Source organism: Sphingomonas sp. Leaf17 (assembly GCF_001421505.1).
GTDB lineage: Bacteria > Pseudomonadota > Alphaproteobacteria > Sphingomonadales > Sphingomonadaceae > Sphingomonas.
This window is the reverse complement of sequence record NZ_LMKL01000008.1, coordinates 227,452-285,122: the sequence shown is the minus strand read 5'-3', so window position 1 is coordinate 285,122 and position 57,671 is coordinate 227,452. Positions and strand designations below refer to the sequence as shown.

The 57,671-nt window shown below is 68.2% G+C and carries 48 protein-coding genes and 1 tRNA gene (2 of these 49 only partly in view); 29 read left to right on the top strand and 20 right to left on the bottom strand.

Features of this window, described 5'->3' with window-relative positions; genetic code table 11:
* Together ASE75_RS13380 and ASE75_RS13375 are read right to left on the bottom strand one after the other, a co-directional pair.
* A protein-coding gene (locus ASE75_RS13380) for a DNA polymerase (protein ID WP_082463981.1) crosses the window boundary here: on the bottom strand, positions 1–1,201 show its start. Its footprint begins 1,505 nt before the window's first position; 1,201 of the gene's 2,706 nt are visible here — the first part of the coding sequence; its start codon is at positions 1,199–1,201; its stop codon lies beyond the left edge, outside the window.
* 139 nt (positions 1,202–1,340) lie between these two features.
* Positions 1,341–1,416: transfer RNA gene (locus tag ASE75_RS13375), tRNA-Thr, on the bottom strand.
* 161 nt (positions 1,417–1,577) lie between these two features.
* On the opposite strand from ASE75_RS13375, the gene ASE75_RS13370 reads away from it, so the two are divergent.
* Together ASE75_RS13370 and ASE75_RS13365 are read left to right on the top strand one after the other, a co-directional pair.
* On the top strand, positions 1,578–2,720 hold the full coding sequence (locus tag ASE75_RS13370; protein ID WP_055934371.1) for a PAS domain-containing protein: 1,143 nt from the start codon (positions 1,578–1,580) through the stop codon (positions 2,718–2,720).
* A 127-nt stretch (positions 2,721–2,847) separates the two neighbouring features.
* On the top strand, positions 2,848–7,455 hold the full coding sequence (locus ASE75_RS13365) for an NAD-glutamate dehydrogenase (protein ID WP_082463980.1): 4,608 nt from the start codon (positions 2,848–2,850) through the stop codon (positions 7,453–7,455).
* 24 nt (positions 7,456–7,479) lie between these two features.
* Here the strand turns inward: ASE75_RS13365 and kynU are convergent, their stop codons facing one another.
* The gene (kynU, locus tag ASE75_RS13360; RefSeq protein ID WP_055934367.1) at positions 7,480–8,694 is read right to left on the bottom strand and encodes a kynureninase; all 1,215 of its coding nucleotides are present in this window, start codon (positions 8,692–8,694) and stop codon (positions 7,480–7,482) included.
* Positions 8,695–8,790: 96 nt separating this feature from the next.
* Entirely contained in the window at positions 8,791–9,723 is a 933-nt protein-coding gene (locus ASE75_RS13355) for an alpha/beta hydrolase (RefSeq protein ID WP_327196318.1), read from the bottom strand.
* Positions 9,724–9,907: 184 nt separating this feature from the next.
* Here ASE75_RS13355 and parC point away from each other — a divergent pair, with 184 nt between their 5' ends.
* Entirely contained in the window at positions 9,908–12,154 is a 2,247-nt protein-coding gene (gene parC, locus ASE75_RS13350; protein ID WP_055934365.1) for a DNA topoisomerase IV subunit A, read from the top strand.
* A gap of 70 nt (positions 12,155–12,224) precedes the next feature.
* Positions 12,225–13,898, top strand: coding sequence for a putative bifunctional diguanylate cyclase/phosphodiesterase (locus tag ASE75_RS13345; RefSeq protein ID WP_055934362.1), 1,674 nt, complete (start codon positions 12,225–12,227; stop codon positions 13,896–13,898).
* Here the strand turns inward: ASE75_RS13345 and ASE75_RS13340 are convergent.
* The 4 genes from ASE75_RS13340 to ASE75_RS13325 are packed head-to-tail and all read right to left on the bottom strand — an operon-like array spanning position 13,868 to position 16,790.
* Entirely contained in the window at positions 13,868–15,064 is a 1,197-nt protein-coding gene (locus ASE75_RS13340) for a CCA tRNA nucleotidyltransferase (RefSeq protein ID WP_055934360.1), read from the bottom strand. The genes ASE75_RS13345 and ASE75_RS13340 overlap by 31 nt on opposite strands.
* On the bottom strand, positions 15,061–15,663 hold the full coding sequence (locus tag ASE75_RS13335; protein WP_055934358.1) for a CoA pyrophosphatase: 603 nt from the start codon (positions 15,661–15,663) through the stop codon (positions 15,061–15,063). The genes ASE75_RS13340 and ASE75_RS13335 overlap by 4 nt, the downstream gene beginning before the upstream one ends.
* Positions 15,660–16,238, bottom strand: coding sequence for a DUF1285 domain-containing protein (locus tag ASE75_RS13330; RefSeq protein WP_055934357.1), 579 nt, complete (start codon positions 16,236–16,238; stop codon positions 15,660–15,662). Before ASE75_RS13330 ends, ASE75_RS13335 begins: the two co-directional genes overlap by 4 nt.
* 42 nt (positions 16,239–16,280) lie before the next feature.
* Positions 16,281–16,790: a GNAT family N-acetyltransferase gene (locus tag ASE75_RS13325; protein ID WP_055934355.1), complete on the bottom strand. Its 510-nt coding sequence runs from the start codon at positions 16,788–16,790 to the stop codon at positions 16,281–16,283.
* Between the two features lie 85 nt (positions 16,791–16,875).
* Between ASE75_RS13325 and ASE75_RS13320 the strand changes: the two genes are divergently transcribed.
* The 3 genes from ASE75_RS13320 to ASE75_RS13310 are packed head-to-tail and all read left to right on the top strand — an operon-like array spanning position 16,876 to position 18,191.
* The gene (locus tag ASE75_RS13320; RefSeq protein WP_055934569.1) at positions 16,876–17,508 is read left to right on the top strand and encodes a glutathione S-transferase family protein; all 633 of its coding nucleotides are present in this window, start codon (positions 16,876–16,878) and stop codon (positions 17,506–17,508) included.
* Positions 17,509–17,547: 39 nt separating this feature from the next.
* Entirely contained in the window at positions 17,548–17,925 is a 378-nt protein-coding gene (locus ASE75_RS13315; protein ID WP_055934568.1) for a dihydroneopterin aldolase, read from the top strand.
* Entirely contained in the window at positions 17,916–18,191 is a 276-nt protein-coding gene (locus tag ASE75_RS13310) for a Rossmann fold domain-containing protein (RefSeq protein ID WP_055934353.1), read from the top strand. The genes ASE75_RS13315 and ASE75_RS13310 overlap by 10 nt, the downstream gene beginning before the upstream one ends.
* A gap of 15 nt (positions 18,192–18,206) precedes the next feature.
* Here ASE75_RS13310 and ASE75_RS13305 read toward each other — a convergent pair whose 3' ends face one another.
* The gene (locus tag ASE75_RS13305; RefSeq protein WP_156340477.1) at positions 18,207–19,097 is read right to left on the bottom strand and encodes a hypothetical protein; all 891 of its coding nucleotides are present in this window, start codon (positions 19,095–19,097) and stop codon (positions 18,207–18,209) included.
* A 214-nt stretch (positions 19,098–19,311) separates the two neighbouring features.
* Between ASE75_RS13305 and ASE75_RS13300 the strand changes: the two genes are divergently transcribed.
* From ASE75_RS13300 to ASE75_RS13225, 16 genes are all read left to right on the top strand, one after another.
* A complete protein-coding gene (locus ASE75_RS13300) occupies positions 19,312–19,995 on the top strand; it encodes an energy transducer TonB (protein WP_055934351.1) in 684 nt (227 codons plus the stop codon).
* 92 nt (positions 19,996–20,087) lie between these two features.
* Complete coding sequence (locus ASE75_RS13295; protein ID WP_055934349.1) at positions 20,088–20,879, top strand: MotA/TolQ/ExbB proton channel family protein; 792 nt, start codon at positions 20,088–20,090, stop codon at positions 20,877–20,879.
* Positions 20,880–20,972: 93 nt separating this feature from the next.
* Entirely contained in the window at positions 20,973–21,458 is a 486-nt protein-coding gene (locus ASE75_RS13290) for an ExbD/TolR family protein (RefSeq protein ID WP_082463979.1), read from the top strand.
* A 43-nt stretch (positions 21,459–21,501) separates the two neighbouring features.
* A complete protein-coding gene (locus ASE75_RS13285; protein ID WP_055934346.1) occupies positions 21,502–21,930 on the top strand; it encodes an ExbD/TolR family protein in 429 nt (142 codons plus the stop codon).
* Positions 21,931–22,115: 185 nt separating this feature from the next.
* A complete protein-coding gene (locus tag ASE75_RS13280) occupies positions 22,116–22,481 on the top strand; it encodes a tetratricopeptide repeat protein (protein WP_055934566.1) in 366 nt (121 codons plus the stop codon).
* A 631-nt stretch (positions 22,482–23,112) separates the two neighbouring features.
* The gene (locus ASE75_RS13275) at positions 23,113–24,225 is read left to right on the top strand and encodes an ATP-grasp domain-containing protein (RefSeq protein ID WP_055934344.1); all 1,113 of its coding nucleotides are present in this window, start codon (positions 23,113–23,115) and stop codon (positions 24,223–24,225) included.
* Between the two features lie 73 nt (positions 24,226–24,298).
* The gene (locus tag ASE75_RS13270) at positions 24,299–24,880 is read left to right on the top strand and encodes a TerD family protein (protein WP_055934342.1); all 582 of its coding nucleotides are present in this window, start codon (positions 24,299–24,301) and stop codon (positions 24,878–24,880) included.
* A 20-nt stretch (positions 24,881–24,900) separates the two neighbouring features.
* Entirely contained in the window at positions 24,901–26,049 is a 1,149-nt protein-coding gene (locus tag ASE75_RS13265) for a TerD family protein (RefSeq protein WP_055934340.1), read from the top strand.
* Between the two features lie 43 nt (positions 26,050–26,092).
* Positions 26,093–27,172 (top strand): DUF475 domain-containing protein, encoded by a 1,080-nt coding sequence (locus ASE75_RS13260; protein WP_055934338.1) that lies wholly within the window; start codon positions 26,093–26,095, stop codon positions 27,170–27,172.
* Between the two features lie 19 nt (positions 27,173–27,191).
* Positions 27,192–27,770, top strand: coding sequence for a TerD family protein (locus tag ASE75_RS13255; RefSeq protein ID WP_055934334.1), 579 nt, complete (start codon positions 27,192–27,194; stop codon positions 27,768–27,770).
* Between the two features lie 30 nt (positions 27,771–27,800).
* Entirely contained in the window at positions 27,801–28,376 is a 576-nt protein-coding gene (locus ASE75_RS13250) for a TerD family protein (protein WP_055934331.1), read from the top strand.
* A 133-nt stretch (positions 28,377–28,509) separates the two neighbouring features.
* Positions 28,510–29,628 carry a phosphoribosyltransferase domain-containing protein gene (locus tag ASE75_RS13245; protein ID WP_055934328.1) on the top strand — a complete coding sequence of 373 codons (1,119 nt, stop codon included), beginning with the start codon at positions 28,510–28,512 and terminating at the stop codon, positions 29,626–29,628.
* Positions 29,625–30,365 (top strand): hypothetical protein, encoded by a 741-nt coding sequence (locus ASE75_RS13240; RefSeq protein ID WP_082463978.1) that lies wholly within the window; start codon positions 29,625–29,627, stop codon positions 30,363–30,365. The genes ASE75_RS13245 and ASE75_RS13240 overlap by 4 nt, the downstream gene beginning before the upstream one ends.
* Positions 30,362–31,447 carry a cysteine protease StiP domain-containing protein gene (locus ASE75_RS13235; protein WP_055934325.1) on the top strand — a complete coding sequence of 362 codons (1,086 nt, stop codon included), beginning with the start codon at positions 30,362–30,364 and terminating at the stop codon, positions 31,445–31,447. The genes ASE75_RS13240 and ASE75_RS13235 overlap by 4 nt, the downstream gene beginning before the upstream one ends.
* On the top strand, positions 31,444–32,355 hold the full coding sequence (locus tag ASE75_RS13230) for an HpcH/HpaI aldolase/citrate lyase family protein (RefSeq protein WP_055934322.1): 912 nt from the start codon (positions 31,444–31,446) through the stop codon (positions 32,353–32,355). Before ASE75_RS13235 ends, ASE75_RS13230 begins: the two co-directional genes overlap by 4 nt.
* Positions 32,356–32,381: 26 nt before the next feature.
* A complete protein-coding gene (locus tag ASE75_RS13225; RefSeq protein WP_055934319.1) occupies positions 32,382–33,173 on the top strand; it encodes an AIM24 family protein in 792 nt (263 codons plus the stop codon).
* A gap of 147 nt (positions 33,174–33,320) precedes the next feature.
* Here ASE75_RS13225 and ASE75_RS13220 read toward each other — a convergent pair whose 3' ends face one another.
* The 9 genes from ASE75_RS13220 to ASE75_RS13180 all read right to left on the bottom strand — a co-directional run bounded on the left by ASE75_RS13220 (position 33,321) and on the right by ASE75_RS13180 (position 43,612).
* On the bottom strand, positions 33,321–33,809 hold the full coding sequence (locus ASE75_RS13220) for a hypothetical protein (protein ID WP_156340475.1): 489 nt from the start codon (positions 33,807–33,809) through the stop codon (positions 33,321–33,323).
* A 227-nt stretch (positions 33,810–34,036) separates the two neighbouring features.
* Positions 34,037–34,411 carry a hypothetical protein gene (locus tag ASE75_RS13215; protein WP_162233741.1) on the bottom strand — a complete coding sequence of 125 codons (375 nt, stop codon included), beginning with the start codon at positions 34,409–34,411 and terminating at the stop codon, positions 34,037–34,039.
* Positions 34,412–34,476: 65 nt separating this feature from the next.
* The gene (locus tag ASE75_RS13210; RefSeq protein WP_055934313.1) at positions 34,477–35,385 is read right to left on the bottom strand and encodes a toxic anion resistance protein; all 909 of its coding nucleotides are present in this window, start codon (positions 35,383–35,385) and stop codon (positions 34,477–34,479) included.
* Positions 35,386–35,427: 42 nt separating this feature from the next.
* Positions 35,428–37,113, bottom strand: coding sequence for an N-acetylglucosamine-specific PTS transporter subunit IIBC (nagE, locus tag ASE75_RS13205; protein ID WP_200922367.1), 1,686 nt, complete (start codon positions 37,111–37,113; stop codon positions 35,428–35,430).
* The gene (ptsP, locus tag ASE75_RS13200; protein ID WP_055934310.1) at positions 37,110–39,629 is read right to left on the bottom strand and encodes a phosphoenolpyruvate--protein phosphotransferase; all 2,520 of its coding nucleotides are present in this window, start codon (positions 39,627–39,629) and stop codon (positions 37,110–37,112) included. Before ptsP ends, nagE begins: the two co-directional genes overlap by 4 nt.
* Positions 39,630–39,755: 126 nt before the next feature.
* Positions 39,756–40,898 (bottom strand): N-acetylglucosamine-6-phosphate deacetylase, encoded by a 1,143-nt coding sequence (nagA, locus tag ASE75_RS13195; protein ID WP_055934306.1) that lies wholly within the window; start codon positions 40,896–40,898, stop codon positions 39,756–39,758.
* Complete coding sequence (locus ASE75_RS13190) at positions 40,895–41,902, bottom strand: SIS domain-containing protein (RefSeq protein WP_055934560.1); 1,008 nt, start codon at positions 41,900–41,902, stop codon at positions 40,895–40,897. Before ASE75_RS13190 ends, nagA begins: the two co-directional genes overlap by 4 nt.
* A gap of 132 nt (positions 41,903–42,034) precedes the next feature.
* Positions 42,035–42,772 (bottom strand): GntR family transcriptional regulator, encoded by a 738-nt coding sequence (locus ASE75_RS13185; protein WP_055934303.1) that lies wholly within the window; start codon positions 42,770–42,772, stop codon positions 42,035–42,037.
* Positions 42,773–42,847: 75 nt separating this feature from the next.
* Positions 42,848–43,612 carry a copper homeostasis protein CutC gene (locus tag ASE75_RS13180; protein ID WP_156340473.1) on the bottom strand — a complete coding sequence of 255 codons (765 nt, stop codon included), beginning with the start codon at positions 43,610–43,612 and terminating at the stop codon, positions 42,848–42,850.
* A gap of 244 nt (positions 43,613–43,856) precedes the next feature.
* Between ASE75_RS13180 and ASE75_RS13175 the strand changes: the two genes are divergently transcribed.
* From ASE75_RS13175 to ASE75_RS13160, 4 genes are all read left to right on the top strand, one after another.
* On the top strand, positions 43,857–46,478 hold the full coding sequence (locus ASE75_RS13175) for a beta-mannosidase (protein WP_055934300.1): 2,622 nt from the start codon (positions 43,857–43,859) through the stop codon (positions 46,476–46,478).
* Positions 46,475–49,084, top strand: a complete 2,610-nt coding sequence (locus tag ASE75_RS13170; RefSeq protein WP_235512744.1) for a glycoside hydrolase family 3 C-terminal domain-containing protein — start codon at positions 46,475–46,477, stop codon at positions 49,082–49,084. Before ASE75_RS13175 ends, ASE75_RS13170 begins: the two co-directional genes overlap by 4 nt.
* Positions 49,081–50,502, top strand: a complete 1,422-nt coding sequence (locus ASE75_RS13165) for a glycoside hydrolase family 125 protein (protein WP_055934297.1) — start codon at positions 49,081–49,083, stop codon at positions 50,500–50,502. The genes ASE75_RS13170 and ASE75_RS13165 overlap by 4 nt, the downstream gene beginning before the upstream one ends.
* 177 nt (positions 50,503–50,679) lie before the next feature.
* A complete protein-coding gene (locus ASE75_RS13160; protein ID WP_055934295.1) occupies positions 50,680–52,986 on the top strand; it encodes a GH92 family glycosyl hydrolase in 2,307 nt (768 codons plus the stop codon).
* A 193-nt stretch (positions 52,987–53,179) separates the two neighbouring features.
* Here ASE75_RS13160 and ASE75_RS16070 read toward each other — a convergent pair whose 3' ends face one another.
* Positions 53,180–53,386, bottom strand: a complete 207-nt coding sequence (locus ASE75_RS16070) for a hypothetical protein (protein WP_156340471.1) — start codon at positions 53,384–53,386, stop codon at positions 53,180–53,182.
* 166 nt (positions 53,387–53,552) lie between these two features.
* Here ASE75_RS16070 and ASE75_RS13150 point away from each other — a divergent pair, with 166 nt between their 5' ends.
* Positions 53,553–55,535, top strand: coding sequence for a hypothetical protein (locus tag ASE75_RS13150; protein WP_055934289.1), 1,983 nt, complete (start codon positions 53,553–53,555; stop codon positions 55,533–55,535).
* Positions 55,536–55,546: 11 nt separating this feature from the next.
* Here the strand turns inward: ASE75_RS13150 and ASE75_RS13145 are convergent, their stop codons facing one another.
* Positions 55,547–56,953, bottom strand: a complete 1,407-nt coding sequence (locus ASE75_RS13145) for a helix-turn-helix domain-containing protein (protein WP_055934286.1) — start codon at positions 56,951–56,953, stop codon at positions 55,547–55,549.
* A 108-nt stretch (positions 56,954–57,061) separates the two neighbouring features.
* Between ASE75_RS13145 and ASE75_RS13140 the strand changes: the two genes are divergently transcribed.
* Positions 57,062–57,671, top strand: partial view of an acyl-CoA carboxylase subunit beta gene (locus tag ASE75_RS13140; RefSeq protein WP_055934283.1) — the start only. Its footprint extends 914 nt past the window's final position; 610 of the gene's 1,524 nt are visible here — the first part of the coding sequence; it begins with the start codon at positions 57,062–57,064; its stop codon lies off the right edge, out of view.

The following is a 57,671-nucleotide window of genomic DNA, read 5'->3' as shown; positions in this document are numbered from 1 at the left end:
CCAACGTACCGGGCGTAAAATCGTCAAGCTTCGTTGTCTGCCGGAGGTTAGACCAGTTCGGAAAACCGATGAGCGCCATTGCGGTTGGGTAGGCACCAGCAAGATCATAATCGGTCCAATCGTCTACGAATGCGGGTCCGAACCAAAATTGCTCACCTCGACCACCATGATAGCATTCCGTTGCAAGCGGGAGGTAAAAGGCGACCTGCTCAAGCGGCACTTCGACCTTTTCGGTTTTGTAATACCCTAAGCGTTTGCTGTAGATTTTGCTGACGACCTTCTGCTTCCCGATGACCTCCAGCGGGTCCATCTTGAGATCGGTCTTCCACTTCTTCATCAGCAAATCGACCCCGATTGCAGTCAGGGTAGCGGGCGCTTTGCGCTTGCCGAGGATCCCGGCATACATGTCGATGAGGCGTTCAAGATATTTGACGCAAATTACAGCATCATTGATAGCATATTTTTCAAAGACGTCCGGCTTGTCCCGGAGCAGTATGTCCATGTTTTTCTTGTAGAAAAGCTCCCGTTCCGGGTCGGGATCGACCGTGATCTTCGGTACACCGACGAGCTTCCCAAGCTCCCAAAGGCTTTTCGACGTTGCAGGGGTTAGCAGCATCGTATCACGGAGGATGACAAGCTTCTCGACGGTTCCACCGTCCAAGAAAGTGACGACCTTCACTCCCTTATCAACCGACGTGAACGTTGATCGAACAGCAGCAATCTGAGCTGTCAGATCCTTGAAATCGGAAAAAGCAGGTATGTCGGCACGGGTGAAATGGCCGACGACATACATCAGGGTCGGCAGCTTATCGACGGCACCGGTCGATATACCTTTCCAAAAAGCTAGGGTCAGGAGGTCAGCAAGCTTCATCCTTTCTCCCGGCTCGGGATAGCAAATAGCACTCCACTCTTTGGCATCCGGTTGGGCTGGATCGTAGACGCTGCAATGAACCTGATACGACAAGACCGTATATTTTGCAGATCCCGCTTTCATTTCGTCAAGCGTTACGGGCTTATCAGGGGTCTTGAATTCTGTGTCGAAGCCAATAATTAGATACGACTTGCTTCGGTCGTCCTTCGAATCTCCGTAGAAGTTATCCCTCTCCACCCATATACGACTTTTACTGAACTTGCCGTCAGCATCCCGAAGACGAAGTTCTGTTGAGGACGTGCCGGTGATGGTAGCCTTTTCGGTATCCATGTGACCCTAACTGGCTCGATATGAGCGTTGGGTCCGACGTTAGGGTTTTTGGGTGTCCGGTGACAATCTCAACGCCGCTGTTCCAGAAACACAAAAAGGCCGTCCGTACGGACAGCTTGTATAAACATGACTTTGGAAGTGGTGCCGCTTACAGGACTCGAACCTGTGACCCCCGCATTACGAATGCGATGCTCTACCAACTGAGCTAAAGCGGCATGTCGATACGGGACCTTGCCCGTCGAGGCGCGGCGCTTAACAGGTCGAATCGGGCGTGACAAGCGCTGGTGTGCGGAGCGGGGCTTTTACCGGTCGTTTACCACCGGCGGTGCACAGAAGGTCGGACCGGGGTTTGCGCCTCACGAACCAAGGACCTGGCATGGATACGCCACGCGGCTTCGACGAGCATCGGCACGACTTTCAGGAGGCTGGCCCTGTCGATGACGGGGAGCAGGTATACTCCGCGACCGAGGCGGCGGTCGAGGATGCGATCATGCCGATCGGTGGCGATGAGCGCCGGATGCATGTGCGGGCGTATAATTTCTGGGTTTCGCTGCTGCGGGGGCGGCCGTTTCCGGCGATCGACGATCTCGATCCGGCCGATATTCCCGATTTCGGTCCGCACGGCGTGCTGCTCGACTTCACCGGCGGCACGACCGACCCCCGAATCGCTTTCATCGGTCAGCGGCTGCGCGAGGAGTGCGGCCTGGACCCGGCGATCAACCGGGTGTCGCAGGTGCCCGACGCCTCGTTGCTCGCGCGCCTGATCGAGCCCTATCAGCGGATCTTCGCCAATCGTGCGCCGGCCGGGTTCGATGCGGAGTTCGTCAGCGCGCGCGGCCATACCACGCTCTATCGCGGGATCCTGACGCCGTTTTCCTCGGACGGGGAAACGATCGACCATCTGTACGGCGTCATCAACTGGAAGGAAGTCGTTGACGGGACGCTGGCGGCCGGGCTGCATGCCGAGTTGCGGGCGGCGGTGCAGGCCAGCCCGCGTCCGTTGATCGCATCGCCGACGGTATGGGCCGATGGCCCCAGCGCCGGTTTCGCACCCGAAGCCGAATCGCGGATCGCGCCGCGCTATGAATCCTTCGACCTCGCCATCGGCGGCGATCTGGGCGAGCGTCTGGCCTATGCCCGCGAAAGCGCGGCGACGATGCGCGCGGCGGTCGCGCGGGCGCGGGCGGCGGTCCACCGCGCGCTCGGGCGTGCCTATGATCTGGCCGATGCCGGTCGGCAGGACGGGGACGGGTATCGCCTGCTGCTCGACAGCGCCGCGGTTGCGGACCATCCGGCCTCGCCGATGGCGACCGTCGTCGATCTCGTCTTCGGCATGGCGGATACAGAGGAACCGGCCGATCGCACCGACCCCGATCGCGCCGATTACGTCGCGGTGCTCGACCATGCCCGTCGTCACGGCATCCGCGCCGGCGGCCTTGGCCGGTTCATCGAGGGGCATGACGGTGGCATCGCCGAGATCGCGGCGCTGGAACGGATGGCGCAGGCGGGGCGCGACTGATCCCGGCGGGCACCTGATCCCCCCGACGATCCCCCTGGCTGACCGATCCTTACGCCGCGCCGCAACATAATTTCATGGGATACCAAGTCTTGAGGTCGGCATGGAGCAGGCGCATAGGATGGCGCCTATGTCGAAATCATCGCTGAAATCGCTGACCGCCGCCATTGCCAAACGCCTGGTGGCCGGTGCCCTTCCCGCCGAACTCGCCGGGTTCGATGCCACCGCCCAGGATCAGGCGGCCGCCTTCATGGCGGCAACCGCGCGGATGCGGACAGCGGGCGAACCGGCCATCGCCATCGAGCCGATCGCCGGCGACACGGTCAAGCGCCGGATGCGTCTTGCCATCGTCAACGACGACATGCCGTTCCTGGTCGATTCGATCGCGGCGGCGATCGGCCGGCATGATCTGGCGATCGACCGGATCATTCATCCGGTCGTCCCCGTGACCCGCGCGCCCGACGGGGCGCTGGCATCGGTTGGTGGTGCCGACGATTCGATGCGCGAATCGATGATCTATATCGAGATGGACCGCGCCGATGCGCGCGAGCGTCGCGATCTGGTCGAGGACCTGTCCGACGCATTGCGCGATGTTCGCGCGGCGGTGACCGACTGGCCGGCGCTGCAACGCGCGCTGACCGAGGATATCGACCGGCTGCCCGCGGGGGAGGGGGCCGACCTGCTGCGCTGGTTCCTGGGCGGCAAGATGACGCTGCTTGGCCATCAGCGCTGGCTGGCCGACGGCAGCGGCGGCGAGGCGCTGGGGATCGGGCGGACCGAGCAGGAGACGCCGATCCTGGCCGAATCCTCACGCGCGGCGGCGGTCCGGTGGTTCGCCGACGGCGGGGCCAGCCCGCTGCTGCTGAAGTCGAACCGGATTGCGTCGGTCCACCGCGCGATTCCGCTCGACCTGATCGTCCTGCCGGTGATGGAGGGCGATAGCGTCGCCGGCCTGTCGATCCATGCCGGCCTGTGGACCAGTGCCGCGCTGAATGCGGCACCAGCGGAGGTGCCGGTGCTGCGCACGCGGCTGGCCGAGCTGGAGGCCAAGTTCGGCTTCGATCCGCGCGGCCATACGGGCAAGGCGCTGGCCCATGCGTTGCGCGCGTTGCCGCACGATCTGGTCGTCGCGTTCGATCCCGAAACGCTCGAACGCCTTGCGCTGACCGCGATGTCGCTGCCCGATCGTCCGCGCCCGCAGCTGGTGCTGATCCGGTCGGCGCTGGGACGGCACCTGTTCGCCTTCGCCTGGTTGCCGCGTGACGAACTGACGACCGCGCGGCGCATCGCGATCGGCGAGATGCTGGCCGATGCGGCGAACGGCAGCGTCCTGAACTGGGCGTTGTCGCTGGACGATGTGGTGGCGATGATCCGCTATACCATCGACCTGCGCGGCGAGGGGCGGATGCCGGACAGCGAACCGCTGGCGCTGCAACTCGAATCGATGGTCCGTGGCTGGGTGCCCGATGTCGAAACCGCGCTGGCCGCGCATGTTCCCGCGCCGCGCGCCGCGCGGCTGGCCCTGCGCTGGGCGGCGGCGTTCCCGGTCAATTACCGCAACCTCAGCACCGCGACCGAGGCAGCGCAGGACATCCTGCGAATCGGCGGGCTGGACGATGCCGGCGCGCGGTCGGTCCGGATCATGCCGACCGACGGGACGGCCGAACGCCATCTGAAGATCTACAAGCTGGAGGGCGCGCTGCCGCTGTCGGACGCGGTGCCGGTGCTTGAAAACTTCGGTTTCCGCGTGATCGGCGAATTGCCGACGCGGCTGCGCGAGCCGAACGACACCTTCATCCACGAATTCGTGGTCGAGGCCAGCAGCGGGCAGGACGACGGCGATCCTCAGATCCTGGAAAACGCGATCGCCGCCGTGCTCGAAGGATCGGCGGAGAACGATGCGTTCAACCGGCTGATCGTCGATGCCGGCATGGCACCGCAGGCCGTCGTGCTGTTCCGCGCATGGTTCCGCTATCTGCGCCAGGCGGGGCTGCCTTACGGCCTGACCACCGTGGTCGATGCGCTGCGCCGCGCGCCGAAGCTGGCCAAGGCGCTGGTCGACCGGTTCGCCGCGGCGCATGATCCGGCGGGCAAGGGCGATACGCGCAAGGCCGACGAGGCGATCGAGCGCGGGCTGGACGCGGTGTCGGCGATCGACGACGATCGCATCCTTCGTGCCTACCGCGACCTGATCGCCGCGACGCTGCGCACCAACGCGTTCGCGCCCGCCGCCGCCGAGGCGCTGGCGTTCAAGCTGGACAGTCACCTGATCCCCGGCCTGCCGGCCCCGGTGCCGTGGCGCGAGATCTGGGTCTATTCGCCGCGGATCGAGGGTATCCATCTGCGCGCGGGGCCAGTCGCGCGCGGCGGGCTGCGCTGGTCCGACCGGCGCGACGATTTCCGTACCGAGATTCTCGGGCTGATGAAGGCGCAGCGGGTCAAGAACGCGGTCATCGTGCCGACCGGGGCCAAGGGCGGTTTCTATCCCAAGCAGCTCCCGCCGCCGGGCAACCGCGACGCCTGGATCGCGGAGGGGACCGAAAGCTACCGGTCGTTCATCCGCACCCTGCTGTCGATCACCGACAACATCATCGAGGGCAAGGTCGTCCATCCGAAGGGCGTGCGCGTGCTGGACGGGGAGGACCCGTATTTCGTGGTCGCCGCCGACAAGGGCACCGCGACGTTCAGCGACGTGGCCAACGCGCTGGCGCTGGAACGTGACTTCTGGCTGGGCGACGCGTTCGCCAGCGGCGGGTCGGTCGGGTACGACCACAAGGCGATGGGCATCACCGCCAAGGGCGCGTGGGTGTCGGTCCAGCGTCACTTCGCCGAACGCGGGCTGGACGTGCAGAGCCAGCCGGTGACCGTCGTCGGTTGCGGCGACATGTCGGGCGACGTGTTCGGCAACGGCATGTTGCTGTCGAAGACGATCCGCCTCGTTGCCGCGTTTGACCACCGCCACATCTTCATCGACCCCGATCCCGACATGGCGGCAAGCTGGGCGGAGCGCGCCCGCATGTTCGCGCTGCCGCGGTCCAGTTGGGCCGATTACGATGCCGCCCTCATCTCCAAGGGCGGCGGCGTGTATGCGCGCACCGACAAGGTCGTGAAGCTGTCGAAACAGGCACGCGCGGTGCTGGGCATCGACGTGAGCGAGATCGAGCCGGGCGCGCTCATCTCCGCCATCCTGAAGGCGCCCGCCGACCTGCTCTGGTTCGGCGGCATCGGCACCTATGTGAAGGCGGCGTCCGAAAACAACGTTCAGGTCGGCGATCCTGCCAACGACCGGTTGCGCGTCAATGCCGAAGATCTGCGCGTCACCGCGATCGGCGAGGGGGCCAATCTGGGCGTCACCCAGGCGGCGCGGATCGCGTTCTCCAGCCGGGGCGGGCGGATCAACACCGACTTCATCGACAATTCGGCCGGCGTCGATTGTTCGGACAACGAGGTCAACATCAAGATCGCGCTGAACCGCGAGATGATCGAGGGGCGTCTGGCGTTCGACGCGCGCAACACCCTGCTCGCCAGCATGACCGACGATGTCGCGCATCTGGTGCTGGAGGATAACCGCCTCCAGACGCTGGCGCTGTCGATCGCCGAGCGCGACGGGGCGGCGGCGATGCCGAGTTATGTCCGCGTGATCGAGATCTTCGAGGCGGCCGGTCGGCTCGACCGCGCGGTCGAGGGGCTGTCGGGCAATGACGACCTGCTGCGGCGTGGGCAGGATGGGCACGGGCTGACCCGGCCCGAACTCGCGGTCCTGCTGGCGACCGCCAAGCTGGCGTTGCAGGACGCGATCGAGCACAGCGACCTCGGCATGGACCCCGAGCTGCGCGAGGATCTGCACGCCGCGTTCCCGGCGGCGATGCGCAAGAAATTCGCGCGTGCGATCGACGAACACCGGCTGCGGCCGCAGATCGTCGCGACCAAGCTTGCCAACCGCATCATCAACCGCATGGGCATCCTGTATCCGTTCGAGCTGGCGGAGGAGGAGGGCGCGTCGATGGCCGATATCGCCGCGATGTTCGTGGTGGTCGAGCGCCTGTTCGATCTCGACCGGCTGTGGGTGGAGATCGAGACGACGGCGATGCCCGAGGCCGGGCGTCTGGCGCTGTTCGACGAGGTGGCGGTCGCCACCCGGTCGCAGATCGCCGACCTTTTGCGCGTGACACGTCCCGGCACCGGCCCCGGCGCGGTGCTGACCCGGCTGGGCAAGGGGATCGCGCATCTCGACAGCCAGTCGAAGCAGTTGCTGCTGGAAGAGGCGCAGATGCAGAGCGGGCGCATTTCCGAAGGGCTGGAAGCCCTTGGTGCGCCGCCGGCCCTTGCGCGGAAGGTCGTGCGGATGTTCGAGCTGGACGGCGCGGTCGGCCTTGCCGATCTTGGCGCACGGCTGAAGCTGGACGAGGCGGTGCTGACGCGCGCGTTCACCCGGCTGGGTCAGGCGCTGGGTCTCGACTGGGCGCAGGCCAATGCCGCGCGAATCACGCCCACCGATCCATGGGAACGGTTGCTGATCGCCGGCCTCGCCCGCGATTTCCAGCAGTTGCGGCTTGAGTTCCTCGGCCGGTCGCAGGCCAAGGATCCGCAGGCGGCGGTCGAGGACTGGCTGGCGCTGAACGCGACGCGGGTGGCGCAGTTCAAGGCGGTGATCGACCGCGCCCGCCACGCGGCCCAGCCCAATGCGGCGATGCTGGCGCAGATCGCGGGGCAGGCGCGGGTGCTGCTCGCGCGGTAAGGGCTGGGTCGGTCGGCTGGCGGTTCAGGTCACCGCCAGCCGCTCGGCGAACCGGGGATCGCGCCATTCCTCGCTGGCGATCACCGCGCGCAGGTGCTCGCCGGCCTGCCAGACGTCCTCGTGGCGCAGGTACAGCGGCGTCAGGCCGAGCCGCAGGACGTCCGGGTCGCGAAAGTCGCCGATGACCCCGCGCGCGATCAGCGCCTGGGTCAGCGCATAGGCATCAGGATGGCGGAAGCTGATGTGGCTGCCGCGTGAGGCTGAGTCGTGCGACGACACGCACTCCAGCCCGATCGAGTCCCCGGCAGCGGCGAGCATGTCGAACAACGCCGCGCTCTTGGCCGCAACCTGTTGCTGGTCGACACCGGCCCACAGGTCGACCGCCGCCTCCAGCGCGGCCATCGCCAGGATCGGCGGGGTGCCGGCCAGCCAGCGCTTCATGCCGCTTGCGGGGCGATAGGCATCCTCGAATGCGAACGGCGCGGCGTGGCCCATCCAGCCGGACAGCGGGCTGGCCAGCCGGTCCTGCAGATGCGGCGCGACATACAGGAATGCGGGCGCGCCCGGACCGCCGTTCAGATATTTATAGGTGCATCCGACCGCCATGTCGGCAGCCGACCCCGACAGGTCGATCGGCACCGCGCCGACGCTGTGGCTGAGATCCCAGAGCATCAACGCGCCGGCATCGTGCGCGCGGGCGGTCCAGGCGGCCATGTCGAACCGGTCGGCGGTCTTGTAATGGACATGGGTGAGCAGGACGACGGCGGTATCCCCGTCGATCGCCGCCGCAAGATCGCCGCGCGCGACCGCCTTCAGCCGTGCGCCGGGCACGCTGGCGACAGCACCTTCGGCGATGTGCAGATCGGTCGGGAAGTTGCCGGTCTCGCTGACGATCGTTCGTCGCGCGGGATCGGCCCTCAGCGCGGCCACCAGTAATTTGTACAGGTTCGCCGACGTCGTGTCGCTGACGATCACATCGTCCGCGCCTGCCCCCACCAGCGGCGCGATCTTCGCCCCGATCCGTGCGGGCGCGTCGATCCACCCCTCGTTCCAGCTGCGGATCAGTCGCTCGCCCCATTGCCGGGTCGCGGTGTCGGCGAGGGCCGCGGGGACAGCGTTCGGCAGGACGCCGAGCGAATTGCCGTCGAGATAGATCACGCCGTCGGGAATCGTGAACCGGTCGCGACAACGGGCAAGCGGATCGGCCGCGTCAAGCGCGCGGGCGTCGTTCAGGGTCATTGGGGTCATGGCCACGGTGGTAGCAAGGTCCATTCCCGCCGCACAGTCCATCCGTCATCTTCGCCTGCGCGGGGGTGACGAATGGACGTGCGGGCGCTATTTTGCCAACGCCGCGCGGATCAGGCGCTTCGTCTCGGCCCACGCCGGGGTCTCCGGCGCGATCAGTTCGACATGCCCGGTCGCGGGGATGGTGTGCAGCACCGCGCGGTCGCCGGCCGCTTTCGCCTCGGCCACATAATCGGTCGCCATCCCATAGGGAATGATCCGGTCCTCGCGTCCGTTGACCAGATCCTGGCCCACGCCGATCGGCAGCAGGCGTGGGACCGACGTATCGGCGAACACGTCCGGTCGGGCACCGCCGGCCACCCCCGTCAGCCTCGCGACGATCTCCGTGCCGCAGCCGTTTTCCGGGGTGGCGGCGGTCGCCTCCAGATCCGGCAGGCCGCCAAGGCTGACGACATGCGCGATCTTGAGTGGTGCGGCCGCCCGCAGCACGCTGTTCGCCGGCAGTTTCGCCCGACCCGCCAGCCACAGCGCCAGATGCCCGCCCGCCGAATGGCCGACCGCGACGACGCGGGTCGTATCCAGGTCATAGGTTGCGGCATCGCGCGCCAGCCGGTCTGCCGCCGCACCCACGTCCTGAAACGTACCGGGGTAGCCGCCACCGCTGCGGTCGACGCCGCGATAGTCGATGTTCCACACCGCGACGCCGTCGCGCCGCAGGTCGTCGGCGATCCAGTCCATCAGCCGCCGGTCGGCGATCTCGGTCTGCCAGCAGCCGCCATGCACCATCAGCACGACCGGATGTGGTCCGGCGCCGGCGGGCCGCCAGATGTCGATCACCTGCAACGGGTCGCTGCCATAGGCGACGGTGGCATCGGCAACCGGATGCGGGCGTTTGGTCAGGTCGGGCCATGTCATCAGCGGGCGGGCGGCTGTGGCGGCGGGGGGATGGGGCATGACGCATCCGTTCGTGGTCAGGATCGCGGCCAGCGCAAGCAGCGCGGCGGGCAGAGGGTGTCGGTTCACGCTGGTCGAGTCTTCATCATGGCGTACCGTATCGACACCCGCGGGCAAGGCATAGGCGGAGCATCCCGTTTCCCCGCGAAGGCGGGGGAACACGGCGGGCATCGAAGGGCCAGGCCCGGTCGATGGCGGTCTCCCCAAGATCATTTGATTGTGTCCGCTCGCTCCTGCTATCGCATCCGCATCCATGGCCACTGATTTCAAAGACCCGTTCCAGGCGATCGTCGACGCCCCCTTCGACAGCGCGTTGTCCGAGCGGTATCTCGTCTATGCGCTGTCGACGATCACAGCGCGGTCGCTGCCCGATGTGCGCGATGGCCTGAAGCCGGTTCACCGCCGTCTGCTTTGGGCAATGCGCCTGCTGAAGCTGGACCCGGCGAGCGGGTACAAGAAATGCGCGCGGGTCGTCGGCGACGTCATCGGCAAATATCACCCGCATGGCGACCAGTCGGTGTACGACGCCATGGTCCGCCTCGCGCAGGATTTCGCGCTGCGCTATCCACTGGTCGACGGGCAGGGCAATTTCGGCAATATCGACGGGGATAACGCCGCCGCCTACCGCTACACCGAGGCAAGGCTGACACAGGTCGCGATCGACCTGATGGACGGGCTGGACGAGGACGCGGTGTCCTATCGCCCGACCTATAACGGCGAGGAACTGGAGCCGGAGCTGTTCCCCGGCATGTTCCCCAACCTGCTGGCGAACGGCGCCGCCGGCATCGCGGTCGGCATGGCGACCAGCATCCCGCCGCACAACGCCGCCGAATTGCTGAGCGCCGCGATTGCGCTGGTCGAGAACCCGGATGCGGACGACGCGGCGGTGCTGGCCCATGTGAAGGGGCCGGATTTTCCAACGGGCGGGCTGGTGGTTGATCCGCCCGCCGCGCTGATCGAATCCTACACCACCGGGCGCGGCGGCTTCCGGGTGCGTGCGCGGTTCGAGATCGAAAAGGAAAAGGGCGGCGGCTGGCAGGCGGTCATCACCGAGATCCCGTACGGCGTGCAGAAGGGCAAGCTGATCGAGCAGATCGCCGCCCTCATCAACGACAAGAAGCTGCCGATCCTCGCCGACGTGCGCGACGAATCGGATACGCTGGTCCGCATCGTGCTGGAACCGCGCGCCCGCACGGTCGACGCGCAGGTGCTGATGGACGGCCTGTTCCGTATGTCCGACCTGGAATCGCGGGTCAGCCTGAACCTGAACGTGCTCGACAAGGACCGGACGCCGCGCGTCATGTCCCTGCGCGACGCGTTGAAGGCGTGGGTCGATCATCAGTTCGTCGTGCTCGACCTGCGCACGCGGCACCGGCTGGGCAAGATCGACGACCGGATCGAGCTGCTGGACGGCTACCTCGTCACCTATCTCAACCTCGACCGGGTGATCGAGATCATCCGGACCGAGGATCACCCCAAACCGGTGATGATCGACGAGTTCGCGCTGAACGAACGCCAGGCCGAGGCCGTGCTGAACATGCGGCTGCGATCGTTGCGCCGGCTGGAGGAGTTCGAGATCCGCAAGGAGCGCGACAAGCTGGCGAAGGAACATGCCGAGCTGACCGGCCTGCTCGAATCGCCGGTGAAGCAGCGCAACCGGATGAAGCGCGACCTGGGCAGGATTCGCGACCGTTACGGCCTGGACACGCCGCTGGGCGCGCGGCGCACCACGATCGAGGAGGCCGCGCCGACGCGCGACATCCCGCTGGAGGCGATGATCGAGCGCGAGCCGATCACCGTCATCCTGTCGCAGCGCGGCTGGATCCGGGCGCTGCGCGGTCATGCCGACCTGGCGGCGGGCGAGACGTTCAAGTTCAAGGAGGGCGACGGCCCCGCCTTCGCCTTCCACGCGCAGACCACCGACAAGATCCTGCTGGCGGCGGAGAATGGCCGGTTCTTCACGCTGGGCGCGGACAAGCTGCCCGGGGGACGCGGCTTCGGCGATCCGGTGCGCGCGATGATCGACCTGGATGGCGAGATTGGTATCGTCGCGCTGCTGGCCGCGCGGCGCGGGGAGAAGCTGTTGCTCGCCGCCACCGACGGGCGCGGCTTCATCGCGACCGTCGACGACGTGATCGCGGAGACGCGCAAGGGCAAGACCGTGCTGACCCCGCGTATCGGCCACAGGCTGAAGGTCGTTCGTCCCGTTCCGCCGGGCGCGGACTATATCGCGGCGATCGGCGACAACCGCAAATTGCTGGTGTTCCCGATGTCGGAAATGGCCGAACTCAGCCGGGGGACCGGCGTGCAGTTGCAGCGGTATCGCGACGGCGGCCTGTCGGATGCGATCGCGTTCGTCTTGGCCGCCGGGCTGTCCTGGCCGATGGGCGGGGACAGCGGTCGCATCCGGACCGAGGCCGATATGGGACCATGGCGCACCGCGCGCGGGGCCGCCGGACGGATGCCGCCAACGGGCTTCCCCCGCGACAACAGCTTCTAGGACGCTTCCGGGGGTCTTCCGGGGGCCTGTTTCAGACCGTCTTAACGAAAGGGTGTTTAGGACCGGTCGCATGGCCTTCGCCCCCACCGCCGTGTCCGTCACACCCCCGTTAGCGCCCGAATTGGTCGAGCGCATGCTGGAGATGGTGTGCGTGCCGGCGGCGATCGTCGAAATGCGCGATGGCGTCGTCGAATATGTGGCGGCAAACTGGCCCTATCGTGATGCCGGGATCGACCTGGTCGATGGGACGTCGCCGGTCCGGACGTCACTGGCCGAGCTGGTCGAGACGTTCCTGTCGTCCGATTCGGTCAGCATCCGGGTCGCGTGGACGATGGGTGATGTCGTGGATCTGCGCTATTACGACCTGAACATCGCCCGCTCCGCGACCGGTTCGCGGGGCCGGTGCATCCTGACCTTCCTCGATCGCACGTCGGAGGCGCGGACCGAGCGATCGCTTCGCCGCGAAATGACGATCGACAGCCTGACCGGACTGCCCAACCGGCAGGGTTTCGGCGACCTGATCGAGGGCGTGATGCCGACGCAGGACAGTCATGCGGTGCTGGTCGTCGATATCAGCCGCTTCGGCAGCATCAATGCCTGTCTCGGCTCGCTGGTTGGCGACGAACTGCTCATCAGCGTGGCCCGCCGGATTAAGGGCGTGCTGCGCGCCCGCGATCAGCTGTCACGGATCGGCGGCGATGAATTCGGCATCCTGATCGAGATCGACGAGGATCGCGACGAGGCGATGCACCTGGCACAGCGGATCAAGGGTGCCTTGTCGACACCCTTCCGGCTGACCGACTATCATACCCGGGTGGACTGCTCGATCGGCATCGCCTTCGGCAGCAGCACGGTCGACGATGCCGAGGAGCTGATCCGCCATGCCCAGTTCGCGGTCAAGCGCGCGAAGGCCAGCGGCACGACCGAGGCGTACCAGACCCACGCATTCGACGCCGCCCGCGCCCGCTATTCGATCGAGACGGCGTTGCGGCGCGGCATCGAGAATGGCGACCTGACGCTGCACTACCAGCCGATCTGCGATCTTGGCTCCGGTCGGATCGTGGCGTTCGAGGCGCTGGCCCGGTGGCAGGACGAACAGGGGCGGATGGTGTCGCCGGTCGATTTCATTCCGGTCGCTGAGGAGTCTGGGCTGATCGTGCCGCTGGGGCGCTGGGCGATCGACGAGGCGATGCGCACGCTGGCGCGGTGGGACGCGGCATCGCCCCGGGGCGATTGCGGGGTCAGTTTCGCGGTCAACGTATCGCCGATCCAGTTGCAGCGCGACCGGATGCCCGACGTGGTCTCGGGTATCCTGACGCAAACGGGCCTGGCGGGCGGGCGGCTGAAACTGGAACTGACCGAAAGCGCGTTGATCGCCGACCCGGACGGCACGGCTCGTACAATGTACGCGCTGCGCGATCTTGGCTGCACGCTGGCGATGGACGACTTCGGCACCGGCTATTCCAACCTTGCGTCGCTCCAGAAGCTGCCGATCGACATCCTGAAGATCGACCGCAGCTTCGTGACGGGGATGCTGAACGACCGCGACAAGATCGCCATCGTCCGCGCGATCCTGAGTCTGGCGCAGGCGTTGAACATGCGGACCGTGGCCGAGGGGATCGAAACCGACGCGCTGGCGCAGACGCTGTCCGCGCTCGGGTGCAGCAGCGGGCAGGGGTTCCTGTATTCACGGCCGGTGCCGGCCGACGACGCCTATGCGGTGCTGCTCGCGCGCAACGCCTGAGCAACGGCGTCGTCGGCGATTGCCGCCGTCCGGTCGGCATCGGGAAATCCTTCGGCGATCCACCGGGTTTCGACCATACGCAGCATCGCGGCCACGTCCGGCCCTTTCCGCAATCCCCGCGCGACCAGCGCGCCGCCGGTGATCGGCAGCACAGGTGGTGTGAACCCGCGCAGGCCGGCGATATCGACACCGGCGATCAGCAACCGGTCTACCGCGCCGTCGATACCCACGCGATAGGCCAGCGCCCGCGCACCCTCGTCACCCGGTCCGCCGGTGGCGGCGATCAACCGCTTGCGGTCCGCGTTCGACAGGCGCAGCCGCGCACCGACCGGTTCGGCGGCGTCGGCGGGGATCAGGGTCGCCAGCCGGCGGATGGGATGCGGCGGCACGTCGGCGGCGGACTCGCGCGCGGCCAGCACCGCCAGCCGGTCCGCGCCCTCGGCGGTGATTTCGGGCAGCACCGCGCGCAGGATGCCGTGCTCGACCATCAGCGCGATCACGCCGACCGCCTGGGGTGCGACCAGCAGCTTCAGCATCTCGGCCGCGATCCGCTCGCGCGACAGGGCCATCAGGTCGTTGGCGCGCGCGGCGCAGGCGGCCAGCCCCGCGGCGTCGATCGTCCGGCCGAACCGCGCGTGAAAGCGGAAGAAACGCAGGATCCGCAAATGATCCTCGGCGATCCGCTGCATCGGATCGCCGATGAACCGCACGCGCCCCGCCGCCAGATCGGCCCGGCCACCGAAATAATCGAAGATCTCGCCCGTCGCCGGATCGGCGTACAGCGCGTTGATCGTGAAATCGCGTCGGGCCGCATCCTCGCGCCAGTCGTCGCTGAACGCCACGGTCGCGTGGCGGCCATCGGTTTCGACGTCGCGGCGCAGCGTCGTCACCTCGACCGGGCCACCGGGCAGCACCGCCGTCACCGTGCCGTGCGCGATGCCGGTCGGCACCACCCGGATGCGCGCGGCCTGCAACAGGTCGACGACCGCGTCGGGCCGGTGGCGGGTGGCGATGTCGATATCGGCGACGTCCAGCCCCACCAGCGTATCGCGCACCGCGCCGCCGACGTAGCGCGCGGCATCATGACCCAGCGCTTCGGCGAGGTGTTCAAGACCTTCACGGTGTCGCCATGCAGCATCGGGTAGAGTGGAGGTGAGGTCGCTCACAAGGCCCACCGCATCCGCCGCGCCAGATTGACGATCATCGCCGCGGTCGCGCCCCAGATCCGGTGATCGCCCCAGCTGATCTCGACATAATGCCGCTCCTGCCCCTGCCACTCGACGCTGGCCTCGACGTGTTTCGCCTCGTCGATCAGGAACGCCAGCGGCACCTCGAAGACCTCGGCGACTTCATCCGGGCTGGCGACGAACACCAGATCGGCGGGCACGATGCCGACCACCGGCGTCACCGCGAAGCCGGTGACGGTACGATAGCGGTCGGCCGGGCCGATCACCTGTACGTCGGCGGGCGACAGACCGATTTCCTCGTGCGCCTCGCGCAGCGCGGTGGCAACGGCATCGCGGTCGCCGGCATCCATCCGGCCGCCGGGAAACGCTATCTGCCCGGCGTGATTGCGCAAGCTGTCGGTGCGGCGGGTCAGGATGATGCCCGGTTCCGGCCGGTCGGTGACCGCGACCAGAACCGCCGCCTCCAGCAGGGTTTCGTCCTGTGCGAGATCGCCGTCGTGCAGGTCGCCGGTCAGCAGGATCGCATGCGGCTCCGGCGGATGTGCCAGCGCGGCGGCCAGTCGTTCGGCCAGCGTCACGCGACTGTTTCCGGCGGCGTCTCCAGCGGGAAGAACACGCCCTCGCTCCAGATGCCGGGTGGCGTGTCGCCCCCGGCGATCGCGCGCTCGACCAGCTCGTAATAGACCGACCGCACCACCAGCGCCTCCAGCCCGCCCCGAACATGGAGATAGGGACGCGGGCCGGTATCGTCGGCCACGAACCGCAAGGCGTGATCCGGTCCGGCGGTCACCAGATCGCCGGTGTTCAGCCGGAACGCCACGCGCGCCGCCTGTCCCGCACCCTCCGCCTTCATCTCGACCGCGACGAAGGCGGCATCCTCCACCTCGATGTCGAGCTTTTCGACCGGCGTGACCAGGACGTGACGGCCATCGGGCTCGCGGCGCAGGATGGTCGAGAACAGCCGTACCATCGCCGGCCGGCTGATCGGTCCGCCCTGATGAAACCAGCTGCCGTCGCGCGCGATCCGCATCTCGCTGTCGCCGCAATGCGTCGGGTTCCAGCGGTCGACGGGGGGCAGTTTCGCCTCCTCGGCAAGCCGGGCGATGTCACTCAGCGACAGGGCGGACAGGTCGGGGGGATCGGTCATGGGCATGGGGTGACGCCTAGGCCAGCCGGGCGGATGGTGCAAACCGACTCACGGACCTGTGTCCGCCGGTGCCAGCAGTCCGGCCTCGTCCGGCACGGCGTCGCCCCGCGCCAGCAGGCGGTGACGCTCGACCGGTCCCGGCAGTCGCCACGCGGCGGTGTGCCCGGCGGTAAAGCCGAAGAACCGGCCATAATAGTCCGGGTCGCCGATCAGCATCAGCGGCGGATGCCCCGGCGCGGCATCGGCCGCCTCCAGCGCCAGCGTCATCAGCGCGCGGCCGATGCCGTCGCCCTGCCGCCCCGGCTCGACTGCGACCGGCCCGACCATCACCAGCGGCCGGGTGGCCCCGTCGTCGCCGATATGGACGACCGGCCAGCACTGGATCGACCCGATCAGCGTCCCGTCCTCGACCGCGGCAAAGCTCAGGTGCGGCAGCATCGCGCCTGCGCCACGCACCTTGTAGGCGGTGCGGCCGTGGCGATCGGTCCCGAAAGCCCGGTCGAGCAGCGCCTCGACCAGCGTCGGGTCGATGGTGTCCAGAGGTACGAACGCGGTCAATGGCGGCTCCCGAACCGCGTAGGTCCATGGACGACGCGGGCCGCGCGCTTTAGCGTGGGGGTGCCTGAACGCAAGGATAATGGCGATGAAGCTGTATGACGCCGCCTGGGCCCCGTCACCGCGCCGGGTCCGCATCTACCTCGCCGAGAAGGGGATCGCGGTCGACCGGGTGGCGGTCGACCTGCGGACCGGCGAGCATCTGGCCGACCCGTATCTGGCGATCAACCCGCGTGGCGCGGTGCCGGCGCTCGAACTCGACGATGGCGAGGTCATCTGCGAATCGGCGGCGATCTGTCGCTATTTCGAGGCGTTGCACCCGACGCCGTCGCTGTTCGGCGACACACCGCTCGCGGTCGGACGAATCGAATCCTGGACCCGCCGGATCGAGGGTGACGGCTATGCCGCCGCCGTCTATGTCCTGCGCAACAGTGCGCCGGCCTTTGCCGGGCGCGGCGAGGTCGGCAAATGGCCGGCGATCGACCAGATCCCGGACCTGTCGGTGCGCGGGCGGATCATGTGGGATGCGTTTGTCGATGCGCTGGACGCCCGGCTGGTGACCACGTCGTGGATTGCCGGCGACCGGTACAGCTTTGCCGACATCACCGCGCTGGTCACGGTCGATTTCGCCAGGGCCGCGCGGCTGACGGTGCGGGCGGACGCCGTGCATCTGCACCGCTGGCATGACGCCGCCAGCACGCGGGACAGCGCGACCGCCTGACGGCTTCCCTCCGTCCACCGCTATGCTATGCGGCGCGGCATGAACGACAGTCTCCAGCTCGAAGTCCACGACATGGTGGTGCAGGTCCTGACCGGCATCTATTCGGAGGAGACGCATCTGCCGCAGCCGCTGCGCATCTCGCTCACCGTCGATCTCGACATTCCGCCGCGCTTCGACCCCGATACGCCGCTTGCCGCGTCGAAAAACTACATGGACCTGAAACATGCGGCGACCACCGCCCTGCCGCCGGGCGTCCATTTCACGCTGATCGAGGGGGTGGCCGACCATATCTGCGAAACCCTGTTCCTGCAGGATGTTCGTGTGCGTCGCGTGCTGGTCAAGATCGTGAAGCTCGCCATTTCCGAAAACGGCGAATCGATCGGCGTCACCATGATTCGCCATCGCCCATGCGCGTGACGCTGGCGGCCGGCGACGATCCGGTGGCGGCGGTGCGCGCGGCCACGGCCGAATCGGTGGTGCTGGTGTTCGCATCCGACCGTGATCCGGTAATGATGGCGCGCGATATCGCCGCGATCGGACCGCTGGCGATCGAATCGGCACCGGTGCGCCGGGTCAACGCCGTTATCGCCGGCCCCGGCAGTGCGGCCGATGCCGTCGATGCCGCCGTCGTCTTTCTCGATCAGGCGCTGTCGACCACCGGGCAGGTCATCACCGTCGCCTGACGCCGGCCCGGCCGGTCAGCCGCCGATGGTGCGCCCGCACGGCCCCAGCGAGTCGCGGACGAACCGGAAGTCGGCGACCGCGACCGCGGCATCCTCCGGCGTCAGCGACGCGGTGCTGGTGTCGGGCAGCCGCTCGGGCAGACCGCAGGCCAGCCGATACCACAGCAGGGTATCGCGCGGCGGTGCGGCGGCGGCCTCGTCGACGATCTCGCTCAGCGCCACGGCCCAGCGCGGCTGCTCGCCGGGCCGGCGCAGGACGGACAGCGAAACCGGCCGCTGGTCGGCGGTCGTCAGGAAGATCTGCGTTTCGCCCTCGCCCGGCAGCGCGCCGGCGACATGGAAGGCGTTGCCGACGCCGGTGATCTGCGGCGGCGCGGCCGCGTCCAGCACCTCCTTGGCGATGGCGCGGGTGCGGGCGTCGGTATCGGGGGTCCAGTCCAGCTGGGCATGGGGGGCGATCAGCTGGACCTGGCCCGCGCCGCCCGGCACCGGACGGGCAAAGATCAGGAACCGCGCCTTCTTCAGTTTGGGCGCCTTTCCGCGCGCATCGGTCGGGACGTCGACCAGATAGCCGATTCGCGGCGGCAGGCCGTTCGCGCCGCGCACGAGCGCCTGCACGTCGGCCTCGACATAGAAACGCGCCATGCCCGGCGCCAGTCCGGTCGCCTCATCCGGCTTGATCCGCGCCGCCGATCGGACCGCGACGTCGGCGATGAGCGGTGCCGCCAGGACAAGATCGGCCAGATCGGCATAGCCCGGCCCACCCTGTGTGCCGGTCCCGGGCATCGTGCCGGGGGCCGTGGCGGCGGTCGGTAAGGGGGCATCCTGTGCGGCAACGCAGGCCGGGGCGGCGACCATTGCAAGGCTCAGCGAGGCGAGGGCGGTCCAGCGACGGGTGATATGCATGGGGCGTTCGCTACCCCAGCGGTCATGAACGATACAGAAATAAATCTGTCGCCAAGCGCTTGTACGTTTGTTGCGTCAGACAAAGCGTTTGCACGGGCGTTAGCGTCTCGTTAGAAGTTTAGGTCTGCGTAAGGTTATATTGGCTCGTCGCATGGTCCGCTGGTCGAATGGCCGCGCGATCAAGAACGGAAAAATTAGGGAGTGTCGTCGCTGAATGGCTTATGTTGACCAGAAGATGTCCAGTGGCAAAGTGGTCGCGATCGTCATCGTCGCGCTCATTCACATTGCGCTGGGCTATGCCTTCGTCACGGGCCTTGCGTACCAGTACGTCAAGAAGGCCTCGGAAAAGCTGAATACGTTCGACGTGGAGCCACCGCCTCCGCCGCCGCCGCCGGACGAGCCGCCCCCGCCCCCGCCAGACACGCCCATGCAGCCGCCACCCGTCGTGTCGCCGCCGCCGATCGTGCAGAATCCGAACCCGCCGCCCGTCGTGGTCGCAACGGTTCCGACTCCGCCGCAGGTGTACGTGCCCACGCCGATCGCCGCGCCGCCGGCACCGCCTGCGCCGGTGTCGCCACCCGCGCCGCCGGCTCCCGTGGTCAGCAAGGCGGCTGGTGCCAAGGGCAGCCCGGCATCGTGGGTCAGCAACGACGACTATCCTCCCAGCGCGATCCGCGCCGGCGAGGAAGGTTCGGTCGGCATGCGCTGGGAAATCAGCACGTCGGGCCGCGTCGAGAATTGCGTCGTGACCCAGTCGAGCGGATCGTCGACGCTGGATCGGGCGGCCTGCACGGCCATGACCCGGCGCGGACGCTATTCGCCGGCGCTTGACCAGGCGGGTAATCCGATCCGGTCGGCATCCGGCGCCCGCATCCGCTGGACCCTGCCGAAGGATTGATCCTCGCTCCCCCCGTCGCCGGGGGGAGCAGGCCCCAAACCGACGTCACTAAATTTGCTACCGAATAATATAATCAGAGGACGAACCTAACCATGCTGACCACCATCCTTGCTGCCGCTGGTGCAGCCGCTCCGGGCGCAAACCCCTACGGCCTCGGCCCGGCCCTGCGCGAAGGCGGCCTGATTTCGCAGACCGTGTTCGGTATATTGGTGCTGATGTCGATCGTGTCGTTCTACATCCTGTTCTCGAAGCTGTTCGAGCAGCAGAAGATCATGGGCCAGGCCAAGCGCGTTCGCGAAAACTTCTGGCAGTCCAACTCGCTGCGCGAGGGTTCGGCCAAGCTGGAGAAGAACTCGGCCTACAAGCAGATCGTCGACGACGGTCTGGCTGCGCAGGAGCAGCACGGCAAGCTGACCGATCCGGTCGAGGCGCATGACTGGCTGCACGGTTCGCTGTCGCGTTCGGAAGCCGCCATCAACTCGAAGCTGGCCGGCGGTCTCGCCTTCCTTGCAACCGTGGGTTCGACCTCGCCGTTCATCGGCCTGTTCGGAACGGTTATCGGCATCTACCGCGCACTCATCAAGATCGGTTCGGCCGGTCAGGCATCGATCGACGCCGTCGCAGGTCCGGTCGGCGAGGCGCTCATCATGACCGCACTCGGCCTGGTCGTCGCGGTTCCGGCCGTGCTGTCGTACAACTGGCTGCAGGCGCGCAACAAGTCGATCGCCCGTGACCTGTCGGCCTTCTCGACCGACGTTCTGGGCTTCCTGGCCTCGGGTGGTTCGGTTCGTCCGACCGCACCGGGCAAGCCTGGCCTGACGAAGCCGGTTGCAGCGACGACCACCGCTGGCCAGACCGGCGGCGTGCCGACGTCGCGCGCATAAGAAGGTGTTTCGGGGATACCGGTCCGGTGTCCCCGGACCCTTTGCCGGGGCGCACAAGGCCCCGGCAGATATAATGGATAGGATAGCGCGCACATGTCGATGAGTGTCGGTGGAGACTCCTCCGAAGAGAAGCCGTTGTCGGACATCAACACGACGCCGTTGGTCGACGTCATGCTGGTGCTCCTCATCATCTTCCTGATCGCCGTCCCGGTCGTGATCCAGTCGGTGAAGCTGAAGCTTCCCGACGTCCGGTTCGACCCGACGACGACGAAACCTGAAAACGTCCTGCTGTCGGTGACGTCCAAGCCCGACGGTTCCTGCGCGGTCTATTGGGGCACATCCCCGGTGACGAGCAAGGAACTGATCGATCGTGCAGTCGAGAAACTGAAGGCCGAGATCGCCCGTCAGGGCGGCGCGAACGCCGCTGGTCTCGAACTGCCGGAAGCCCACATCCGCGGTGACGTGAATGTAAACTGGTCCTGCGTCGGCGGCACGATCTACACGATGCAGATGGCCGGGTTCGCCCGCGTCGGCTTCATCTCCGAACCGCCCCCCGGCGAGGGTGTCGCCCGCCTGTAAGGTGGACGCGACACACCGGGCCTAGTCTCAGGAGTATTACGACATGGCAATGAGTTCTGGGGGCGCAGAAGGCGAACCCATGATGGACATGAACACGACGCCGTTGATCGACGTCATGCTCGTGCTTCTCATCATGTTCATCATCACCATCCCGATCCAGACCCACGCGGTAAAGGTCGATCTTCCCGTCAACGATCCGAACGCCAAGCAGCCGCCGGTCAATGCCGAGAAGAACAAGATCACGATCGATCCGCTCGGCACGGTCGCATGGAACGGGACGCCGGTGAACGAAGTGACGCTTCGCCAGTATCTCGACCAGACGGCGGCGATGGCTGTCGAGCCGGAGCTTCACTTCCAGCCCGACAAGGCCGCGAAGTATGAAGTGGTCGATCGGACGCTCGCCGTCATCAAGCGGTCGAACGTCTCGAAGCTCGGCTTCATCGGCAACGAGCAGTATCGCAACGACTTCTGATCGTCGTCGCCGATGCCGAAAGTTCAAAAGGGCGGTCCCGGTCGGGGCCGCCCTTTTTCGTGCCCGCGGCCTGCCCAGCCGTGCCGGAACGCCCAACATCGCTTGCACTCGTTTCACGAAAGTGACATCTTCGCGTAACAAAAGTGTAACCGACCAATCGAGGCCGGACATGCGGGAGATGAATGATGACGATGTTCCGTGCATCCTGCCGTGCAGGCGCAGCCCTCGCCCTGGCGCTGGTGGCGACCACGCCGGCGCTGGCGGGTGAACGCACCGGCTTTACCGCGATCGCCAGCGGCGATCTGGCCAAGGCGGAGCGGATGCTGACCGCCGAGCGCCGGATCTATCCGCAGCGCCCCGAACTGATGCTCAACCTTGCCGCGGTCTATGCAAAGACCAACCGCAGCGCGGAGGCGCGTGCGCTCTACACGGCGGTGCTGGACCGCCCGGCCGTCGCGATGGACCTGCCGAACGGCATGGTCCTGTCGTCGCATGCCGTCGCCAGCACGGGCCTGAACCGCCTGCCTGGCGCGCAGATGGCGACGCGCTGATCCCAGACGCAGGGCGCGGTCGTGGACGATCCGCGCCCTGCCAATGGGGTTTCGATCGAACGCGCGGTATGGGCCGATCGAGGCTGCAACATTCCGTGTCGTACGATCTGGTCTGGCAACACGAGGCCAGAGTTTCCGGCTAGGCGCGTTACCGTTGCCGATCAGCCGGGTGTGCCGCCCTCGCGAAGCTGCTTCGTGATACGGCGCGGCAACACGGTTTCAACCCAGGCCATGGATGGCCCGGCCGGTCGGGACGTCGAATCAACGCATTGGCGGCAAAAGGCGTCGGGATCCGACGCGCGGGAAGTCGCTAGACGGGACGGATCGACATACATGGCCTTTTGCGGCTGATGTTGGTGGATCCCCTCGTACTCCCGGGCTTGACCCGGGAGTACGATCGACAAGAGACGCCATCGCGATGAATGTCGATCGGCCCTGACGCGCGACGTTCAGCGTGTGGCCGCCGCGCCGTCATCACCGATCATCCGCCGCGCGCCATATCGCCCCCACGCGGTGCAGCAGGGTGAACCGTCAACAGGTTCGTCGGGAAAACCCGTCTCCCGTGGGCGACCGCGCATATTTCGGTTGATCCCGCACACCCCCGCTTCCATGCGATCCGCTTGCCCGGGGAATGGCCTTGGGCACGCGGTGGGGCGAGTGCGTGGGCAAGACGGTCTGGTTCAACAAGGGGCATTCGGTCCGCAACGCGCTGGTCGCAATCCGCATGGCCGATGCCGGCCGAATCCGCCTGATCGCGTCGCACCCGTTCGCCGACGCCGCCGCGTTGACCGCCGCCGACGTCGCGCTGGTCGAACCGTGGATCGAGGCGGACGATGTCGCGGGCGGTTACCGCGACTGGTGCCTCGACGTCTGCCGCACGCATGCGGTCGACCTGTTCCTGGCGGGTGAACAGCGCGAGATGCTGGCCCCCTTCGCCGCCGATTTTGCCGCGGTCGGCACCCGCCTTGCGCTGGCCGCGTCGCCGGCGACGCTCGACATCATCGACGACAAGCACGCCTTTACCCGCGCCGCCGCCGGTTTTGGCCTGCCCGTCGCGCAGACCTATTGCGTGACCGAGGCGACGGGGTTCGCGGCGGCCGTCGCGGCGTTGCGCGCCGACGGCCACGGCCTGTGCGTCAAGCCCGCGCGCGGCGTGTTCGGCGCCGGCTTCTGGCGGCTCGATGATTCGCAGACGTTGTTCGACCGGCTGATGACCGGTGGCGGACATACGCTGCCCGTTTCCGTCTTCGCCGCCGCGCTGGCCGAGCCCGCCCCGGTGCCGCTGCTGGTGATGGAATATCTGCCGGGCGACGAGACGAGCGTCGATGTGCTTGCCGATCATGGCCGGGTGCTGCTGGCGGTCGCGCGCACCAAGCGGCGGGTGGCGCAGCATTTGTCGGTCGACGGTCCGGCGATCGAACTGGCCGCGCGCACGGTCGCCGCGTTCGGCCTGCACGGGCTGGTCAATGTGCAGATGATCGCCGACCGGGATGATCGCCAGACTTTGCTGGAGGTCAATCCGCGGATGAGCGGCGGGTGCCATTACGCGCTGTTCGCCGGGGCCAATCTGCCATGGTGGCATGTCGCGCTCGAACTGGGGCTGGTCGATCCGGGCGACCTGCCGGTGCCGGTCGGCGGGGCGGTGGTCGCGGCCATCCCCGATGCGGTGCGGATCGACGGGGCGGCACACCCGACCTTTGCCGGGCTGACCGGCCGGAGCGGGGCCATGAAGACCGTCGATTAGGGTTGCCGTCCCCGCTATGTTCCGGCTAGCGTGATGCATCCATATATCACCCAGTCGTCATCGGGAGTCCGTCATGGTCAATCTGCAAAAGGGCCAGACGGTCCGTCTGGAAAAGAGCGACGGCGGCACGCTGACGCGCGTGACGATGGGGCTGGGCTGGGACGTGAAGAAGGCCAAGGGGCTGTTCGGCATGTTCGGCGGTGGCGGCGGCGACATCGACCTTGATGCCTCCTGCCTGTTGTTCGACGCGAACCGCCGGCTGGTCGACCAGGTCTGGTTCCGCCAGCTGACCAGCAAGGACGGCAGCATCGTCCACAGCGGCGACAACCGCACTGGCGCAGGGGACGGCGATGACGAGACGATCGCCGTCGATCTGTCGCGCCTGCCGGCCAGCGTCACGACGCTGATCTTTACTGTCAACAGCTTCACCGGCGACACGTTCGAGCGGATCGATAACGCCTATTGCCGGCTGGTCGATGCGACGACGGGCAAGGAAACCGCGCGCTACGACCTGACCGGGCAGGGGTCGCACACCGGCCAGGTCATGGCGCGGATCGCGCGGACGGGCGCGGGCTGGGAGATGAAGGCGCTGGGCGAGCAGACGACGGGTCGGACGTTCCAGGACATGATGCCCCAGATCACCGCGGCGCTCTGATCGCGCGAGGGGATGCGGACATGACCGACTTGCAGCAGGGCGGGAACGCGCCGGTGACCGGTGATCGCGTGCGGGTGGCCTTTGCGTGGGACGTCGGTGCTGGCGTGGACGCGGACGCCTCGGCCTATCTGTTGACCGCGACCGGCAAGGTCCGCGACGACGCCGACATGGTGTTCTACAACCAGCCGTCCGGTGCCGGCGGCAGCGTCCGCTTCGATGCCGGCGCAGGCCCGCGCGGCGGATTCGACATCGACCTGACGCGCGTGCCGGCCGAGATCGCGCGGATCGTGTTCTGTGTCACCATCCACGACGGTCAGGCGCGGCGGCAGACGCTGGCGCAGTTGACCGGCGTGTCGCTGAGTATCGGTGACATTCGTTATGCGCCTGCGCTGGCCGGGGCGACCGAGACGGCGATGACGCTGGGCGAACTCTATCGCCGGAACGGCCAGTGGAAGGTCCGCGCGGTCGGCCAGGGTTTTGCCGGCGGTCTTGCCCCGCTGGCCCGGTCGTTCGGCATCGACGTGGCCGAGGACGCGCCCGCCGCCCCGCCGCCGCCCGCTCCCGCCCCGACGCCGGTGCGGTTGAGCAAGGTGACGCTCGACAAGCCGGGCCAGAAGATCAGCCTGGAGAAAAAGGGCGCGAGCTTCGGCGAGATCGTCGTCAACCTCAACTGGTCGCGCGGCAAGAAGGGCCTGTTCGGCAGTGGCAGCGCGATCGACCTCGACCTTGGCTGCCTGTTCGAGCTGGCCGATGGGCGTAAAGGCGCGGTGCAGGCGCTGGGAAACAGCTTCGGGTCGTTCGACGCCGCCCCCTATATTATGCTGTCGGGCGACGACCGCACCGGCGACGTGTCGAGCGGCGAGACGATGCGGATCAACGGCGCGCGCTGGGCGGAGGTCAAGCGGGTCATCGTCTTCGCCAACATCTATGACGGCGTGCCGAACTGGCAGCAGACCGACGGCGTTGTCACCGTGACGATGCCCGACCAGCCGCCAATCGAGGTACGGATGACCGAGGGGCGCAACGACCAGCGGCTGTGCGGCATCGTCCTGATCGAAAACCGCGGCGGCAGTTTCGACGCAACGCGGATCGTCGAATATTTCCGCGACCAGCAGGTGCTCGATGAACGGCTTGGCTGGGGTATGCGTTGGGTCGCGGGACGGAAATAATTCTTGGGGCTGGCGGGGCCAGCTCCGGCCGGGGGAAAACGACGTGCTGAAATACTACAAGGGTTCATTCATATTCACCGGCATCTGCCTCGCCCTGGCGGCGTGGCTGGGCCACGAGATGTCCGGCAACTGGTCGGGCACGCTCGGCATCCTGTGGATCGTCATCGTGCTGGGCGTGCTGGAAGTGTCGCTGTCGTTCGACAACGCCGTCGTCAACGCGACCGTGCTGCGCGACATGGACCCGAAATGGCAGCACCGGTTCCTGACCTGGGGCATCGTCATCGCCGTGTTCGGGATGCGGATCATCTTCCCGCTGGCGGTGGTCGCGATCGCCGCGCAGCTCGGCCCGATCGAGGCGATCAAGCTCGCCGCGACCAATCCGGTGGAATATGAACGGATCATCACTGGCGCGCATATCGGCATTTCCGGATTCGGCGGCGCGTTCTTGGCGATGGTCGGCCTCGACTTCTTCCTGAACGACGAGAAGGAGGAGCATTGGCTGGGCATGGTCGAAAAGCCGCTGGCCGGCCTGTCGCGCATTTCGGGCATCGCGCTCGGCATCGTGATGCTCGCGCTATACTTCATCTCGCGGATGCTGACCCCGGAGGAGGCGCTGACCTTCATCACCTCGGGCATCTTCGGCCTGGTGACCTTCATCGCGGTGCAGGCGCTGGGATCGGTGCTGGAGGGTGACGGCGGTGATGCGATGACGCAGACCGCGGCCAAGTCGGGGTTCGCGGCGTTCATGTATCTTGAGGTGCTGGACGCGTCCTTCTCGTTCGACGGCGTGATCGGTGCTTTCGCCCTGTCGAACAACCTGTTCATCATCGCGCTTGGCCTTGGCATCGGTGCGATGTTCGTTCGCTCGATGACGGTGATGCTGGTCGAGAAGGGCACGCTGACCGAATATCGCTATCTGGAGCATGGCGCGTTCTATGCGATTGTCGCACTGGCCGCGATCATGCTGCTGTCGGCGCATTTCCACATCCCCGAAACGATCACCGGCCTGATCGGCGCGGCGTTCATCGGCATGGCGTTCTGGGCGTCGGTCCGCAGCAACAGGGCCGAAGCGACGCTGGAGGATGCCAACCCGGTCAAGCCGACCGGCGAAACCCTGAACTGATACGAAAAGGAACGCGCGCATGTCGGTCAGTCTCGCCAAGGGCGGCAATGTCAGCCTGTCGAAAGAGGAGCCGGGTCTGACCCACATCCTGATCGGTCTGGGCTGGGATACGCGGACGACCGACGGCACCGATTTCGACCTCGACGCCAGCGCGTTCCTGCTGGCGGCGGGGGACCGGGTGCGCGGCGATTCCGACTTCATCTTCTACAACAATCTGAAGTCGGCGGACGGGTCGGTCGAACACACCGGCGACAACCGCACGGGCGAGGGCGACGGCGACGACGAGGCGCTGAAGGTCGAGTTGGCCCGCGTGCCGGCCGATGTGCAGAAGATCGCCGTCACCGTGACGATTCACGACGGAGAGGCGCGGCGTCAAAGCTTCGGCATGGTCTCCAACGCCTTCATTCGGATCGTCAACGATGCGACCGGGCGCGAGATCGCGCGTTACGACCTGACCGAAGACGCATCGACCGAAACGGCGATGATCTTCGGCGAAGTCTATCGCCACAATGGCGACTGGAAGTTTCGCGCGGTCGGGCAGGGGTACAAGGGCGGCCTTGCCCCCATGGCCCGCAATTACGGCGTCAACGTCGGCTGATCGGCCGACTCATAATACGGGAGACGACCAATGGCAGTTTCACTTTCCAAGGGCGGCAACGTCAATCTCAGCAAGGAAGCCCCAGGCCTGTCGAGCGTCCGCGTCGGCCTCGGCTGGGACACGCGCGTCACCGACGGCAGCGCGTTCGACCTCGACGCCAGCGTGTTCATCCTGAACGACGCGGGCAAGGTGCGCAGCGACGCCGATTTCATCTTCTACAACAACAAGGTCGGTGCCGACGGCGCGGTAGCGCATCAGGGCGACAACACCACCGGTGAGGGTGCGGGCGACGACGAAGTGGTTGTGGTCGGCCTCGACAAGCTGCCCGCCGACGTGACCAAGCTGAGCTTCGCGGTCACCATCCACGACGCGGATGGCCGCAAGCAGAATTTCGGCATGGTGTCGAACGCCTACATCCGTGTGCTGAACGAGGCCGGTGGCACCGAACTGGCGCGCTACGACCTGTCCGAGGATGCCTCGACCGAAACCGCGATGATCTTCGGCGAACTCTATCGCAACAATGGCGAATGGAAGTTCAAGGCGATCGGGCAGGGCTTCGCCGGTGGCCTCGGGCCGCTTGCATCGTCCTTCGGCGTCAACGTCTGACGCCCCCGGCCGGGCGCGCCACGCCCCGGTCGAACTGACAGAGACCGCCGGAGGGAGACTTGCTCTCCGGCCAGATTGACAGGGATGACCGGGGACCCGTTCCCCGGTCATCCGCGCATTGGATCACGACTACATGCTGAATGCCGAGGCGCGGACGATCGCGCTGCCGACCGGGACCGTTCGGGTCACGGTCGAATCCGCCGCATGGCCGCTCGACCGGCTGTGCGGTTTCGCCGCGCGCAACAATCCCAAGCGCGGCTTTCTGGTCGTGTCGAAGGTGCTTGGCCGGCACATCCCCGCCCGGCCGCAGGTGATGCGTGCCGCCGTGCGCGATCTGGCGGCGCAGGTGCCCGCCGATCTCGCCGGACCGGTGATGGTCGTCGGGCTGGCGGAAACGGCGGTGTGCCTTGGTCAGACGCTGCACAGCGAATTGCGCGCGCAGACCGGCCGCGACGACATCGCCTTCCTCCATTCGACCCGGCAGCAGGTCGACCACCCTTTGCTCTGCCGGTTCGAGGAGCCGCACAGCCATGCCTCGGCGCATCTGGTGTACCGGCCGGAGGGGATCGACCTGCCCCGCACGCTTGTCGTGGTCGATGACGAGATTTCGACCGGCACCACGCTGGCCAACCTGACCACCGCGCTGGTGGCCGAGTGGCCGCAGGTCGAGCGGATCGTCGTCGCGACCCTGACCGACTGGTCGGGCGGCGGCGCGTGGATGGCGCGTATGCCGCGTCCCACCACCCGCGTCCGTCTGCTCGCCGGCAGGCTAGACTGGACGCCGGCGGACAGCGTCATGCCGACCGACCTGTTCGAGGGGTTCGACACCGCCGCCGCTTCGCTCGGGCGGATGCAAGACGCGGTCAATTACGGCCGGATGGGTACGGTGGCGGTGGTCGAAACCATGCCGCCCGCGCTGCCGCCGATCCTGGGTGGTGAGCCGCTGCGCATCGTCGGCACCGGCGAGTTCACCTGGGCCCCGTTCCGCCTGGCCGAGCGGATGGCCGCGGCCGGCCACGACGTGGTGGTGCAGGCGACCAGCCGCAGCCCGGCGCGGATCGGCGGCGCGATCGGCTCTGCACTGATGTTCCGCGACAATTACGACACCGGCGTCCCCAATTATCTCTACAACGCCGATCCCGCCGACGGACGCACGACCTGGATCTGTCACGAGACGCCGTCAGGTTCGATCGACCCCACCCTGATCGCCGCGCTGGATGCGCGCACGGTCGACTGGAAAGACCCGTCATGATTCGCGCCGTCACCCTCGTCGATCTCGACGACACGCTGTTCCAGACGATCCGCAAATGCCCGGACGAGTATGCGTTCGAGCAGCTGACCCCGCTCGGTTATCTCAAGGACGGATCGCCGCTCAGCTATGCGACGCCGCGCCAGATGGCGTTCCTGCGCTGGCTGTCGGACACGACGCACATGGTGCCGGTGACGGCGCGCAGCCTGGATGCGCTGCGCCGGGTGAAGATCCCGTTCGCCGCCGCCGTCTGCGCGCATGGCGGCGTGATCCTTGGCGACGACAGCCAGCCCGATGTGGCCTGGGCCACCCGCATCGCCGCCGAGGCCGAACGCTACCGTCCCGTCCTTGATGCCCACGTCGCGGCGATCGCGGCCGAGGCGGAACGGCAGGGCGTGGCGATCAACGTCCGCGTCCTGACCGAGGAGGGCGTGCCGCTCTACGTCCTTGCCAAGCACGCCGACATGGATGCCGACGCGCTGTTCGCGGTGGTCGATGCCGCCGTGCCGGACGTGGGGGCGGGGTGGACCGACCACCGCAACGGCAACAACGTCGCGCTGATGCCGCCCTATCTGGGCAAGCAGCACGCGGTCGCGCACCTGCTGCCGGCGCTGCGCGCGCGCTTCCCCGACCTGCCGGTCATCGGCATCGGCGACAGCCGCACCGATGCGCCGTTCATGGCGCTGTGCGACTTCGCGATGCTGCCGACGGGGTCGCAGCTGGCCGGGAGCATCCTGTGACGGTGGGATTTTCGGGCAGCTATCTGCCGCAGGACGTCACCTTCCTGCTGAAGCCGGTGGCGATGCCCGCCACCGACGTTGCCGCCAAGGAAGCGGCGATCCAGTCCGGCGCACGCCATTATTCGGAGATGATCGCGCCGGAATCGGTGCCGGGCCAAGCCTATCTCGACCTCTACGATGCGGCCCTCGCGCGCAACGGTGCACGGCTGGCCGCCGATGTAGCCGCGCTCGCCGCGCACCTGCGCGACCGGGCGGATGGCCGTGAGGTCGTCATCGCCAGCCTCGCGCGCGCCGGTACGCCGATCGGCGTGCTGCTGCACCGCACGTTGCAGGCGCAGGGGGGCCGCTCGGCACATTACGCCATCAGCATCATCCGCGACCGCGGCATCGACCGTCAGGCGCTGGCCCACATCGCCGCGCGCCACGATCCGGCTGACGTCGTGTTCCTCGACGGCTGGACCGGCAAGGGCGCGATCGCGGGCGAACTGCGGTCGAGCCTTGCCGACCGGCCGATGGGGTTCACGCCGACGCTGGCGGTCATCGCCGATCCGGCGGGGCAGGCGGATATCGCCGCGACCGACGATGATTATCTCATCGCCTCGGGCCTGCTGAACGGCATCGTCTCCGGCCTCGTCAGCCGCTCGATCCTGAGCGCCGAGACGGTCGGTCCCGGCGATTTCCACGCCTGCGTCACCTATCCGCAGCACGCCGCCGCCGACCGGTCGCGCGCTTTTGTCGACGCGCTTGCCCCCATGGCGGCGATTGCCCAGCCGCGCGCGATCGACGGGCACGCCGCGAAACGCCCGGCCCTGATGGCCGCGTGCGAAACGCTGGTCGCCGACATGCTGGCCCGCGCCGGCACCACCGACCGCAACCGCATCAAGCCCGGCATCGCCGAGGCGACCCGCGCGCTGCTCCGTCGCCTGCCCGAGCGGCTGTACATCCGCGAGGCCGACGACCCCGACGTCGCGCATCTGCTGCATCTCGCGCGCGAAGGCGGCGTCCCCGTGGAACCGCTGCCCGCCACCAGTCGCTATCGTGCGGTCGCCATCATCGCGTCGCTCGGCAAGGATTCCGCATGACTCTCGATGCCCTCTCGCTTGGCGCGACGCTCTATCTGCCCTGCACCCGCGACGACCTGGCCAGGACGTTGCTCGGTCGCCGTTTTCCCGCGCTGCGGTCGGCGGTGTTGTGCATCGAGGATTCGGTGCGCGAGGCCGATGTGCCGCATGCACTGTCGAACCTCGCCACCTTCCTGCGTCGCCTTGCCGAGCAGGGACGCGACACCCTGCCGCATATCTTCGTGCGCCCGCGCGACGCGGCGATGCTGGAACGCATCCTGCTGATGCCGGGGATCGAGCAGGTCGACGGCTTCGTGATCCCGAAGGCGCATGCCGACAGCATGCCCGCCTACACCTCGCTGCATTTCCACGACAACCACCGGCTGATGCCGACGCTGGAAACGCGCGAGGCGTGCGACGCGCACGAGATGCGCCGGTTCCGTGACCAGCTGCTCGGTGTGCAGGACCGGATCCTCGCGCTCAGGATCGGCGGCAACGACCTGTTGCAGCTGATCGGCACGCGGCGGTCGGCGACGCGCACCGCCTATGACGGGCCGCTCGCGACGATCATCGGCAGTCTGGTCGCCACCTTCGCGCCGTGGGATTTCACCCTGAGCGCGCCCGTCATGGAAAATTTCGCCGACGCCGCGTTGCTGCGCGAGGAGGTCGCGCGCGATATCGACCACGGCCTGCTGACCAAGACCGCGATCCACCCCGATCAGATCGCGATCATTCAGGCCGCCTACGCCGTCTCCGCCCGCCAGCTTGCCGAGGCGGAGGCGATGCTCAGCGGCGACGGTCCGGCGGTATTTGCCAGCGGCGGCGCGATGTGCGAGCCAGCGACCCACCGCCGCTGGGCCGAACGCATCGTCCGCCGTGCCGACCTGTTCGGCATCGCCGACGCGCTGCCGGCGCTGCGTCAGGCCTGATTCCGTATCGTCCGAAGGGAGCCACGATGTCCGCGTTCCGCACCAAGATCGACGAAGCCACCAGCCCCGGTGTCCGGTTCGAACTCTATCAGTTCAATCGGAAAACCTATGCGCTGAGCCAGACCCCGTTGCCCAAGCCCGGCACGGCGGCGGGCGCATCGCCGATGGTCCACCTCCACCCGCCGCACGCGCAGACCGCGCGCCAGTTGCGGGTCGTGCTGGAGGGCGGGGCGGCGTTGCTTGAACCCGGCGCGTTGCAATATGCCCACGGCCAGGTGCAGGTCGAGGTGCAGAACAACCAGAAGGGCGGCATGTTCGCCCGCGCCATCGCGTCCGCCGGCACCGGCGAGAGCGCGTTCGCCACCCGCTTTTCGGGGCGCGGCGAGGTGTGGAGCGAACCGACCGCCAAGCACTTCATCCTCGCCGCGATGGACGGGCCGCAGGACTCGCTGATCCTTGATGACGGCGCGTTCTACGCCTGCGACGCCAACATCGCGATCGGCACGCACGTCCACCGCTCGGTGCAGGGCCTGCTGTCGGGCAACGGTCTGATGCAGCCCAAGCTGACGGGTGCCGGCGCGTTCGTGGTCGAGGCCCCGGTGCCGGTCGACGAGATCGAGATCATCGAACTGAACGGCACCGACGAACTGATCGTCGATGGCGACCTGATGCTGATGTACACCGCCACGCTGCAGGTCGAACTGCGGCCGCTGGTCCGGGGACTTCGCAACGCGATGCGATCGGGCGAGGGGCTGGTCTTCGTGTTCCGCGGCAAGGGGACGGTGTGGCTGACCCCGACGATGGCACTGGGGGCCTGAAGCTTCCCGCTCGTCCTGAGCAGGGACTGAGCGCAGGCGAAGGCCCGTATCGAGAGACTGTCCCGAAGTCCCGGTCTCTCGATACGCCATCTCGGCACGCTCCTTACGGAACTGCCCGGCGGCTGTTCGAGGCAAACGGGCGGGGTGTCACCCCAGCGGATCCCGCCCGCCGTACCGCGTCTCGATGAACTTCAGATTGTCCGCGAAGCTGTCGATATCCTCCTGCGCCAGGCTGCGCGACAGCGCCTCGGCCCGCGCGATCATCTTCTCGACGCCCTCGTTCAGCACATAGCTCGCCGACCGTCCGGTCTTGCGGAATATGTCCGCCCGGTGCGCCGGCGGAATATCGGCATAGCTGGCGACGAGTTGCGGCAAATGGACGTCGCGCATCTGCCGAACCTCGGTCAGTGCGGATGCGAGCAGCGGATCACGCGCCGCGCGCCCCTCGATCTCCCCGACCAGCGCCAGCAACCGCTCGACCTGTGGCCGCGACTGTTTCGGCAGGCGCGGATCGTCGGCGGTCATGCCGGTCGGGCGGTCTGGCGTCGGTGACGGCGGCGCGGCGGACGCAGGACCAGCCGGCGTCGGCACCGGCCCGCTCAGGAAATCGCCCAGCCGTTGCAGGAAACTCGACACGCCGATTTTACCTCCGCCCGGCGAACAGCCCGGTGACTGGAGGATAGGGCGTGGGGAAGCGGGAATCCAGTGCGGCCGGGTGTTTTCGCCGTACACCGCCGACTCATATCCGTCATTGCGAGCGCAGCGAAGCAATCCAGTGACACGCAGATACGCCCTGGATTGCTTCGCTGCGCTCGCAATGACGGCAGTATGCGAGGCCGGCTCCGCACCCAGGAATGCCGTATTTACCGTGTCACCAGCACGGGCACCACGATCAGGGCCGCAAATGTGACGAAAGCGACAACCAGTCCAAGGATCATCAACTGACGAACGGAACGACCGCGCGGATCGGTCACCGGATAACAGGCGATGCCCGCCCCAAGCACCACAATCGCGTCGGGCAGGGCGAACACCATCAATTCTCCGCGTGAGGCCGGGCGATCGACCAATGGCGTGAAGAACACGCCGATGTTCACGATCAACGCGAACCAGAAACCGATCCTAAGCGACCGTTCGCCGGGGCAATCCGCCGCCAGTTTGGCGATGAAGGCGAGGCACATGCCCGCACACGCCACGCGAAAGCTGATATCGAACGGCACGAAAAGATACGCATCGAGCAAGACCGCAACCACAACGAACATCAGTACGCCGACAAGCGCCTAGCCCACCATGCGAAGCCGGGCTTTCAACCACCCATGTCCCGCGCCGTCCCTCCCGCCGCGTCCAGCGCCGCGCGCATCTGCGCCACCGCATCCGCCAGCGCCCGTTCGGCCGCCGCCTCGCGACCCGGCCCGGCCGCGCCGGCGGTGGCCTCCAGCGCGCTCGCCTGTTCGCTCATCGCCCGCGCATCGGCCAGCGCGCGCGCCGCGCCGACCGCCGTCCGCAACGCCGCCGCCATCGTCGTGCGCGCGCGGTCGATCGCGGTGACCAGCGACCCTTGCGCCTCGCCCAGAATGTCGAGCGACAGCCGTCCCTGCCGCGTCACGACCAGCTGGGTCAGCACGTCGCGTTTGCGCTCCTGCAACGCCGCCAACACCGGCCCGCGCAGCAGCGCGGCGCGCGTTGGATTGGTCGCCGCCGTCTCGCGCGCGGCGGCGCTGGCGGCGGCCTCGACCATGTCGAGCAGGTGGGCCGCATCCTCCAGCCGGGCATCAGCGCGGGTGACGCGGTCCTGTTCGCTGCGCATCCGCACGGCGTCGTGGAGCAGCGTATCGCGTTGCTGGTCGAGCGCGCTTAACAAAGCTGCCAGCTTCGGTTCGACCTGATCGAACACCGGGGCGGGGACGGGCGCGGCCCCAAACGGAAACCAGCGCCGGGCGGGCGGCGGCGTCGGTGCCGCCAGCCCCTCGACCAGTGCGCGCAGGTCGTTCAGCAAGGCGTCGGCGCGCGCGATCTGCGGGGAGGGGCCATCGGGCAGGCGGCGGCTCTGGTCGGCGGCCTCGGCGATCGCCGCCTGACCCATCCGCGCGACCATCGCCAGCACCCGCGCGTCATCGGGATCGCCCAGCCAGTCGCGGATGACGTCGCGTGCGGTCTGGCGCAGCGCCACGGCGCGGTCGGGGGTGGGCGGCGCAACGACGGACAGGTCGGACATGGCCGTTCGTCTACCCGCTCGCGCCACGCCTGCACAAGGCGATCAGCCGACCAGCAGATGGACGACGCCGGGTGCCGGCCGTGCAACCCCGCGCACCCCGGCGGCGGTCAGCGCGCTTTCCGACAGCGCCGCCGGATCGGCCAGCGTGACCCGGATCCGCCCGGCATGGCGGCTGGCGTCGGTGATGTTGCCCGCCCCGCCCAGCGCCTTGGCCAGCACCGGGTCCAACGCGAAGGCGGGTGCCTTGGCCGCGATCGGTGCCGCGACGGCAATGGGTGCCACCACCGGCCCGGCCGCGATCGCGTCGCGCATCTCGACCGCGACCTGATCGGCGACCGGCCCCAGCACGATCTGCACCGCGTTGACCGATGGCTTGATGAGGCCACGCGACCCCAGCGCCTTCAACCGCGGTTCGTCGATCACGGACTGGTCCGCGACCATCAGCCGCAACCGGGTGGTGCACGCGCCGATGCTGGTCAGGTTCGCCGATCCCCCCAGCGCCGCGACGAACGCCGCCCCGCGCTCGCTGGCGGCGACCGGCGCGGCATCGACCGGTGCTTCCGCATCGCGTCCCGGCGTCGGCAGGTCGAACCGGCGGATGACGTAGCGGAATACGGAGTAATACACCGCTGCATAGACCGCGCCGACCGGCAGCAGCAGCAACGGCCGCGTCGCCTTGCCGAAGTTCAGGACGTAATCGAACAGCCCGGCCGAAAAGCCGAAGCCCAGCTTCACCCCCAGCATGTCCATGACGACCATCGCCACGCCGGTCAGCACCGCGTGCAGCGCGTAGAGCAGCGGGGCCAGGAACATGAAGCTGAACTCGATCGGCTCGGTCACGCCGGTCAGGAACGAGGTGAGCGCGAGGCTCAGCAACATGCCCCCCACCGCCTTGCGACGCGCGGGCGCGGCGGCGTGATACATGGCAAGGCACGCGGCGGGCAGGCCGAACATCATGACCGGGAAGAACCCGGCCATGAACGCGCCGGCGGTCGGGTCGCCTGCGAAGAACCGGCGCAATTCGCCGTTCGCCCCGTGGAAATCGCCGACCACGAACCACACGACGTTGTTCAGGATATGGTGCAGTCCGGTCACCAGCAGCAGCCGGTTGAACAGGCCGAACAGGAACAGTCCCGCCGGCCCTGCGGCCACGACGCTGCGGCTCAGCGCATCGACGCCCGCGTCGATCCCCGAAAAGCCCAGCCCGACCAGCGCGGCGATGCCCAGACCTGCCAGCCCGCTGACGATCGGCACGAACCGTCGCCCGCCGAAGAAGGCCAGATATTCCGGCACCTTGACCGTCGAATAGCGGTTGTAGAAGATCCCGCCGATCAGGCCCGATGCGATGCCGATCGGCACCTCCAGCTTGGCGATGGCCTTGGCCTTCCACGCCGCCGCGACGATGTCGCTGTTGGGCGCGATCAGCCCGGCGATGGCATCCGCCGGCACGGTCAGGAACACCTGCGCGCCCCTGGTCGACACCAGGAAACAGACGACGCCCGCCAGCGCCGCCGCGCCGTTGCCATCGCGCGCAAAGCCGACCGCAACGCCGATCGCGAACAACAGGCCCAGATTGGAGAAGATCGCATCGCCCGCCGCCGAGACGAAGGCGATGTCGAGCAGGTCGGGCTGCCCCAGCCGCAGCAGCAGCCCGGCCACCGGCAGGACGGCGATGGGCAGCATCAGCGCGCGGCCGAGTGGCTGGAGGATCGCGATCGCGGACTTCATGCGCCGTGCTCCTGACGAAAGGCTATGGCCGCCGCGCGGACGTCGGCGGGGGAGGACAGCGCGCAGACCGCGTCGGCATGCGCGCGGGTCGCGTCGAGCGTCAGCGTGCGGACCAGCGCCTTGACCTGCGGCACCAGCGCGGGCGCAGACGACAATTCGGTGACGCCAAGGCCGATCAGGATCGGGATCGCCAGCGGGTCGGAGGCCAGCCCCCCGCAGACCCCGGTCCACTTGCCATAGGCCGCAGCACCCGCGCAGGTCTGGCGGATCAGCCGCAGCACCGCCGGGTGCAGCCCGTCGATTCCGGCCGCGACCGCCGGATTGCCGCGATCCATCGCCAGCGTATATTGCGTCAGGTCGTTGGTGCCGACCGACAGGAAATCGGCCTCCGCCGCCAGCAGGTCGGCGGTCACGGCGGCGGCCGGCGTCTCGACCATGATGCCCAGGGCGACGCCGTGCGTGATGCCCATCGCCGCCTTCGCCCGGTCGAGCGCGGCGCGCACCCGGCGCAGTTCGTCCAGGCTGGCGATCATCGGCACCATGATCCGCAGCTGGCCGGCAGGGACCACCCGCAGCAGCGCGCGCAACTGCACGTCCAGCACGTCCGGCATGGCCAGCCCGACGCGGATACCGCGCAGGCCCAGCGCCGGGTTCTCCTCCGCCGCGATCGGCAGGTAGGGCGCGGGCTTGTCGCCGCCGATATCGAGCAGGCGGGCGATCAGCGGTCGTCCCTCCAGCGCGTCGGCGATCCGCTGATAGGTCGCGGCCTGTTCGTCCTCGTCGGGGGCAGCGTCACGGTCGAGGAAGAGGAACTCGGTGCGCAGCAGGCCGCAGCCTTCCGCGCCATTGGTCACCGCCAGCGCGGCGTCGGCGGCGGACCCCAGATTGGCGAACGCCTCGATCCGCACGCCGTCGGCGGTCCGGCATTCGTCGCCGGCGGCGGCCAGCGCGGCGCTGCGCCGGGCGGCGGCGGCGGCGACGCGGTCGGCGGTCGTCTCGCGCATCGCGGCCGGTGGATCGACGTGCAGCATCCCCGCATCCGCGTCGAGGATCAGCGGCGTGCCGGCGGCGATCCCGTCCAGCACCGGTCCCATCGCCACCAGCGCGGGCAGGCCCATGGTCGCGGCCAGGATCGCGACATGCGACGTCGGGCCGCCCCGCTCGACGCACAGGCCGACGACGTTGGCGATATCCAGCCCGATGACCTGCGACGGCAACAGGTCGTCGGCCAGCAGGATCGTGCCCGGCGCGAACCGCGCCGCCGTGTCGGTAATCCCGGCAAGATGGTGCAGCACCTGACGTTCCAGATCGAGCAGGTCGTCGGCGCGCTCGGCCAGTCGCGCGTCGCCGATGCTGCGCAGGATGTCGCTCTGCACCCGGATCGCCTGCCGCCAGGCGAAGCCAGCGTCGCGGCCTTGCGCCACCTGCGCCCGCGCCGCGCCGATCAGGTCGGGATCCTCGATGAAGGCGCGGTGCGCGTCGAGGATCGCGCGCTGCTCGACCGGCAGGGTCGCGGCGCGCGCGGCGATGGCCTGTGCGACCGCCGCCAGCGCCGCGTCCAGCCTTGGCCGTTCGACCTCGGTCCCGCGTCCGTCGACCGGCACCACGATGTCGGGCACCTTCAGCACGCCGGCGACGCCGATCGCCAGACCGGGCGCGGCCAGCACACCGGTCAGCGCACCCTCGATCGCGGCGGGCGCGGGCGTGGGCGCGGGGGCGGGCGGCGGAAGCGAGGCGGCGGCGGTGTCGCTGCCTTCGCCCATGCCGCTGGCGATCAGCGCGGCGACCGCGTCGATTGCGGCCTGCGCGTCGGGACCGGTCCCAGTGATCGCGATCGTGTCGCCATGCCGGATGCCCAGCGCCATGATGCCGACCGCGCTGGTCGCCACGGCATCACGGTCGCCGTGGACCAGATGCAGCGTGGCGTCGAACCCGCGCGCGCAGGCGCCGATCCGCGCGGCAGGGCGTGCGTGCAGTCCGTGTGCCAGCGCCACGGTCAGGTCGTGCCGCAACATCTCGCCTGTCGCCGGTTCGACGGTTTCGTCCGCCACGGTGCCGGTCGCGACGATCGTCAGGAACCGATCCCCCACCGCCACCGCGCCCGCATCCCGCCGTCCGGTGATCGCAAACCGGTCGCCATTGGTGATGATGATCGGCGTGACCACCGCCGGCGCGGCGCGGACCAGCGCGTCGAGGTCGAACGCGATCAGCGGGTCGCCGGCCCGCACCGACTGCCCGACCGCGACCTTGGGCGTGAAGCCGACACCGTTCAGCGCCACCGTGTCGAGGCCGATATGCATCAGGATCTCGGCCCCGTGGGCCGTGCGCAGCGTGACCGCGTGATGGCTGTCGTGCAGCGCGATCACCACGGCGTCGCACGGCGCGTGCAGCGTGTCGCCGGTCGGGTCGATCGCCAGCCCATCCCCCAGCAGGCACCCGGCAAAGACCGGGTCGGGCACGACGTCCAGCCCGCAGGCCCAGCCCTGCATCGGTGCTGTCAGGATGATATCGGCCATGCGCGTCGATCCCCAAGCCGGCCGGCTTCACCATTCGCCCCGGCCCCGGTCTTGAAATCTACAGGGCAGGCGCGCGTTGGCAAGCCAATTGTCACACGATGGTATTACAAAGGTAGTATTTCGGTCTTATTCGCCGGCGTGGACCTGCTCGCCGCCGATCCAGGTGCCGGTTACCGTGAAACCGGCGGTCAGCGTCACCCAGTCGGCGACCATGCCGGCCGCGATGCTGCCGCGCTCGTCGTCCAGCCGCAGGAACGCCGCCGGATAGGTCGACGCCATCGCCGCCGCTGTTTCGGGTGCGGTGCCGGTCGTCGCCACCATGTTGCGCACCGCCGTCGCCATGTCGAGGTCGGACCCCGCCAGCGTACCGTCGGCGTTGACGCACACGCCGTTTTCGACGGTGATCGCCTTGCCCTGCAACGTGAAGCGCTTGTCCGCCTGGCCGACCGTCGGCATCGCGTCGGTCACCAGCATCAGCCGGTCGACCGGCCGCGCGCGCATCGCGATGCGGATGACGGCGGGGTGCAGATGCGCGCCGTCGACGATCAGGCCGGCCCAGGTCGTCTGGTCGTCCAGCACCGCGCCGACCACGCCGGGCGCGCGGTGCTTCAGCGGCGACATCGCGTTGTACAGGTGCGTGAAACCGCGCAGGCCCGCGTCGATCGCGGCCATGGTTTCCTCATACGTCGCATCGGTATGGCCGCCACAGACCAGCACGCCGGCCTCCGCCAGCGCGCGGATCTGCGCCGGATCGGCCAGCTCGGGGGCCAGCGTCAGCATCACCCGGCCACGCCGGCCTTGCGTCAGCAGCGCCATCGTGTCGGTATCCAGCCGGCGGAACTTGCTGGAATCGTGGATGCCCTTGCGCGACACGTTCAGGAACGGCCCCTCGATGTGCACGCCGACGATACCGGGCGTGCCCGCGTCGATCGCCGCATCCACCGCATCCAGCGCGCGCGCGATGACGGACGGATCGTCGCTGATGAGCGTCGGCAGCATCGCCGTGGTGCCATAGGGCATGTGCGCGCGCGCGATCGCCGCGACGCCCTCTGGCGTGGGGTCGTCGTTGAACAGGACGCCGCCGCCGCCATTCACCTGCGTGTCGATGAAGCCGGGCATCATCCAGCCGCCATCAAGGTCGATCGTCCGGTCGGCGTCCCCCCCGGCCGACAGTGCAGCGATCCGCCCGCCGTCCAGTGTCAGGACGATCCGGTCGACGACGCCGTCGGCGGTGACGATCCGCCCGTTGGAAAAGCAGATCCGGTTCATAGCGTGCTCGTCACCTTGCTCAGATGCGGCGGCACATCGGGGTTCAACCCGCGGCGCAGCGACAGCATGTTGGCCATCCGGTAAAAGCTCTGGATCATCAGGATCGGCTCCAGCGCCGGATGCGCGCCGATCGCGGCGGGCGCATGGGTCAGGGGTGCGGACGCATCGACCAGATTGACCACCGCGCCGCGCGCCGCGAACTCGGTCGCAACTTCGCGCACGCCGTCCCCGGCGGTGTCGGAGGTGGCGAAGGCGATCAACGGAAAGCCTTCGTTGACGATCGCCATCGGCCCATGGCGGACCTCGGCGCTGCTGAACGCCTCGGCATGGAGCGCGCACGTCTCCTTCAGCTTCAGCGCCGCTTCCTGCGCCACGCCATAGCCATAGCCCCGGCCGATCACGAACAGGTTGTTGGCATCGACCAGCGAGTCCGCGACACAGGTCCAGTCGAGATCGAACGCCGTTTCCAGCTGCGCGGGCAGACCCTGCAACGCGGTGGTCAGCGCCTCATCCTGCGACCAGCCGGCGGCGATCGCGGCGAAACCGGCCAGCGCGGTGATATACGACTTGGTCGCCGCCACCGACGTCTCCGGCCCGGCCTTCAATCCGATCAGCACATCGGCCATCTGCGCCAGCGGCGAGGCCTCGTCGTTGACCAGCGCGACGACATACGCGCCGGCCTCGGCCTGCGCCTTGACGGTCGCGAGCAGGTCGGGGCTGCGGCCCGACTGCGACACCGCGATGCACAGCGCGCTGCCCGCCGCGACCGGCGCGGCATAGACCGACGATACCGACGGTGCGGCCGACGCGACCGGCACGCCGACCAGCGTTTCCAGCAGGTATTTGCCGTACGTCGCGGCATGGTCCGACGACCCGCGCGCGCAGGTTACGACGACGGCCGGCGGATCGGCCCGCAACCGCTGCGCCAGCGTCGCGATCGTGTCCGCATTCTCGCGCAGCAGGCGGGCGACCGACGCACCGGCCTCGGCCGCCTCCCGATGCATCAGCGTCGCCTCGGCGCGCGCCTGGGTGGCCCGTTCCGGGCTGTCGGTGGTCACGCTCAATTCTTCCCCCCGCCGGTCCCCGGCATGCAGTGTGCCGGTTTCCCGGATGTCGTCGCCGCCGGCTTTCCGGCGTCAGATGTCGTTCAGTTCGGCGACCAGGTCATAGGCATCGCCGCGGTAATAGGATTGCGTGAACTCGACCGTCCGCCCATCGCGCAGATAGCCGCGCCGTTCGATGAACAGTCCGGCATGGCCCGCATCGACGTTCAGCATCCGCGCATGTTCGCCGTTGAACGGCACCGCGCGCAACCGCTGCAACGCGCGCACCGGGCGATTGCCCGACGCGGTCAGCGCCTCGTACAGCGACACGTCGACCGCATCCTCGTTTTCCAGGCAGAAGCCGGCGATGGTCGAATATTCCAGCGCCATCGGCACGTCGTCGGCATAGCGCAGCCGCTGGAACCGATAGACTTCCGCACCCGGCGACAGGCCCAGCGACAATGCCTCCTCGGGCGTGACCGTGCCGACCGATTTGCTGACCCACACGCTGCTTGGCTTGCGACCGCGCGCGACCATGTCCTCGGAAAAGGACGACAGCTTGGAAAAGCTCTTTTCAACCCGCGCCGCGACGAAGGTGCCCGCTCCGCGTCGCCGCGTCAGCAGGCCTTCCTCGACCAGTCCGCCGATCGCCTTGCGCACCGTGATGCGCGACACGTCATACTCGGTGGCCAGGTCGCGTTCGGCGGGAATCGCCTCGTCCTGCGTCAGCAGGTTGCGGTTGATGGCGTCGCGGATCAACTGCTGCAACTGCACATACAGAGGGGCTGGATTGCCACTGCGGAACCGGCCAATGCTGGCGGAAAACGACATCCGATCTCCCTGTGCGGACTGGCGGCAGGGCGGGTCGAAAGACCGCGTCTGGCCGCTATGGTGCTGGATCATATGTTATGAATTGGTCTTGCTCAAGCGAAGTTTTCGCGCGGGTTCCACAAGGATCGCTTTCAGGGCCGCGACGGCGGCGGCGTCGGTCCGCCGCGCCTCGGCCGGACTGAATCCCATGGCGACAAGAGCGGGATCCTGCGCCACTGGAACACCGCAGGAGGCATGAAGTTCCGATACGCCGGTGGTCAGGATCGCCGGGGCGGTATCCGCATTGACCCCGCTGCCGGGCAATATCCCGATCCGGCCGCCGGCCTGCCCGACCAGCGCCGCGATCCGGTCGCGCCCGGCCAGCGCGGTCACCGCGCCGCCCGATGTCAGGATCCGGTCGAACCCCAGCGCGATCGCCGTCTCCAGCGCGGCCGGCTGGTCGACGCACCGGTCGAACGCGCGGTGCAGCGTGATCGACAGCGGCGTGGCGCGGCGATCGTTCCAGCCGCGCGCCCGCGCGATCAGCCGCGCGAGCAGGGCTTCGTCGAGCGCGCCTCCGGCGGTCGTCGCGCCGATGACGATCCCGGCCAGCCCGGCTGTGGCCACCTGATCGAGATCGGCGGCCAGGATCGCTTCCTCCTGCGCGTCATGGACGAAGTCGCCGCCGCGTGGCCGCAGCAGGGCATGGACCGGGATCGATACCGCCGCCGCCGCCGCGATCAACCCGGCGGACGGCGTGATTCCGCCGATGGCCAGCGCACCGCACAGTTCGATCCGGTCCGCCCCGCCGGCGATCGCGGCATCGAGTCCGGCATGGTCATCGACACAGATTTCGAGCATTTCCGGTCTCCAGGACATATCGGCAGGCGCCAGATGGTCGCGCGGGGATCCATCGCCGGTCAAGCGGCCGTCAATCTGCAAATCCAACATTGGTTACACATTGCTTGCAACCCGGCGTCAAATGATAATACCATTGTGGCACCACGCGGGGCGAATGACGGCAACGCGGTGACCGGTCCACAGCAAGGACGATCGGCATCGCGACGGACCGGCCCGGCGCGTTTTACAGGGAGTCGACCAGACCATGACCGTTCTTCGTCTTGCGGCCCTGCTGCTCACCTGTACCGCCTCCGCCGCGCTCGCCGCCCCGCGCGACGCGCAGCCGCTGACGACGGGTTGGCAGGCACGGATCGACCCCGCCGATACCGCCGCCGCCAGGGCGCATCCGAAGGCCGCGCGCTGGTTTGCCGCCCGCGTGCCCGGCAGCGTGCAGCAGGACCTGATCGCAAATGGCCAGGTGCCCGACCCCTATGTCGGCCTGAACGAGGCGCAGATCCAGTGGGTCGGCCTGACCGACTGGCAGTATCGCCGCACGCTGACCGTCACCCGTGAGATGCTGGCCCGCGATCACCTCGACCTCGTGTTCGACGGCCTCGACACGTTCGCGCAGGTCAGCGTCAACGGCGTGAAGCTGGCCGCGACCGACAACGCGCATCGGCGCTGGCGGGTGCCCGTGAAGGACGTGGTGAAGGCGGGCGCGAACGAAATCGTCATCGCCTTCAAATCGCCGATCAGGGCGGTGCAGCCGATGGTGCTGGCCACGCCCCATTCGCTGCCCGGCGAATATGATTCGATGTTCGGCGACGAACCCGCGGGCAAGCAGACCTCGCCCTATATCCGCAAGCCGAAATATCACTGGGGCTGGGACTGGGGTCCGCGCATCGTCACGGTGGGGCCATGGCGCGACGTCCGGCTGGACGCGTGGGACGATGCCCGCATCGACGCGCTGCGCGTGACCCAGCAGACGCTGGCCGCCAGCGAGGCGCGGCTGTCCGCCGAACTCGACGTGGTCGCCGACGTGGAGGGCAAGCACCCGATCCGCATCACCGTGACCACGCCCGACGGCGGGACACGGACCACCACCGACACCGTCACGCTGGCGAAGGGCGCGAACCACCTGTCGTTGCCCGTCACGATTCTCCAGCCGAAACGCTGGTTCCCGGTCGGGTATGGCGCGCAGCCGCTATACCGTGTCGCCGCGACGCTGCTGGACGGTCAGGGCGGGGCACTCGACAGCGCTGCAAAATCCACCGGCCTGCGCACCGTCGAACTGATGCGCGAGAAGGACGCGATCGGCAGAGGCTTCGGCATCAAGGTCAACGGCATCCCCATCTTCGCCAAGGGCGCCAACCTGATCCCGTTCGACATGTTCCCCGCGCGCGTGCCCGAAAGCCAGATCGCGCAGGTGCTGGGGTCGGCGCGCGACGCCAACATGAACATGATCCGCGTCTGGGGCGGCGGCTATTATCTCGACGATGCGTTCTACGACACCGCCGACCGGATGGGCCTGATGGTGTGGCAGGACTTCATGTTCGGTGGCGCGATCACGCCATACGACCGCGACTTCCGCGAAAACGTGAAGGTCGAGGCGGAGGAACAGGTCGACCGGTTGCAGGCACACCCCTCCATCGTGCTGTGGGCCGGCAACAACGAAGTCCTGTCCGGCTGGGAGGGCTGGAGCGACCGCACCGCGTTCAAGAAGGCGGTCGGCGCGGACGAACAGGAAAAGGTCGGCGTCGGCATGGCGATCCTGTTCGACCGGGTGTTGCGCGACGCGGCCGAACGGCGTGACCCGGATGCGGTCTACTGGCCCGGGTCGCCCAGCGCGAATTACGAGGGCAAGCCCGATCAGGATTTCGACGGCGACCGGCATTACTGGGACGTCTGGGGCGGCAAGAAGCCGGTCGAGGCGTATCTCGACAGCTGCCCGCGCTTCATGTCCGAATATGGCCTGCAAGCCATGCCCGACATGAAGACGGTCCAAGCCTTTGCGAAGCCCGGCGACCTGTCCGCCACCTCGCCGGTCATGAAATCGCACCAGAAGTTCCTGAAGGGCGAGGGCAACGACCGGCTGCTGTTCTATATCGAACAGAATTACCGCACGCCACGCGACTTCGCCGAGTTCGTCTATCTCAGCCAGGTGATGCAGGCAGAGGGGATCGCGCTTGCCGCACTCCACCACCGCGCCTGCCGCCCGGTGACGATGGGATCGCTCTACTGGCAGCTGAACGACGTCTGGCCCGGCGCGTCCTGGTCCAGCGTCGATTATTACGGACGGTGGAAGGCGCTGAACTATCACGCCCGCCGTTTCTTCGCCCCCCTCGCGATCAATGCCGAGCGTAAAGACGCGACCACGACGATCAGCACCATCTCCGATGCCGCCGTCGCCACCCGCGCGCGCTGGCGGGTGCGGACGATGGACGTCGGCGGCCGGGTGCTGGGCGAGAACGGCGCGACCGTGACCCTCGCACCGCTGTCGGCCAGCGTGGCCGCAAAGCTGGCCGATGCCGCGCTGTTCAAGGGTGGCGACCCACGGACGACGATCGCGGTGGTCGAGCTGATGACCGGCGACACCGTCGCCGCGCGCCGGATCGTCACCGCGCTGCCACCCAAGGCAATGACGCTGCCCGATCCCGGCCTGACCGCGCGCTGGAGCGACGACGGCCGCACGCTGACCCTGACCGCGAAGGCGCTGGCCCGCGCGGTGTGGATCGACTTCACCGGGATCGACGCGACGCTGTCCGACAACAGCGTCGATATCCTGCCGGGCGAGAGCATCGCCGTGACCGTCACGTCGGCGGCCTCGTCGGCACAACTGAAGACCGCGCTGCGCCTGCGCACGCTGACCGGTGAGGTAAAGCCGTGACCATTCTTCTGGCCCTGCTGGCCACCACCGCATTGTCGACCGCAACCCCGGCCGATCCGGCTCCGCTGCCGGGGCCGGACACGGTCTTCGCGCTGCCGAGGGACGCGACCGACCGCATTGCCCGCGCCATCGCCAGCATGACGCCGGAGGAAAAGGCGGCGCAGCTCCAGTCGACCACCGTCGCACTGCCCGCGCACGACCTGCCCGCCTATGATTACTGGAACGAGGCGCTTCACGGCCTGGCGCGCAACGGCGTCGCCACCGTCTTTCCGCAGGCGATCGGTTTGGCCGCGACCTGGGATCCCGACCTCGTCACCCGCATCGGCACCGTCGTGTCGACCGAGGCGCGGGCGCGCTCGAACGGCCTGCCCGCCGGCGGCCGGCAACGCTATCAGGGCCTGACCATCTGGTCGCCCAACATCAACATCTTCCGCGATCCGCGCTGGGGCCGTGGGCAGGAAACCTATGGCGAGGATCCGGTGCTGACCGGCACGCTCGGCGTCGCCTATGTCCGCGGCCTGCAGGGGCCGGACCCGCGCCACCCCCGCGTCATCGCCACGCCAAAGCATCTGGCGGCGCATAGCGGGCCGGAGGCGGGGCGCGACGCGTTCGACGTCGACATCAGCCCCTACGACCGCGAGGCGACGTATCTGCCCGCCTTCCGCATGGCCCTGACCCAAGGGCAGGCGCTGTCGACGATGTGCGCGTACAATTCCATCCACGGCGTACCGGTCTGCGCGTCCGGTCCGCTGCTCAACGACCGCGTCCGCCGCGACTGGGGCTTCAAGGGGCTGGTCGTGTCGGACTGCGATGCGATCGGCAATATCGCCTTCTACCATCATTACAGCGCCGACGCGGCGGCGGCATCGGCGGTGGCGCTGAAGAACGGCATGGACCTGAATTGCGGCCGCACCTACGCCGCGATCCCTGAGGCGCTGTCGCGCGGGCTGGTCGACATGGCCACCGTCGATACCGCACTCGCCCGCACCTTCGCGGTTCGTGCCGCGCTTGGTGGTGCTTTCGGCCAGACCAGCCCGTGGGACCGGATCTCGCCCAGACAGGTCGACACGCCTGAACACCGCGCGCTGGCGCTGGAGGCGGCGCGCAAGAGCATCGTCCTGCTGAAGAACAATGGCCGCCTGCCGCTGAAACCGGGCGCGCGGATCGCGGTGATCGGCCCCAACGCCGACAGCCTCGACGTGCTGGAGGGCAATTACCACGGCACCGCCGCCGCGCCGGTGACCCCGCTCGACGCGCTGCGCAAGGTCTTTGCCGTCCGCTACGCGCAGGGCGGCACGCTGGCGGAAGGGGTGCCGGTGCCGGTCCCCGAAACCGCGCTGAACCTGACCGGCGCATTCTATACCGACCCCGCGTTCACCGGCGCGCCGAAGGTCACCCGCACCGAACGCCGGATCGACTATAACTGGGACCGCACCGCCCCCGCCGGCCTTGACCCGACGCGCTTCGGCGCGCGCTGGACCGGCACGATCACGCCGCCCGCGCCCGGTACCTATACGCTGCGGCTCGACATCCCGCGCTGCTTCGACTGCAAGGGCCACGACCCGTCGTCCTTGTGGATCGACGGCAAACCCGTCCTGACCGACGACGGCAGCGGATCGAACGTCGAGACGGTCGTCACCTTCGCTGACACCGCACCCCACCCGATCCGCGTCGACTACGCCCGCAGCGGCGAGGATCAGGGCATCCGCCTGACCTGGATCGCGCCGCCCGCCGCGCAAGCCGCCGAGGTCGCCACCGTCGCCGCCGATGCCGACGCGATCGTCGCGTTCGTCGGCCTGTCCCCGGCGGTCGAGGGCGAGGCGTTGCAGCTGGAGGTCGCGGGCTTCTCCGGCGGCGACCGCACCGACATCGCGCTGCCGGCCGCGCAGGTAAGACTGCTCGAAGCCGCGAAGGCGACGGGCAAGCCGCTGGTCGTCGTCCTGCTGTCGGGCAGCGCGGTCGCGCTCAACTGGGCAAAGGACAACGCCGACGCGGTGCTGGCCGGCTGGTATCCGGGGCAGGCGGGCGGTCAGGCGATCGCCGATACGCTGACGGGCGTGAACAACCCCAGCGGTCGCCTGCCGGTCACCTTCTACGCGCGCACGCGCGATCTGCCCGCGTTCATCGACTACAACATGCGCGAGCGGACCTATCGCTATTTCACCGGCACGCCGCTCTGGGGCTTCGGCCACGGCCTGAGCTATACGCAGTTCGCCTATGCCGCGCCCGCCGTCCCCGCGACGCTGGCCGCCGGCAAGGCCCTGACCGTCACGGCCCAGGTCACCAACAACGGTCGTTACGCCGGCGAGGAAGTGGTGCAGGCCTATGTTACGCCGCCCGCGGCTCTGCGCAGGATCGGCGGGTTCAACGATCCCGTGCTTCAGCGCCAGCTTGCCGGCTTCACCCGGGTCATGCTGAAACCCGGCGAAACCCGGCGCGTGACCTTGACGCTCGACCCGCGCACCCTCAGCACGGTCGCGCGCGACGGCACGCGGCGGATCGTCGCCGGCGACTATGCCCTGCACGTCGGCGGCGGCCAGCCCGGCGACGGGGCCGGGGTCGACGCCGCGTTCACGATCACGGGACATCAGGAGCTGCCGAAATGATCGACCGCCGCACGCTGATCGCCGCCGCCGGGGCTACCGCCTTCGCCGCCGCCACCCCGCTTCGCGCGGCCGCACCCGCCTTCGCCAGCAAGCGCCCGGTTCCCTCCGCGCGAAAGTTCACCAGCAAGGCGGTCGAACGCGAGATCGCCCGCGTGTCCGCGAAGATCGCCGAGCCCGAACTGCGCTGGATGTTCCAGAACTGCTACCCCAACACGCTCGACACCACGGTCGAGATGGGGACGGTCGACGGCAGGCCCGACGCCTTCGTCATCACCGGCGACATCCCCTGCCTGTGGCTGCGCGACAGCTCGGCGCAGATGCAGCCCTACCTCCATCTGGTGCGCGAGGATAAAGCCTTGCGCGACGTCTTTCGCGGCCTCATCGCCCGACAGGCGCGCTGCATCCTGATCGACCCGTACGCCAACGCGTTCATGAAGGATCCGACCGCCAAAACGAACCTGAGCTGGGCGCTGCAGGATCAGACGGTCATGAAACCGGGCGTCGCCGAACGCAAATGGGAGGTGGATTCGCTCTGCTACCCGATGCGCCTCGCCCATAATTACTGGCGCGAAACCCGCGACGCGGTGCCGTTCGACGCGCTGTGGGCGGACGCCGCCCGCGCCTCGATCCGGACATTCAGCGAACAGCAACGAAAGGACGGCCCCGGACCCTACAGCTTCCGCCGGTCGTCGCCGATCCCGCACGAAAGCCTGATGCTCGACGGCTTCGGTCCGCCGGCAAAACCGGTCGGCCTGATCCATTCGATGTTCCGCCCCTCCGACGACGCCTGCCTCTATCCGCTGTTCATCCCCGCCAACCTGTTCGCGGTGACCGCGCTGCGCCAGCTGGCCATCGTCGCCGGCGAGGCGCGCGGCGACACCGCGCTCGCCGCCGACGCGATCGCGCTCGCCGACGAGGTCGCCGCCGCGTTGCGTAAATACGGCCAGATGCGCGACACCGACGGGCAGACCGTCTGGGCCTATGAGGTCGACGGCTATGGCAATGCGGTCTTCATGGACGACGCCAACGTCCCCAGCCTGTCGGGCCTTGCCTATCTTGGTTGCGTCGACGCCGCCGACCCCGTCTGGCGTCGCACCGCCGACCGCGCGTGGAGCGACCGCAATCCCTATTTCTTCAAGGGGAAGGCGGCCGAGGGCATCGGCGGCCCGCATGTCGGCCTGCGCATGATCTGGCCGATGGCGATCATCATGCGCGCGATGAACGCCACCGACGACGCCACGATCCGCCAGTGCCTCGGCTGGCTGAAGGCGAGCCACGCCGGGACAGGTTTCATGCACGAGGCGTTCGACATGGATGATCCGGCCAAGTTCACCCGCGAATGGTTCGCCTGGGCCAACGGGCTGTTCGGGGAAATGATGCTGGGGCTGGTGAAGACCCGCCCCGGGGTGGTGGGGTGAACCAGACATCCATTGCCCATCCGTTCGTCCTGAGTAGCCACTGAGCGACGTCGAAGTGGCGTATCGAGGGACAGGTCCTGCATCCCAGCCTGTCCTTCGATACGGGTCTTCGCCAGGCTCAGCCCCTACTCAGGATGAACGGAGGATATAGATACACAGAAAGTCAGGAAGCCGACCATGACCAACCCCACCCGCCGCGCGCTCCTGTCCGGCACCGGTCTCGCCATCGTCGCCTCCAGCGTTTCCGGGCCGCTCGCGGGCGCCGCCCCGCGCCCACAGGCCGCCCGCGCCGACCTGTTCATCGGCACCGGCGGCGACGGCCATACCTATCCCGGCGCGGCGCTGCCGTTCGGCATGGTGCAGCTTGGCCCCGATACCGACACCGCGCGCTGGGCGACGTGTTCGGGGTATCACAAGGGCGACGGCTCGATCATGGGCTTCTCGCACACCCATCTGTCGGGCACCGGCATCGGCGACATGCTCGACGTGCTGGTCGTGCCGACGCGCGGGGCGGTGCAGTTGCAGCCCGGCCCGCTCGACGAACCCGACAAGGGCTATCGCCAGCGCTACAGCGCCGAACTGGCCGAACCCGGCTATTACCGCGTCGCGCTGGAATCCGGCGTTCGCGCCGAACTGACGGTGGGCGAGCGTACCGGCTGGCACCGCTACACCTTCCCGGCCGGCCCCGGCCACATCCTGATCGACCTGTCGCATCTGGTGATGGAGGGACCGAACGCCCCGCCGCTGATGGACGACGCCAGCCTGACCATCGACGCCGACGGCACGCTGACCGGTGGTCGCCGCGTGTTCCGCTGGGCCAAGGGTCGCCGCATCCACTTCGCGATGCAGTTGTCGCGCAAGCCCGACCGCATCGCCTTCTACGGTGATGACGACGCGCCCGCCGCCGCCGGCGCGACCGGGGTTACGGGCAAGCGGCTGAAGGCGGTGCTCCACTATGACGATGCCGGCGCGGCCCCGCTGCTGGTCCGCTGCGGCATTTCCGCGGTCGACGTGGCGGGTGCGCGCGCGAACCTGAAGGCGGAAGGCACCGACTGGAACTTCGACCGCCGCCGCACCGCCGCCGCCAAAATCTGGGCCGACCACCTCGGCACCGTCAAGGTCAGCGGCGGCACGCCGGACCAGCGCACGATCATGGCCAGCGCGGTCTATCACAGCCTGCTCGCGCCGACGCTGTTCTCCGACGTCGATGGCCGTTACGTCGGCCTGGACCGCAAGGCGCACAGGCTGGAGGGGAAGGGTAGGGCCTACAGCACCTATTCGCTCTGGGACACCTATCGCGCGCTGCACCCGCTGCTGACCCTGATCCAGCTGGCGCGGGCGCAGGAACTGGTCGCCGACCTGATCCGCCAGACGCAGCAAAGTCCGTTCGGCCCGCCCGTCTGGCCGTTGCAGGGGGTGGAGACCGGCTGCATGATCGGCTGGCACGCGGTGCCGGTGCTGGCCGAGGCGCGGGCGAAGGGTATCCCCGCCGACTATGCCGCTGCCTGGCCCGGCATCGCGAAACGCTCGTTCGACTTCACCACGCCCGACCTCGACAACAGCCGCGGCATCCGCCCCTATGACGAAAAGGGCTATGTGCCCGCCGACACGGTGTTCGAAAGCGTCTCGCGCACGCTGGAATATGCGTATGACGATTACGCCTCCGCCCACATCGCCGACGTGGCCGGGGCCACGGCGGACGCCGCGCGGTTGCGGAAGCGGTCGGGCAACTGGCGCAATGTGTTCGACGCCTCGATCGGCTTTGCGCGGCCCCGCCTGTCGGATGGCACATGGACCGCGCCCTATGATCCGATCCAGCTCGGCCATTCGAAGAAGTGGCGCGATTATACCGAGAGCAATGGCTGGCAGGCGACGTTCCTGAACCAGCACGACATCCACGGCCTGATCGCGGCGATGGGCGGCGACGCGGCGTTCGAGGCGAAGCTCGACGCGCTGTTCGCCGCCCCCTCGACGCTGCCCGCCGACGCACCGCCCGACATTTCCGGGCTGGTCGGCCAGTACGCGCACGGCAACGAGCCGAGCCATCACGTCGCCTATATGTACGCCTATTGCGGCGCGCCGTGGAAGACGCAGGCCATGGTCCGCCGCCTGCTGACGACCATGTACAAGGCCGATCCCGACGGCATTATCGGCAACGACGACTGCGGCCAGATGAGCGCGTGGTTCATCCTCTCCGCGCTCGGCTTCTATCCGGTCGACCCGGTCAGCGCGACCTATGTCCTCGGCTCCCCCCTGTTCGACCGCGCCGAGGTGAAGGTCGGGGCCGGACGCACCCTGGTGGTCGAGGCGCGCGGCAACGCCCCCGACCGCCCCTATGTCCAGCGGGTGACGTGGAACGGGAAACCGTGGACGAAAAGCTGGATCGCCCATGCGGATCTGGTGAAGGGCGGCACGCTGGCGTTTGATATGGGGGCGACGCCGAACAGGACGTTCGGCGCGGCGAAAACGGACCGCCCGGCGTGAGGGAGGACAACGCAATTCCTCCCCAGGATGGGGAGGGGGACCGCCGGCGTAGCCGGTGGTGGAGGGGGAGCGCCACAGGAGATGTCGTTTGTGGCGCTCCCCCTCCACCATGCTGCGCATGGTCCCCCTCCCCGTGCCGGGGAGGAATTATACTCGCTCTCGCCCTCCTCGCCACCCCAGCCGCCGCCCACAACTACGCGACCACCTGCATCGCCGCCGCCCCGAGTGACCCCGCCGCGACCCTGCTCGCCACCCGCCTCGCCGAGCGGACGACCATCATCCCCCCGACCGATCCCCGGCACAGGGCGAGGTCCGGTCCCGCGCTGTCTGGCCCCGAAACCGCCCCACCGCCAAAGATCGGTGAATGCGGCACCGCCACCACCCGCATCGTCCTCGCCACGCCCGCACAGGTCGCAAGCCTGCTCTCCGCGCCCTTACGCGCCGCATGGGCCAAAACCCGCCCCACCCGCCAGCCAGCGGAAGGTTTCGCCGTCCGCACCCTAACCGCCGGCCCCACCCACGCGCTGGTCCTGAGCGCGCCCACCGTCCGCGCGCGCACTTACGCCGTGGGCTGGTTCCTCCGATCCGCGCAAGGCACGACGCTCGACCCACCGACGCGCCTCGACGACGCTCCCACGCAAGCCATCCGCGCGACCCAGATCGGTTACCGCTACAAGAACAACACCTACGACGCGTGGGATCTGCCGCGCTTCCGCCGCCGGATCGAGGATTTCGCGCTGTTCGGCGCGAACCGGATCCAGCTCATCGCGCCCGTCTCCGACGACGTGGCGACCAGTCCGCTTTTCCCCGCACCGCCACTGCCGACGTTGCAGGGTATCGCAAGGATCGCCGCGACCTATGGCCTTGACGTCGCGCTTTATTACCCGCTGGTCGGCGATTACGACAAAGTGGGCGCGACGGCGGCCGAACTCGCCCGCTTTGCCGCGCTGGTGAAGGCGCTGCCCCGGATCGACGCGCTCTACGTTCCCGGCGGCGACCCCGGCCACACCGCGCCCGACCGGCTGTTCCCGATCGTCGCCCGCGCCGCCACGACCCTGCGCCGCCGCTTCCCGAAGGCGGAGGTGCTGGTCTCGACGCAAGGGTTCGACGCCGCCGGCCTGACCGCCTTCTACGCCCAACTCGCGCGGCACCCCCGCTGGCTGACCGGCGTCTTCGTCGGACCCCAGACCCGTGATCCGCTCGACGTGCAGCGTCGCCGCATCCCAACGCGCTACCCACTCGAACTCTACCCCGACATCGGCCACACGATGCACGCGCAATTCCCGGTGCCTGAATGGCACCCCGCCTTCGCGCTGACGCAGGGCCGCGAGCCGATCAACCCGCGCCCGGACGGCTACGCCACCATCTTCGGCCACTTCGCCGGCGCAACCCGCGGCTTCGTCACCTATTCCGAAGGGGTGAACGACGACCTGAACCAATTGCTCTGGTTTCGCTTCGGCTGGCAGGGGACGCCCGATCCGCACACCGCCGTCGCCGATTACGCCCGCATGTTCGTCGGCGACCCCGCCTTCGCCGCCACCCAGTTCGCGCTGGAGGCCAGTTGGAGGGGCGACCCCAGCCTCAACCCCGGCATCGACGCGACGCTCGCGGCACTAGACGCGATCCGCCCCGCGCCCTGGGCCGACTGGCGGCTCGACATGGCGAAGTATCGCGGCGTGTACGACGCGCTCGTCCGCCGCCGGCTGGCCCGCGCGAAGGACAATCAGGCAACCGCGCTCTACGATCTGCGCTTCGCGCCCGCCGTGGGGGCGGAGGCCGCCGCCGCTGACGCGCGCTTCGCCTATGCGCAAGGCGACGACGACGCCATCACGATCGCCCTGCGCCTGCGCCTGTCCGCGCTCGCCGACCGCCTGTGGCAGTCGGTCCGGCTCCAGACCAGCGTCGCCAGATACGGCGCGTCGAACTGGGAGCGCGGGGCCAATCTCGACCGTGCCGACGTGGAACTGAACGACCGCACCGCTGTCGAACGCGACATCGCCGCGGCCCTCGCACTGCCCGACGAGACCGCCCGCCGCACCGCGCTGGCCGCGATCGGCGATCCCTGGCGGCAGCGCGACGGCGCGCTCTACGACGACCTCGGCGACCCCGCCAACGAACCGCATCTGGTGCGCGGGAGCGGCTTCGCGTCGGACCCGCAGATGTACGCCACCGCGATCGACGGTATCGCCGACCGCCTGCCCGACGACGGCTGGCGCATGGCGGACATCAGCTATGCCGAAACGCTCTATGACGCGCCGATCCGGCTGCGTTACGTCGGCCTCGACCGTACCCGCCGCTACCGTCTCGTCGCGACCTATGCGGGGGAGGATTACGCCCTGCCGATGCGCCTCGTCGCCAATGGCGCGGTCGAACTCCACGCGCCCATGGCGCGCACGACCAATCCGATGACGGTGGAAATCGCGCTCCCGCCGGCGACGACCGCCAGCGGCACGCTCGACCTCGCCTGGACCCGCCCGCCTGGCGTCGGCGGCGGCGGGCGCGGCCATCAGGTGGCGCAGGTCTGGCTGATCCCGGAGCTGCGGCCCTAGCGCCCGGCCCTTCACACCACCCGGTACGGCACCACGTCGCGCCGGTCGGTATCGACCGTGATATGCCGGTCGGCGGGCGGAAACGCGCGCTGGTCGCAATCGTCGCGCGGGCACAGGCGGCAGGATATGCCGATCATCGTCGGCACCGCTGCCGTGTCGATCACGTCGGCATAGACGAAATCGCCCGCATTCTCCATCTCGCAGCCCAGCAGCACGGCGTAGCGGCGCGGGTTGCGGGTGAAGCGGCCCGACGGCTTCACCAGCCCCTTGGCCATCGACACATAACGCACGCCGTCGGGCGTCTGCGATTGCTGCACCTGGATCCGGTCGGGGATCGCCACCGCCTCGTGCACGATCCACAAGGGACACGCGCCGCCGAAGCGCGCGAACTGCAACCGCGTCGCCGAATGGCGCTTGGTGATGTTGCCGGCCATGTCGACCCGGCAGAAATAGAAGGGGATCCCCGCCGCCGCCGGACGTTGCAGCGTCGACAGCCGGTGGCACGCCTGTTCGAAACTGACCCCGAAGCGCCGCGACAGCCGGTCGATATCGTGCCGCACCACCCGCGCCGCATCGCGAAACGCGGTGTACGGCATGGTCAGCGCACCCGCCGCATAATTGGCCAGCCCGACCTGCAACAGCCGTCGCGCCTCCTCGCTGCCCAGCGGGGCCACGCGCACCAGCGCGTCGATCGTGTCGGCAAACGCGATCGCCCCCAGCCGGTGGGCGATCAGGAACCGTCGCGATTCCGCCGTCAGCGTCGATTTCAGCACCAGCAGGCCGTGTTCGGTATCGACCCGGGCCAGCGGCGCGTCCTCGTCCGCGTCGCGCGCCAGCGTCAGGCCGCGCGCGTGCAGCGCCTCGACCAGCGCCGCCTCGTCGGGCAACGGCGACCCGATCTCGGCGGCCAGCGCCTCGGCCGCGCGGTCCAGGTCGTCGACATAATTGCCCGCCTCGTGAAACCAGTCGCGCACATCCTCCCACGGCAGACGCGCGGCCGATCCCGCGACCATCGTTTCCTCGGCGATCTGCAACCGTTCCTCGGCCGCGCGCATCGCCCGGTGCATCGCGACGATCCGGTCGGCGACCTCGGGCCGTTCCTCCGCCAGCTTCGCAATCGTTTCGGGTGGCAGCGCGCCGGCCAGCGACGGATCGGCCAGCGCGGCGCTCAGCGCGGCCAGCCGCCGGGCCGGGCCTTCGCCCTCGATCATCGCCAGCGTGGCCGGATGATGGCGGCCAAGGGCGGCCAGCACGCTGGTCGTCAGCGGCCGTTCCCCGCTTTCCAGCTGTGATAAATAGCTGACCGATATGCCCAATTTTGCGGCCATCATCCGCTGGTTCAGGCCGCCGGCATGGCGCAGCGCGCGCAGGTTCTCACCGGCATAGATTCGGGTGCGGGGCGGGGATCGTTCGGCCATGCCGCCTTCGATACTTCGCAAAATCATCCTTCGCAACTTCACAACTTCACAGTTGCCCGTCGTTCATCGACGGTGCAGGGGGGCTTCACCGCGCCGGGAGGATGCAACGTGTCGACGACCACAGAGCTCGCGACGAAGCGCGCGGCAGCCCGAGCAGGGGGCGGCGATAAGCGTATCGCCGCCCAGCACGCCAAGGGAAAACTCACCGCCCGCGAACGCCTCGACATCCTGCTCGATCAGGATTCGTTCGAGGAACTCGACATGTTCGTGGAACATGACTGTGTCGATTTCGGCATGGCGGAGCAGAAGATTCCGGGTGACGGCGTCGTCACCGGATCGGGCACGATCAACGGTCGCCTTGTCTTTGTCTTTTCGCAGGATTTCACCGTGTTCGGCGGCTCGCTGTCCGCCGCCCATGCGCGCAAGATCTGCAAGGTCATGGACATGGCGATGAAGGTCGGCGCGCCGATCATCGGCCTGAACGACAGCGGCGGCGCGCGGATTCAGGAGGGTGTAGCAAGCCTTGGCGGCTATGCCGACGTATTCCAGCGCAACGTGCTCGCCAGCGGCGTCATTCCGCAGCTCAGCCTCATCATGGGGCCGTGCGCGGGCGGCGCGGTCTATTCGCCGGCGATGACCGACTTCATTTTCATGGTGAAGGATTCGTCCTACATGTTCGTCACCGGCCCCGACGTGGTGAAGACCGTCACCAACGAGG

What these genes read in the sequence shown, in the direction of transcription:
- ASE75_RS13255 (WP_055934334.1), top strand. Translation starts at nt 27,192, where the DNA reads ATGTCGGTCAGTCTCGCCAAGGGCGGCAATGTCAGCCTGTCGAAAGAG.
- ASE75_RS13230 (WP_055934322.1), top strand. Translation starts at nt 31,444, where the DNA reads ATGACTCTCGATGCCCTCTCGCTTGGCGCGACGCTCTATCTGCCCTGC.
- ASE75_RS13270 (WP_055934342.1), top strand. Translation starts at nt 24,299, where the DNA reads ATGGTCAATCTGCAAAAGGGCCAGACGGTCCGTCTGGAAAAGAGCGAC.
- ASE75_RS13160 (WP_055934295.1), top strand. Translation starts at nt 50,680, where the DNA reads ATGACCAACCCCACCCGCCGCGCGCTCCTGTCCGGCACCGGTCTCGCC.
- ASE75_RS13250 (WP_055934331.1), top strand. Translation starts at nt 27,801, where the DNA reads ATGGCAGTTTCACTTTCCAAGGGCGGCAACGTCAATCTCAGCAAGGAA.
- ASE75_RS13245 (WP_055934328.1), top strand. Translation starts at nt 28,510, where the DNA reads ATGCTGAATGCCGAGGCGCGGACGATCGCGCTGCCGACCGGGACCGTT.
- ASE75_RS13185 (WP_055934303.1), bottom strand. Translation starts at nt 42,772, where the DNA reads ATGTCGTTTTCCGCCAGCATTGGCCGGTTCCGCAGTGGCAATCCAGCC.
- ASE75_RS13320 (WP_055934569.1), top strand. Translation starts at nt 16,876, where the DNA reads ATGAAGCTGTATGACGCCGCCTGGGCCCCGTCACCGCGCCGGGTCCGC.
- ASE75_RS13175 (WP_055934300.1), top strand. Translation starts at nt 43,857, where the DNA reads ATGACCGTTCTTCGTCTTGCGGCCCTGCTGCTCACCTGTACCGCCTCC.
- ASE75_RS13240 (WP_082463978.1), top strand. Translation starts at nt 29,625, where the DNA reads ATGATTCGCGCCGTCACCCTCGTCGATCTCGACGACACGCTGTTCCAG.
- ASE75_RS13275 (WP_055934344.1), top strand. Translation starts at nt 23,113, where the DNA reads ATGGCCTTGGGCACGCGGTGGGGCGAGTGCGTGGGCAAGACGGTCTGG.
- ASE75_RS13265 (WP_055934340.1), top strand. Translation starts at nt 24,901, where the DNA reads ATGACCGACTTGCAGCAGGGCGGGAACGCGCCGGTGACCGGTGATCGC.
- ASE75_RS13285 (WP_055934346.1), top strand. Translation starts at nt 21,502, where the DNA reads ATGGCAATGAGTTCTGGGGGCGCAGAAGGCGAACCCATGATGGACATG.
- ASE75_RS13305 (WP_156340477.1), bottom strand. Translation starts at nt 19,097, where the DNA reads ATGCATATCACCCGTCGCTGGACCGCCCTCGCCTCGCTGAGCCTTGCA.
- ptsP (WP_055934310.1), bottom strand. Translation starts at nt 39,629, where the DNA reads ATGGCCGATATCATCCTGACAGCACCGATGCAGGGCTGGGCCTGCGGG.
- ASE75_RS13225 (WP_055934319.1), top strand. Translation starts at nt 32,382, where the DNA reads ATGTCCGCGTTCCGCACCAAGATCGACGAAGCCACCAGCCCCGGTGTC.
- ASE75_RS13295 (WP_055934349.1), top strand. Translation starts at nt 20,088, where the DNA reads ATGCTGACCACCATCCTTGCTGCCGCTGGTGCAGCCGCTCCGGGCGCA.
- kynU (WP_055934367.1), bottom strand. Translation starts at nt 8,694, where the DNA reads ATGACCCTGAACGACGCCCGCGCGCTTGACGCGGCCGATCCGCTTGCC.
- ASE75_RS13315 (WP_055934568.1), top strand. Translation starts at nt 17,548, where the DNA reads ATGAACGACAGTCTCCAGCTCGAAGTCCACGACATGGTGGTGCAGGTC.
- ASE75_RS13190 (WP_055934560.1), bottom strand. Translation starts at nt 41,902, where the DNA reads ATGCATCGGGAGGCGGCCGAGGCCGGTGCGTCGGTCGCCCGCCTGCTG.
- ASE75_RS13345 (WP_055934362.1), top strand. Translation starts at nt 12,225, where the DNA reads ATGGCCTTCGCCCCCACCGCCGTGTCCGTCACACCCCCGTTAGCGCCC.
- ASE75_RS13310 (WP_055934353.1), top strand. Translation starts at nt 17,916, where the DNA reads ATGCGCGTGACGCTGGCGGCCGGCGACGATCCGGTGGCGGCGGTGCGC.
- ASE75_RS13370 (WP_055934371.1), top strand. Translation starts at nt 1,578, where the DNA reads ATGGATACGCCACGCGGCTTCGACGAGCATCGGCACGACTTTCAGGAG.
- ASE75_RS13365 (WP_082463980.1), top strand. Translation starts at nt 2,848, where the DNA reads ATGTCGAAATCATCGCTGAAATCGCTGACCGCCGCCATTGCCAAACGC.
- ASE75_RS13280 (WP_055934566.1), top strand. Translation starts at nt 22,116, where the DNA reads ATGACGATGTTCCGTGCATCCTGCCGTGCAGGCGCAGCCCTCGCCCTG.
- nagE (WP_200922367.1), bottom strand. Translation starts at nt 37,113, where the DNA reads ATGAAGTCCGCGATCGCGATCCTCCAGCCACTCGGCCGCGCGCTGATG.
- ASE75_RS13330 (WP_055934357.1), bottom strand. Translation starts at nt 16,238, where the DNA reads ATGCCCATGACCGATCCCCCCGACCTGTCCGCCCTGTCGCTGAGTGAC.
- nagA (WP_055934306.1), bottom strand. Translation starts at nt 40,898, where the DNA reads ATGAACCGGATCTGCTTTTCCAACGGGCGGATCGTCACCGCCGACGGC.
- ASE75_RS13165 (WP_055934297.1), top strand. Translation starts at nt 49,081, where the DNA reads ATGATCGACCGCCGCACGCTGATCGCCGCCGCCGGGGCTACCGCCTTC.
- ASE75_RS13290 (WP_082463979.1), top strand. Translation starts at nt 20,973, where the DNA reads ATGTCGATGAGTGTCGGTGGAGACTCCTCCGAAGAGAAGCCGTTGTCG.
- parC (WP_055934365.1), top strand. Translation starts at nt 9,908, where the DNA reads ATGGCCACTGATTTCAAAGACCCGTTCCAGGCGATCGTCGACGCCCCC.
- ASE75_RS13145 (WP_055934286.1), bottom strand. Translation starts at nt 56,953, where the DNA reads ATGGCCGAACGATCCCCGCCCCGCACCCGAATCTATGCCGGTGAGAAC.
- ASE75_RS13210 (WP_055934313.1), bottom strand. Translation starts at nt 35,385, where the DNA reads ATGTCCGACCTGTCCGTCGTTGCGCCGCCCACCCCCGACCGCGCCGTG.
- ASE75_RS13180 (WP_156340473.1), bottom strand. Translation starts at nt 43,612, where the DNA reads ATGCTCGAAATCTGTGTCGATGACCATGCCGGACTCGATGCCGCGATC.
- ASE75_RS13300 (WP_055934351.1), top strand. Translation starts at nt 19,312, where the DNA reads ATGGCTTATGTTGACCAGAAGATGTCCAGTGGCAAAGTGGTCGCGATC.